Annotated in this window: 55 protein-coding genes (2 of these 55 cut by a window edge); 30 read left to right on the top strand and 25 right to left on the bottom strand. The window is 33.9% G+C overall.

Annotated elements, in window-relative coordinates; translation table 11 throughout:
• The 3 genes in view from BM088_RS05065 to BM088_RS05070 are tightly spaced (at most 7 nt apart) and all read left to right on the top strand, a layout consistent with a single transcriptional unit that may run on beyond the window.
• On the top strand, positions 1-566 hold the 3' portion of the coding sequence (locus BM088_RS05065; protein ID WP_091980938.1) for a gluconate 2-dehydrogenase subunit 3 family protein. 34 nt of this gene lie to the left of the window's left edge; only the last 566 of its 600 coding nucleotides appear in the window; the start codon falls outside the window, past its left edge; its stop codon occupies positions 564-566.
• 7 nt (positions 567-573) lie between these two features.
• Complete coding sequence (locus BM088_RS27665; RefSeq protein ID WP_245763757.1) at positions 574-837, top strand: FAD-dependent oxidoreductase; 264 nt, start codon at positions 574-576, stop codon at positions 835-837.
• Entirely contained in the window at positions 807-1,430 is a 624-nt protein-coding gene (locus tag BM088_RS05070) for a GMC oxidoreductase (RefSeq protein WP_245763758.1), read from the top strand. Before BM088_RS27665 ends, BM088_RS05070 begins: the two co-directional genes overlap by 31 nt.
• Positions 1,431-1,454: 24 nt before the next feature.
• Here the strand turns inward: BM088_RS05070 and BM088_RS05075 are convergent, their stop codons facing one another.
• Positions 1,455-1,673 (bottom strand): hypothetical protein, encoded by a 219-nt coding sequence (locus tag BM088_RS05075; protein ID WP_091980941.1) that lies wholly within the window; start codon positions 1,671-1,673, stop codon positions 1,455-1,457.
• Positions 1,674-2,058: 385 nt separating this feature from the next.
• On the opposite strand from BM088_RS05075, the gene hisG reads away from it, so the two are divergent.
• The 9 genes from hisG to BM088_RS05120 all read left to right on the top strand — a co-directional run bounded on the left by hisG (position 2,059) and on the right by BM088_RS05120 (position 9,747).
• On the top strand, positions 2,059-2,958 hold the full coding sequence (hisG, locus tag BM088_RS05080) for an ATP phosphoribosyltransferase (RefSeq protein ID WP_091980944.1): 900 nt from the start codon (positions 2,059-2,061) through the stop codon (positions 2,956-2,958).
• A 4-nt stretch (positions 2,959-2,962) separates the two neighbouring features.
• On the top strand, positions 2,963-4,258 hold the full coding sequence (hisD, locus tag BM088_RS05085) for a histidinol dehydrogenase (RefSeq protein ID WP_091980948.1): 1,296 nt from the start codon (positions 2,963-2,965) through the stop codon (positions 4,256-4,258).
• A 2-nt stretch (positions 4,259-4,260) separates the two neighbouring features.
• Positions 4,261-5,328 carry a histidinol-phosphate transaminase gene (gene hisC, locus BM088_RS05090; protein ID WP_091980952.1) on the top strand — a complete coding sequence of 356 codons (1,068 nt, stop codon included), beginning with the start codon at positions 4,261-4,263 and terminating at the stop codon, positions 5,326-5,328.
• 2 nt (positions 5,329-5,330) lie between these two features.
• Complete coding sequence (hisB, locus tag BM088_RS05095) at positions 5,331-6,392, top strand: bifunctional histidinol-phosphatase/imidazoleglycerol-phosphate dehydratase HisB (protein ID WP_091980956.1); 1,062 nt, start codon at positions 5,331-5,333, stop codon at positions 6,390-6,392.
• Between the two features lie 26 nt (positions 6,393-6,418).
• Entirely contained in the window at positions 6,419-7,009 is a 591-nt protein-coding gene (gene hisH / locus BM088_RS05100; protein WP_091980960.1) for an imidazole glycerol phosphate synthase subunit HisH, read from the top strand.
• A gap of 12 nt (positions 7,010-7,021) precedes the next feature.
• A complete protein-coding gene (gene hisA / locus BM088_RS05105; protein ID WP_091980963.1) occupies positions 7,022-7,744 on the top strand; it encodes a 1-(5-phosphoribosyl)-5-[(5-phosphoribosylamino)methylideneamino]imidazole-4-carboxamide isomerase in 723 nt (240 codons plus the stop codon).
• Positions 7,737-8,513 (top strand): imidazole glycerol phosphate synthase subunit HisF, encoded by a 777-nt coding sequence (hisF, locus tag BM088_RS05110; protein ID WP_091980967.1) that lies wholly within the window; start codon positions 7,737-7,739, stop codon positions 8,511-8,513. Before hisA ends, hisF begins: the two co-directional genes overlap by 8 nt.
• Positions 8,507-9,118: a bifunctional phosphoribosyl-AMP cyclohydrolase/phosphoribosyl-ATP diphosphatase HisIE gene (hisIE, locus tag BM088_RS05115; RefSeq protein WP_091980971.1), complete on the top strand. Its 612-nt coding sequence runs from the start codon at positions 8,507-8,509 to the stop codon at positions 9,116-9,118. The genes hisF and hisIE overlap by 7 nt, the downstream gene beginning before the upstream one ends.
• A gap of 122 nt (positions 9,119-9,240) precedes the next feature.
• On the top strand, positions 9,241-9,747 hold the full coding sequence (locus tag BM088_RS05120) for a hypothetical protein (protein WP_091980974.1): 507 nt from the start codon (positions 9,241-9,243) through the stop codon (positions 9,745-9,747).
• A gap of 41 nt (positions 9,748-9,788) precedes the next feature.
• Here BM088_RS05120 and BM088_RS05125 read toward each other — a convergent pair whose 3' ends face one another.
• Positions 9,789-10,829 carry a S1C family serine protease gene (locus BM088_RS05125; RefSeq protein ID WP_091980978.1) on the bottom strand — a complete coding sequence of 347 codons (1,041 nt, stop codon included), beginning with the start codon at positions 10,827-10,829 and terminating at the stop codon, positions 9,789-9,791.
• Between the two features lie 224 nt (positions 10,830-11,053).
• Between BM088_RS05125 and BM088_RS05130 the strand changes: the two genes are divergently transcribed.
• The 8 genes from BM088_RS05130 to ilvN all read left to right on the top strand — a co-directional run bounded on the left by BM088_RS05130 (position 11,054) and on the right by ilvN (position 20,627).
• On the top strand, positions 11,054-12,589 hold the full coding sequence (locus BM088_RS05130; RefSeq protein ID WP_245763759.1) for a GGDEF domain-containing protein: 1,536 nt from the start codon (positions 11,054-11,056) through the stop codon (positions 12,587-12,589).
• Between the two features lie 57 nt (positions 12,590-12,646).
• Positions 12,647-13,999, top strand: a complete 1,353-nt coding sequence (gene ppnN, locus BM088_RS05135; RefSeq protein WP_091980981.1) for a nucleotide 5'-monophosphate nucleosidase PpnN — start codon at positions 12,647-12,649, stop codon at positions 13,997-13,999.
• A gap of 16 nt (positions 14,000-14,015) precedes the next feature.
• Positions 14,016-14,795, top strand: a complete 780-nt coding sequence (xni, locus tag BM088_RS05140; protein WP_091980985.1) for a flap endonuclease Xni — start codon at positions 14,016-14,018, stop codon at positions 14,793-14,795.
• A gap of 1 nt (position 14,796) precedes the next feature.
• Entirely contained in the window at positions 14,797-15,183 is a 387-nt protein-coding gene (locus tag BM088_RS05145; RefSeq protein ID WP_091980989.1) for a DUF3192 domain-containing protein, read from the top strand.
• Complete coding sequence (locus BM088_RS05150) at positions 15,180-16,931, top strand: hypothetical protein (RefSeq protein WP_091980992.1); 1,752 nt, start codon at positions 15,180-15,182, stop codon at positions 16,929-16,931. Before BM088_RS05145 ends, BM088_RS05150 begins: the two co-directional genes overlap by 4 nt.
• Positions 16,932-17,035: 104 nt before the next feature.
• Complete coding sequence (locus BM088_RS05155; protein ID WP_091980995.1) at positions 17,036-18,043, top strand: isocitrate dehydrogenase; 1,008 nt, start codon at positions 17,036-17,038, stop codon at positions 18,041-18,043.
• A gap of 362 nt (positions 18,044-18,405) precedes the next feature.
• Entirely contained in the window at positions 18,406-20,130 is a 1,725-nt protein-coding gene (locus BM088_RS05160; RefSeq protein WP_091980999.1) for an acetolactate synthase 3 large subunit, read from the top strand.
• Positions 20,130-20,627, top strand: coding sequence for an acetolactate synthase small subunit (gene ilvN / locus BM088_RS05165; RefSeq protein ID WP_091981003.1), 498 nt, complete (start codon positions 20,130-20,132; stop codon positions 20,625-20,627). Before BM088_RS05160 ends, ilvN begins: the two co-directional genes overlap by 1 nt.
• 55 nt (positions 20,628-20,682) lie before the next feature.
• On the opposite strand, the gene BM088_RS05170 is transcribed toward ilvN, so the two are convergent.
• The 4 genes from BM088_RS05170 to rimO all read right to left on the bottom strand — a co-directional run bounded on the left by BM088_RS05170 (position 20,683) and on the right by rimO (position 23,644).
• Positions 20,683-20,958 (bottom strand): HU family DNA-binding protein, encoded by a 276-nt coding sequence (locus BM088_RS05170; RefSeq protein ID WP_091981007.1) that lies wholly within the window; start codon positions 20,956-20,958, stop codon positions 20,683-20,685.
• Positions 20,959-21,068: 110 nt separating this feature from the next.
• Positions 21,069-21,332 (bottom strand): hypothetical protein, encoded by a 264-nt coding sequence (locus BM088_RS05175; RefSeq protein ID WP_091981011.1) that lies wholly within the window; start codon positions 21,330-21,332, stop codon positions 21,069-21,071.
• Positions 21,320-21,643, bottom strand: a complete 324-nt coding sequence (locus BM088_RS05180) for an MGMT family protein (protein WP_091981015.1) — start codon at positions 21,641-21,643, stop codon at positions 21,320-21,322. The genes BM088_RS05175 and BM088_RS05180 overlap by 13 nt, the downstream gene beginning before the upstream one ends.
• Positions 21,644-22,243: 600 nt before the next feature.
• Positions 22,244-23,644 (bottom strand): 30S ribosomal protein S12 methylthiotransferase RimO, encoded by a 1,401-nt coding sequence (gene rimO / locus BM088_RS05185; RefSeq protein WP_091981018.1) that lies wholly within the window; start codon positions 23,642-23,644, stop codon positions 22,244-22,246.
• 236 nt (positions 23,645-23,880) lie between these two features.
• Here rimO and BM088_RS05190 point away from each other — a divergent pair, with 236 nt between their 5' ends.
• The gene (locus BM088_RS05190) at positions 23,881-24,348 is read left to right on the top strand and encodes a hypothetical protein (RefSeq protein WP_091981022.1); all 468 of its coding nucleotides are present in this window, start codon (positions 23,881-23,883) and stop codon (positions 24,346-24,348) included.
• Positions 24,349-24,456: 108 nt separating this feature from the next.
• Here BM088_RS05190 and BM088_RS05195 read toward each other — a convergent pair whose 3' ends face one another.
• From BM088_RS05195 to BM088_RS05205, 3 genes are read right to left on the bottom strand one after another with little or no spacing between them, the layout of a single operon-like run.
• Positions 24,457-24,738 (bottom strand): hypothetical protein, encoded by a 282-nt coding sequence (locus tag BM088_RS05195; RefSeq protein WP_091981026.1) that lies wholly within the window; start codon positions 24,736-24,738, stop codon positions 24,457-24,459.
• Entirely contained in the window at positions 24,726-25,307 is a 582-nt protein-coding gene (locus BM088_RS05200; RefSeq protein WP_091981030.1) for a hypothetical protein, read from the bottom strand. Before BM088_RS05200 ends, BM088_RS05195 begins: the two co-directional genes overlap by 13 nt.
• 15 nt (positions 25,308-25,322) lie before the next feature.
• The gene (locus tag BM088_RS05205) at positions 25,323-25,649 is read right to left on the bottom strand and encodes a hypothetical protein (RefSeq protein WP_091981034.1); all 327 of its coding nucleotides are present in this window, start codon (positions 25,647-25,649) and stop codon (positions 25,323-25,325) included.
• A 1,529-nt stretch (positions 25,650-27,178) separates the two neighbouring features.
• Between BM088_RS05205 and BM088_RS05210 the strand changes: the two genes are divergently transcribed.
• Entirely contained in the window at positions 27,179-28,324 is a 1,146-nt protein-coding gene (locus BM088_RS05210) for a hypothetical protein (RefSeq protein WP_091981037.1), read from the top strand.
• Positions 28,325-28,429: 105 nt separating this feature from the next.
• Here the strand turns inward: BM088_RS05210 and rluF are convergent, their stop codons facing one another.
• Both rluF and BM088_RS05220 read right to left on the bottom strand, forming a co-directional pair.
• The gene (rluF, locus tag BM088_RS05215; RefSeq protein WP_091981040.1) at positions 28,430-29,332 is read right to left on the bottom strand and encodes a 23S rRNA pseudouridine(2604) synthase RluF; all 903 of its coding nucleotides are present in this window, start codon (positions 29,330-29,332) and stop codon (positions 28,430-28,432) included.
• An 80-nt stretch (positions 29,333-29,412) separates the two neighbouring features.
• Entirely contained in the window at positions 29,413-29,841 is a 429-nt protein-coding gene (locus BM088_RS05220) for an Lrp/AsnC family transcriptional regulator (protein WP_091981044.1), read from the bottom strand.
• Between the two features lie 159 nt (positions 29,842-30,000).
• Between BM088_RS05220 and BM088_RS05225 the strand changes: the two genes are divergently transcribed.
• Genes BM088_RS05225 through BM088_RS05240 form a run of 4 tightly spaced genes read left to right on the top strand, consistent with a single transcriptional unit; the run spans position 30,001 to position 34,591 of the window.
• Positions 30,001-31,206 (top strand): aspartate aminotransferase family protein, encoded by a 1,206-nt coding sequence (locus BM088_RS05225; protein WP_091981048.1) that lies wholly within the window; start codon positions 30,001-30,003, stop codon positions 31,204-31,206.
• 55 nt (positions 31,207-31,261) lie between these two features.
• Positions 31,262-32,287, top strand: a complete 1,026-nt coding sequence (astA, locus tag BM088_RS05230) for an arginine N-succinyltransferase (protein WP_091981052.1) — start codon at positions 31,262-31,264, stop codon at positions 32,285-32,287.
• A 10-nt stretch (positions 32,288-32,297) separates the two neighbouring features.
• Positions 32,298-33,767, top strand: a complete 1,470-nt coding sequence (gene astD, locus BM088_RS05235) for a succinylglutamate-semialdehyde dehydrogenase (RefSeq protein ID WP_091981056.1) — start codon at positions 32,298-32,300, stop codon at positions 33,765-33,767.
• Between the two features lie 20 nt (positions 33,768-33,787).
• On the top strand, positions 33,788-34,591 hold the full coding sequence (locus tag BM088_RS05240) for a DUF1338 domain-containing protein (RefSeq protein ID WP_091981060.1): 804 nt from the start codon (positions 33,788-33,790) through the stop codon (positions 34,589-34,591).
• Positions 34,592-34,664: 73 nt separating this feature from the next.
• On the opposite strand, the gene BM088_RS05245 is transcribed toward BM088_RS05240, so the two are convergent.
• The 7 genes from BM088_RS05245 to BM088_RS05270 form a co-directional block, all read right to left on the bottom strand.
• On the bottom strand, positions 34,665-35,831 hold the full coding sequence (locus BM088_RS05245) for a tetratricopeptide repeat protein (RefSeq protein ID WP_091981063.1): 1,167 nt from the start codon (positions 35,829-35,831) through the stop codon (positions 34,665-34,667).
• 165 nt (positions 35,832-35,996) lie between these two features.
• Positions 35,997-37,133 (bottom strand): response regulator, encoded by a 1,137-nt coding sequence (locus BM088_RS05250; RefSeq protein WP_091981067.1) that lies wholly within the window; start codon positions 37,131-37,133, stop codon positions 35,997-35,999.
• A gap of 17 nt (positions 37,134-37,150) precedes the next feature.
• On the bottom strand, positions 37,151-38,041 hold the full coding sequence (locus BM088_RS05255) for a diguanylate cyclase (protein WP_091981070.1): 891 nt from the start codon (positions 38,039-38,041) through the stop codon (positions 37,151-37,153).
• Positions 38,038-42,537: a response regulator gene (locus BM088_RS05260; RefSeq protein ID WP_091981074.1), complete on the bottom strand. Its 4,500-nt coding sequence runs from the start codon at positions 42,535-42,537 to the stop codon at positions 38,038-38,040. The genes BM088_RS05255 and BM088_RS05260 overlap by 4 nt, the downstream gene beginning before the upstream one ends.
• A gap of 32 nt (positions 42,538-42,569) precedes the next feature.
• Positions 42,570-43,673 (bottom strand): ABC transporter substrate-binding protein, encoded by a 1,104-nt coding sequence (locus BM088_RS05265; RefSeq protein WP_091981078.1) that lies wholly within the window; start codon positions 43,671-43,673, stop codon positions 42,570-42,572.
• Positions 43,674-43,791: 118 nt separating this feature from the next.
• Positions 43,792-43,959, bottom strand: a complete 168-nt coding sequence (locus BM088_RS27125; RefSeq protein ID WP_177207955.1) for a hypothetical protein — start codon at positions 43,957-43,959, stop codon at positions 43,792-43,794.
• A gap of 382 nt (positions 43,960-44,341) precedes the next feature.
• A complete protein-coding gene (locus BM088_RS05270) occupies positions 44,342-45,292 on the bottom strand; it encodes a polyprenyl-phosphate transporter (protein WP_091981081.1) in 951 nt (316 codons plus the stop codon).
• Between the two features lie 189 nt (positions 45,293-45,481).
• On the opposite strand from BM088_RS05270, the gene BM088_RS05275 reads away from it, so the two are divergent.
• Positions 45,482-46,855 carry a Na+/H+ antiporter NhaC family protein gene (locus BM088_RS05275; protein WP_091981085.1) on the top strand — a complete coding sequence of 458 codons (1,374 nt, stop codon included), beginning with the start codon at positions 45,482-45,484 and terminating at the stop codon, positions 46,853-46,855.
• Positions 46,856-46,998: 143 nt separating this feature from the next.
• On the opposite strand, the gene BM088_RS05280 is transcribed toward BM088_RS05275, so the two are convergent.
• Positions 46,999-48,306: a DEAD/DEAH box helicase gene (locus tag BM088_RS05280; RefSeq protein ID WP_091981088.1), complete on the bottom strand. Its 1,308-nt coding sequence runs from the start codon at positions 48,304-48,306 to the stop codon at positions 46,999-47,001.
• Positions 48,307-48,731: 425 nt separating this feature from the next.
• Between BM088_RS05280 and BM088_RS05285 the strand changes: the two genes are divergently transcribed.
• Entirely contained in the window at positions 48,732-49,034 is a 303-nt protein-coding gene (locus BM088_RS05285) for a hypothetical protein (protein ID WP_091981092.1), read from the top strand.
• Positions 49,035-49,099: 65 nt separating this feature from the next.
• Positions 49,100-51,424, top strand: a complete 2,325-nt coding sequence (locus BM088_RS05290) for a methyl-accepting chemotaxis protein (protein ID WP_091981095.1) — start codon at positions 49,100-49,102, stop codon at positions 51,422-51,424.
• A gap of 42 nt (positions 51,425-51,466) precedes the next feature.
• Here the strand turns inward: BM088_RS05290 and BM088_RS05295 are convergent, their stop codons facing one another.
• Both BM088_RS05295 and dapA read right to left on the bottom strand, forming a co-directional pair.
• Positions 51,467-52,603, bottom strand: coding sequence for a DUF3300 domain-containing protein (locus BM088_RS05295; RefSeq protein WP_091981099.1), 1,137 nt, complete (start codon positions 52,601-52,603; stop codon positions 51,467-51,469).
• Positions 52,604-52,750: 147 nt separating this feature from the next.
• Positions 52,751-53,665 (bottom strand): 4-hydroxy-tetrahydrodipicolinate synthase, encoded by a 915-nt coding sequence (dapA, locus tag BM088_RS05300; RefSeq protein WP_091981103.1) that lies wholly within the window; start codon positions 53,663-53,665, stop codon positions 52,751-52,753.
• A gap of 171 nt (positions 53,666-53,836) precedes the next feature.
• Here dapA and BM088_RS05305 point away from each other — a divergent pair, with 171 nt between their 5' ends.
• Entirely contained in the window at positions 53,837-54,487 is a 651-nt protein-coding gene (locus BM088_RS05305) for a DUF6058 family natural product biosynthesis protein (RefSeq protein ID WP_091981106.1), read from the top strand.
• 9 nt (positions 54,488-54,496) lie between these two features.
• On the opposite strand, the gene BM088_RS05310 is transcribed toward BM088_RS05305, so the two are convergent.
• The 4 genes from BM088_RS05310 to BM088_RS05325 form a co-directional block, all read right to left on the bottom strand.
• Positions 54,497-54,757 carry a hypothetical protein gene (locus BM088_RS05310; protein ID WP_091981110.1) on the bottom strand — a complete coding sequence of 87 codons (261 nt, stop codon included), beginning with the start codon at positions 54,755-54,757 and terminating at the stop codon, positions 54,497-54,499.
• 134 nt (positions 54,758-54,891) lie between these two features.
• A complete protein-coding gene (locus tag BM088_RS05315; protein WP_177207956.1) occupies positions 54,892-55,284 on the bottom strand; it encodes a cytochrome b562 in 393 nt (130 codons plus the stop codon).
• A gap of 103 nt (positions 55,285-55,387) precedes the next feature.
• A complete protein-coding gene (locus BM088_RS05320; protein ID WP_091981116.1) occupies positions 55,388-56,761 on the bottom strand; it encodes a hypothetical protein in 1,374 nt (457 codons plus the stop codon).
• A gap of 83 nt (positions 56,762-56,844) precedes the next feature.
• Positions 56,845-57,671, bottom strand: partial view of a Dyp-type peroxidase gene (locus BM088_RS05325; RefSeq protein WP_091981120.1) — the 3' portion only. It continues 73 nt past the right edge of the window; the window shows 827 of its 900 coding nt (coding positions 74-900); its start codon lies beyond the right edge, outside the window; its stop codon occupies positions 56,845-56,847.

A 57,671-nucleotide genomic window follows, 5' to 3' on the forward strand; every position in this document is an offset into this window, starting at 1 on the left:
CACCTGAGTCAGGTTTAACGAGAAGAGATTTTTTAAGAAGTACGACTTCCATAGCTCTTTTAGCAACGTTGGGTACAACAAAACCTATATTTTCAAAAAATATAATTTTAGGTACTAATTTTGATTCTTTTACCTTAGTTGAAGAAACGACACTTAAAGCAGTTCAAATGATTTTATTTCCAGACGATGGCGACGGTCCTTCAGCAGAAGATTTACGTGCATATCAATATTTAGACTGGGCATTAGAAGATCCTCAAAATATATCAGATGGAGATAGGTCATTCATTAAAAAAGGAATTGCTTGGCTTGATGAACTGGCAAACAAAAATTTCCAAAAAGATTTTATTTATTCATCAACAATTCATAAAAATACGCTTTTAGATCAAATATCTCATAGTAAGTCAGGAGAAAATTGGATTTCATTATTATTGTATTATTTAATTGAAGCGCTTACATTAGATCCCATTTATGGCGGTAATAAAAATGGCATTGGATGGCGTTGGTTAAAACATCAACCAGGCTTTCCACAACCTGGCATCAACAAAACTTACCTCAACTTTATCTAAGACATTTATGACAACTAAAAATAAAAAATACGACATTTGCATAATAGGTAGCGGCGCTGGTGGTAGTCCTGTCGCATATACTCTCGCAAAAGCGGGCTACACAGTTGCAGTTGTAGAGAAAGGCAAGTGGTATAATGAAAGTGATTTTTCCAAAGATGAACAGTTATCAAGACACGATATTTTCAAATCTAAATTTAAAGATGAACGCCATGTTTTAGAAGAGCCAAATAAAGATGGTATTTGGTCAAAAGATACAACATCACAGTTTTAAAAATAACTGAAAAGCCCATAAAAGGCGGCACGCTTGATTTTGTTTTTGATCCTCCAAGTTTAGCTTCAAAAGCAAATAGCTTAAAATATCAAGAAGGTAACTTGGTTTGGGGGACTGCATTAAAACAAAGAATCAAATCACATTTCACCCAATCAAAAGATTTCAAATTTGAAGTATTTTGTGACTGGTTAACAAATGATGAATGTTACGTTTCCTTAGACCCGACAGAAAAAGATAAATGGGGAACCCCTGTTGCAAAAGTTAGAGTAGGATTTCATCAACATGATGTAAAAGTTGCTCAATACTTAGTAGACAAAGGCGTTGAAATTATGAAAAGCATGGGAGCCCATAAAGCATGGGGAAACGTATTTACTTCTCCAACCTCCAACTTAATTGCTGGCGGATGCCGGTTTGGCAATGATCCAAAAACATCAGTACTAGATAAAAACTGTAAAGTTCATGGTATCGATAATTTATTTGTAACAGATGGAAGTTTTATGCCAAATGGTGGCAGTGTTACACCCACAATGACAATTTATGCAAATTCTTTTAGGGTGGCAGATGAAATAAAAAAACGAATGAGCCAAGTTTAATAAAATCAAACTAAAATATATCAATCAAGCCCATGTATCTAAATGATTGTGTTCTTCTTTTTGCTCCTCAGCTTCTGATTTACCAGTATTTTTATTATTTTTAGCCTCATATTCACCAGATTTTCGCGCTTCTTTGTTCAACGCTTTTATTTTTGCTTCTTTAATACCTGCCACAATAATTAATTGTTTATTGAGTGGCTCAATATGTGCCACTCGAGGTAAAAAAGGTAATAAATTATCCATACAACGTCCTATAATAATTCATTTATCTAACTTATTATCGACTGTTATAAGTTATTCTTTAAAGAATTATAAAAAAGGCTTGTAAGAATAGATAATCCATGTAAATCTATATTTACTTTAAAAAAGAAACTTTTATTCATATTTGAATATTATCTAAATTATATATACGGAACAAATTATGTTATTAAACCTGAACACTATTCACCATCATCATATTATCGAATAGCCTTTCAGGTCTTTCGCTGAAAGGGTATTCCTAATAGGAACCTAAGGCGAATAAAAAAATAGATTCATTTTCGCCCCGAGGTTTCCTCGGGGTTTTTAGTTTTAAGCCCCTAAAAATTTACTAGCTTAAAAATGACTAAAAGAAAAACAGGAAATGAACATGACAGATACAAAGCGTTTACGCATCGCCATTCAAAAATCAGGCAGACTTTCAACAGATTGCCAAAATTTATTTAAACAACTCGGCATAAAACTCAACTTAAGAGAGCAAAAACTCATTGCGCACTCGACTAATATGCCCATAGATATATTGCGTGTTCGCCACAATGATATTCCTGGTTTAGTCATGGACGGTGTATGTGATTTAGGCATAGTAGGTGAAAACGAGCTTGTTGAAATGCAAGCAGAACGTCAACGCCTTTCTCTTCCTTCTAAGGTAAATAAATTAGCAAAACTTGATTTTGGTTATTGTCGTTTAGCCCTTGCATGGCCACAAGAGTTAGGTTTAATTGATAAAAATTGGTTTCAAGATAAAAAAATAGCAACCACCTACCCTGCTATTTTAAGTGAATATTTAACACGCGAAAATATCAGTGCAAGCTTAGTTAATTTGTCTGGTTCTGTTGAAGTGGCGCCCAGAGCAGGTTTAGCGGATGCTATTTGCGACTTGGTTTCAACTGGTGCAACACTTGAAGCGAATGGTTTAATGCAAGGTGAAACCATAATGGAGTCATATGCTTGTTTAATCCAAAGTCCAACCTTAGATTGCTCAAATAAATCAGCCTTAATAGAGAAACTATTGCCAAGACTCAAAGCAGTAAAACAAGCTAAAGAAAGTAAATATATTATGTTGCACGCCCCTAAAGCTCGCCTTAAAGAGATATGTGATTTATTGCCAGGCACAGGTCAACCAACAATGTTAGCTCTGGCGGGCTCTGATGAGATAGTTGCACTTCACATGGTGAGTCAAGAAACCTTATTCTGGGAAACAATGGAGTCACTTAAGCAATTGGGTGCCAGCTCCATATTAGTGATGCCAATTGAAAAAATGATGGAGTAAGCAAGTGTTTAACTGGAATGAGGAAACAAATGCTTCGCGGGAGTCAATTTTACAAAGACCCGCAATTGCGATGGGGGCTGATATAAAATCAGCAACTCAAATAATTATAGATCAGGTTAAAGACAAAGGAGATGAGGCCCTACTTCAGCTTGCAAAAAAATTTGACAATGTTTATGAACTTGAATTGATGGTCTCTATGAATGATATTGATCAGGCACAAGAAAAACTATCACCTGAGTTAAAGTCAGCCATAGAGTGTGCATATGACAATATTGTTGCTTTTCACACAATGCAACAACCCAAAGATATAAAATTAGAGACTATCCCTGGTGTTTTATGTGAACTAAAGTATCAAGCTATTGAAGCCGTAGGGATTTATGTTCCTGGTGGAAGCGCACCTTTACCTTCGTCTGTTTTAATGCAAGGTGTTCTGGCACAGTTAAGCGGCGCAAAAACAGTTGTACTCGCAACCCCAGTCAAAAATACAGAGACCTTGAACCCTGCCATTTTGTATGCTGCAAAGCTATGTGGCATTAAAACAATTTTAAAGTCAGGTGGCGCAGGTGCAATCGCAGCACTTGCATTTGGCACACAAAGTGTCCCCGCTGTTAATAAAATATTTGGCCCAGGAAACGCATTTGTTACCATGGCAAAGCAACTTGTCTCTTCGCAAGTCCCTGGACTTGCCATAGATATGCCAGCAGGTCCATCTGAGGTACTTATTATTGCAGATAAAAGAGCTAACCCAGACTTTATTGCTGCAGATTTATTATCCCAAGCAGAGCATGGAAAAGATTCTCAAGTTATTTTAATCTCTAACGCTTCAGAAATTATTGAAAAAACACAGCTTGCACTCGCTCAGCAACTAAAAACCCTTTCTAGGGCTGAAATTGCAATGGCAGCACTTGATAATTCAGCATATATTCTTGTTGATACGATTACACAAGCTTTCGAGGTTTCAGCCATTTATGGACCTGAACACTTGATTTTACAATTAGCTAATTGTGATGATTATTTACCGCTAATAAAAAATGCTGGCTCAGTATTTGTTGGCGATTATAGCCCAGAGTCTGCCGGAGATTATGCTTCAGGCACAAACCATGTATTGCCTACCTATGGTTACAGTAAAGTTTATTCAAGTTTAAATTTATTAGACTTTTATCGAACTTACACAGTGCAAACAATCACAAAACAGGGGTTAACCGATTTATCTTCAGCAATTTTACCAATAGCAGCTGCCGAAGGTTTAGATGCTCACGCCCATGCTGTAAGCATTCGATTAGAAAAAGAGGTCTGTTGATCATGTCTAAATTTTTACCCGATTATATTGATAAGTTAACAGCCTATAGTTCTGCCAAAAGTGAAAAGCTGACAGGCACAACTTGGCTCAATGCTAATGAAAATCCTTATGCTCAAAATATAACGCTTAGTATAGATGACTTAAATAGATATCCTGAACCCCAGCCTGAAGCTGTAATACAAAGATACGCACAATATGCAAAAGTTGAAACTAATCAAGTTTTAATGACACGTGGTGCTGATGAAGGTATCGAATTATTAATTCGTACTTTTTGTGAATCTGCAAAAGACAGTATTGCGATATTCTTGCCGACATATGGTATGTATAAAGTCAGTGCTCAAAGCCATAATATCGCCATTAATGCTTTAAGCCAAGAGAGTTTACAAACATCAACAATTTCAGAATTAGCCTCACAAATTGGTGATTCAAAATTAGTGTTTATATGCAATCCGAATAATCCAACTGGTGCATTAGTGACAACCAAGCGATTAGAAAACCTTTCAGATGCATTGCCTGATAATACAATTTTAGTTGTCGATGAAGCCTATATAGAGTTTTGCAGTGAATATGACAATAGCCAGCTGATCAATACACGAAAAAATGTTGTGATCTTAAGAACACTATCAAAGGCATTTGCACTGGCAGGCTTAAGGTGTGGTTTCACTTTAGCCCCCACTACTATTTTATCCGCAATGAAAAAAGTATTAGCGCCCTATCCTGTTTCAAGTGTTGTTGCCTCGATTGCCAAAAATGCGTTAGGTAACGATTCAATTTCAAGTATGCGAAGACAAGTTGTTATTTTAAATAAACTAAAACAGGAGTTAATCGATTGGCTAAAAACATCTTCGCATGTTTCGCAAGTCTTATCTGGTGAAGGTAATTTTGTGACATTAAAGTTGAAAAACAAGCAATCAATGCAAGTCTCCTCTGAAATGGGTTTGATTATGAGACCTTTCACATTATTTGATTCTCAACATTGGCTCAGGATCAGCATTGGTAATAATACAGAGCTTGATCAAGTTAAAACTTGGTTAGAGAGTTTAAACAAAATTCAAAGTAGTAAGAGATAATCATGCAAAAACCTTATTTATTTATTGACCGTGACGGCACATTAATTGATGAACCAATTGAAGACAAACAGGTTGACTCCTTAGCTAAAGTAAAATTAGAGCCGGGTGTGATCATGGCCTTATTACAGCTTCAACAAGCTGGATTTAAATTAGTCATGGTTTCTAATCAAGATGGGCTAGGAACGGATAGTTTTCCTACAGCTGATTTTGATCTCGCTCAAAATAAAATGATGGAGATTTTTTGCACACAAGGTATCTCTTTTGAATCTGTTCTGATTTGCCCTCATTTTAATGAAGATAACTGTGATTGTAGAAAACCAAGAACAGGTTTGCTAACTCAGTTGATGCAATCAGGTAAAGTTGATTTAGCAAAGTCTTATGTAATAGGTGATAGAGAAACTGACATAGGTTTGGCAAAAAACCTCTGCTGTAAAGGCATTTTATATCAAGGTGACTGGCAAAAGATAGTGACTCAACTTACCACTATGAATCGTGAAGCAATTATCAATAGAGATACAAAAGAAACGCAAATTAGTGTCAAAATAAATTTAGATGAAACTGCAAAAGGCCATATTAGTACAGGTTTAGGTTTTTTTGATCATATGTTAGATCAAATAAAAACCCATGGTAATTTTATGCTGGATATACAAGCTAAAGGCGATCTGCATATCGATGAACATCACTTAGTTGAAGACATCGGCATCGCAATTGGTCAAGCACTTAAAATTGCGCTAGGCACTAAATCTCAGATTGCACGTTATGGGTTTTCTCTTCCAATGGATGAGTGCCTTGCACAAGCACAAATTGATTTATCTGGACGTGCTTCATTTGTTTTAAACGCAAAGTTTAGTCGCGATAAAACAGGCGATTTAGATGTTCAAATGGTTGAACATTTTTTCAAAAGTTTAAGTGATAATGCAGGGTTAAGTTTGATATTAAGCGTCAGTGATGGCAATTGCCATCACCAAGTTGAAGGCCTTTTCAAAGTATTTTCCAGAGCGTTACGCATGGCCATCTCTGTTGATAAAAGCCAAAGCCTTGCAAGCTCTAAAGGCTGTTTGTAAATGTCAAAACTAAATAGGAGAAATACGTGTTAGCAATTATAGATACAGGATGTGCAAATATAAATTCCGTTAGATTTGCTTTTGAGCGCTTAGGTGTCATTCCTGAAATAATCACTGATGTTGATAAATTAAAGCATGCCGAACGAGTCATTTTACCAGGTGTTGGTCATGCTTCTGTTGCAATGGAAAGACTAATATCAGCTGGCTGGGTCGATGCAATTAATGAATTTCAACGACCTTTAATGGGAATTTGCTTAGGCATGCAACTTTTATGTTCGCATTCGTCTGAAGGCAACATTAAAACCTTAAATAAAATAAAGGGGGATGTTGCAGAACTAGATGTTGGCCAATTAACCAGTCCGCATATGGGGTGGAACAACCTCAATATATTAAAGCAACATGCGCTAACAAAAGGAATAACAAACGAACAACAAGTCTATTTTGTCCATAGTTTTGCTCATCAAGTCAATGACTGTACTTTAGCGCAAGCCCAATACGGACAAAATTTTTCTGCCGTTATAACGCAAGACAACTTTGCTGGGATGCAATTTCATCCAGAACGCTCAGCAAAAGTTGGCTCTCAACTATTAAAAAACTTTTTAGATTGGCGAATTTAGGTTAAAAAAATTATGATAATTCCAGCATTAGATGTATTACAAAATCGTATTGTACGTTTATATCAAGGTAAATATGATACAGCCCAATTTTATCCATTTGAACTTGCACAAAGACTTAAGCAATACGCCAATTCAGGCGCTAAAAAGCTTCATTTAGTTGATTTAGAAGGCGCACGCGATCCGAGTAAAAAACAATGGCAACATATACAAAGCGCATTAAAAGAGCTCAAAGTTCCTTTTCAAATAGGCGGAGGTATTCGAAACGCATCGGATATATCCACTTGGCTGGACGCAGGCGCATCCCAAGTAGTAATAGGATCCATGGCAGTAGAACAACAACAAACTGTGGCTGATTGGATCAAGAAATTTGGTCCACAACATTTTTGCATTGCCCTAGATGTTAATAAAACCGAAGATGGCTGGCAACCTGCAACTCATGGTTGGCTTGAAGCGTCTCAATATACACTATTTGAATTAGTTACGTTTTATCAATCTGTTGGTATTAATGATTTTTTATGTACCGATATAAGTAAGGATGGCACCATGACAGGCCCTTCATTTGAACTATATAAGGACCTTTTATCAGAATTTAAAGATATCAAATTGCAAGCCTCTGGTGGTGTAAGTTCATTGCAAGACATCAAACAACTCAATGAATTAGGCGTATCGGGTATCATACTCGGTAAATCATTATTAGATGGTGCTTTTACTGTTGAGGAGGCTATTAATGCTTAGTAAACGTATTATACCTTGCCTTGATGTTAAAAATGGTCAAGTCGTTAAAGGTGTAAAATTTAAAGGCCATGAAGTAGTTGGCGATATTTTAGAGTTAGCTAAGGCTTACAGTGAAGCAGGAGCCGATGAACTGGTATTTTATGAAATAAGTGCCAGTGTTGAAAAACGATTATTAGATTTGAACTGGGTTGAAAGCATAGCAAAAAATATTGATATTCCTTTTTGCGTCGCTGGTGGTATTAAGTCTGTAGAGGATGCTGCAAGCGTTTTAAAACAAGGCGCTGATAAAATCAGTATCAATAGCCCTGCGATTGCCAAACCAAGCCTTATTAAAGAGCTGCATGATGAGTTTGGTAAACAATGTGTTGTAGTGGGTATTGACAGTTTTTATGATGAAACGAGCAATGAATACCTAGTTTATCAATTAACTGGCGACCCGAATGCAACAAGCAAAACACGTTATAAAACTTTAGATTGGGTTAAAAAAGTGCAAGATCTCGGCGCTGGTGAAATTGTACTTAACTGCATGAATCAAGATGGGGTAAGAAAAGGCTATGATATTGAACAACTCAAAAAAGTTAGAAATATTTGTACCTTACCTATTATCGCATCAGGCGGTGCTGGCAGTATGTCTGATTTCAAAAATGTATTCGAACAAACAAATATTGATGGTGCACTAGCAGCAAGTGTTTTCCATAAAGACATAATAAAGATACCTGAACTTAAACAATATTTAGCTCACAACAAAATAGCGACAAGATTATGTTAATAAATACAAGTAATATAAATGAGATTGACTTTGAAAAAAGTGAACTTATGCCTGCAATCGTTCAGGACAAAAATACCGGCGTCATTTTAATGCAAGGTTTTATGAATTTTGCTGCATTAGAAAAAACCTTAGACTGCGGTAAAGTCACATTTTTTAGCCGTTCAAAACAAAGACTGTGGACTAAAGGGGAATCTTCCAAAAACTATTTAAACGTTAAAGAAATTCACACTGACTGTGATTTTGATTCAATTCTTATTTTGGCTACACCTGATGGACCAACTTGCCACTTAGGTAGCCAAAGTTGTTTTGAAAATGCAAAACCAGACTTAGCATTTTTAGCACAGTTAAATCAGGTGATTTCAAACAGAAAAAATGACGATCCAAATGATAGCTATACTGCATCTTTATTTGCAAAAGATATTAGTCGAAGTGCACAAAAAGTGGGGGAAGAAGGCGTTGAAGTTGCATTAGCTGCTGTTAAGCAAGATATTGAAGAACTAAAAAATGAGTCCGCAGACTTGCTTTATCACTTACTGGTTTTACTACAAAGATCAGAAACAGATATTTCAGACGTCATAAAAGTCTTACAGCAACGCCATAAATAGCATATTGACAGGTAATTAATTCAAAAAAGGTGAAAAGGAGTCTATATTGACTCCTTTTCTTTTTATTTATCAATATTAACGGTATCCTTATATTAGCCAATTTAACACCAAGGAGTGTATTAATGAAATCCCCTTTTCTACTGGTTGCAGGCGTTATTACTTTATCAGGTTGTGTAAATACCTTGTCTCAAGAACAGCAAACTAAAATAGATAACATGACTTCATGTGAAAAGATTCAAGGTTTGCTTGAATCCTATGAGAATGATTTTGCTCCACTAAAACAAAGCCGCGTTAAAAACAAATATATGGAAGTTTGGCAAGCTTCTTATAATTTGGTGGGTGAAAATTGCCAAATATCTAAAGGTAATAACAATACCAATAATTATATGTGCCAACAAAATTTTAGTGAAAAAGATCTCGCTGTTGCAATATACTCACAAGCTGTCGATTTCACAAAAAACTGTTTGAAAGAACAGGGATGGAGAATTAAAACTGAAAATAATAAGGGTTCAGTGCGCACAACATTTTTTTTAAATGAGTCAAGCCCTAGCCTTTCAATACATTCAGGAAAAACTTTAGCTAAATTAAATGATGTATGGATGACATCATTTGAAGTTGGCAAACGATAAGCATAAAACATGGCTCAACTCATTTGAGCCATGAGTACCCTTTAAATAAGTTTTATTTTTATACTTGGCTTTGCCGCCGACAATTCAATAATATGCCCATTTCTTAATAGTTTAAACATTATTTGCTCGCCACTTTTAATATTTTTAAGATAATCAGCTATGTTCATATAGTTTCCAGATTCACCCGTGATAATTATATCGCCTACCGCAAGTAAAATATCACCTCCCAATAACATGACCAGACCTTCTATCTCCGCTTCTAAAACCCCACCTTTAAGTCCTATTTTGTCTGCAAAACTTTGTTTAGCGACTTTTTCAACCAGTATCCCCGACTTTTGTGGCACATTGAGTGCTTTAGCAACAGGATATGACAACAGTGAAAATTCCATACCAAACCAAATTGTAGGTTGTTCAATCAAAATTCTTTTAACCATGTTACTACTGGCAGCAAAACCTAGTCCTTCATTACCACCAGATTGTGTCTCTATATAACTCACTACACCTATGAGCTGCCCTTTACTATTAAATAAAGGACCACCAGAATTTCCTTGATTAATAGCAGCATCCGTTTGCAAAAACTCTATTTCACCTTTACCTAAACCTTCATGAATACGCCGTCCACTTAGGTGACCCACAGTAAGTGTATGGCTTAAGCCATAAGGTGTTCCAATCACAAATACTTCTTCACCTATTTGTGTTTTTTCGGAATTAGCTATTTTTATTGCAGGGAAATCTTTATCATTTGTGATTAATTTTATAAGCGCAATATCAGCAGCTTGGTAACTAGACAAAACCTTCGCTTTAAATTGACCTTTACCTTGCACATCTACCGTTAATTCATCAGCACTATTAACAACATGCGCCGCGGTTAGTATAAGCCCTTCAGAGTTAATTAACGTGCCGGTTCCTAAACTGCTTGAAGTAAATGATACCAGTTCATCATTTTTTGAGCGGACTTGTTTGGTATTTGAATAAATTATCACTATAGACTTATCTAATTTTTTGTATAATTTACTATAATCTTTTGCAAAAACACTTAAATTAATAAAAAGTAAAATACTGTAAATAATAAACTTTTTCATGATATCCCTTTTGAGTCTATTTTGATAAATTAATATAGTACACAAATGATAAGATGAAGTGTTATACAAGTAATTATTTATATTTATATTTATCTGTAAAACTGCACTCAATAATTAATGTAATAACGGTTAATCCCGTAATCCGCTGTTTAAGTTTTGACTAATTTTACGTATACTCATTCTAGATAAATTAGGTAAATTTCAAAAAGGGAAGATCTAAGTTAGTGTCAAATCAATTAGAAATCTTGCAAAAGAAACTAAATAAAGCAGTAAAGAATAGAGAACTTATTGAATCAGCAAGACAAACACAGCTTGGTGCTTTAACTCAATTTGCATCTAAACTTTCTCTTGTTTGTAAAGGACAGGATTTAGAACTAGATAATAAACTTGCAAAATTTAGATCTTTACTGAGTAAAGGTGTTGATTTTGAAATTTTAAGCCCCCTAATTGAAGAAATTACAAATATTTTACGTGCCCAAGAAACAAAACAAGATGAAAACATTAAGAAGTTGCAACAAAGCGTAAATGATGCGGGAAAAAAACTTCAAAAAACGAAAGGCATTCCAGATGAGTTACGCAGAAGCCTCAGAAATTTATTAACAACTGATTTAGACGAAATAAAAGCAACTTCAGATTTTATTCCTTTGTTATCTCGTTTAGTCGGAATTTATCATCAAGTACTTAATAATAAACATGGTAACTTAACTGCAACCCCACCTGAAATCGCACCTGAACTTGCAACAGAGTTATTAAACTTAACAAGCGAGCTTGCATTTGAGGGTAATAATGCAAAACAACTGGATAAAATAAAAAAACAAATCACAAAAAACTTCCAGTTAAATGCATTGTTAGAAGCTTGTATCAACATTATTCGAATAGTTGTATCCAGTATTTCTCAGGAAAGAGATACAGCACAACAATTTCTAATTAATGTAAATGAAACACTTACATTATTGCACCAAACATTACTGGATTCTGTACAACGCTCAAAAGAAGTAGGTCATAAAATGGCTAATCTCAATGAGCAAATTGAACAAAAAATATCTCAACTTGCACAGGAAACCCAATCGGCTTCAACCATAGATGCTCTTAAATTGATTGTTGGACAAAAGTTGGAGGCCCTAACACTAGACATAAAATTTAAAGAAGATCTTGAGTTAACTGAAAGAGAGTCTTTAGCAAGTACACTCAAAGAAATGCAAACGCGTATTAATTCACTTGAAAGTGAAAGTAATAAATATAAAGATAGATTAGCTGAACAAAGATTTAAAAGTTTACAAGACAGCTTAACAAAGTTACCAAACCGTGCGGCATATGATGAAAGAATAGCATTAGAATATAATACGTTTTCAAGAAATGGCCATAATTTGTGTTTAGTTATAGTCGATGTTGATCATTTTAAACGAATTAACGATACTTTTGGTCATAGTGCGGGTGATAAAACATTGCAAGTACTTGCTAATGCATTAAAAAAATCAATTCGCGTCACTGATTTTATTGCTCGATTTGGTGGTGAGGAATTTGTGATCATCATGCCCAACTCCGATTTAAAACAAATTCTAGCACCACTTGAAAAAATCAGAAGAACAATTAAAAGTATTCCTTTTAAATTTAAAACAACCAGCCTTAGGATCACAATATCTATAGGAGCAAGCCAATTTAAAAGTGGTGATAGTATACTTGAAGTTTTTGATCGTGCGGATACAGCCCTATATGAAGCTAAAAACTCAGGTCGAGATCGCATAATCATAAAAAAATAATCGCATTTCCTTAATTAAAAACTATATTTAAATTATGTAGTTAATTAAGGAAAATCTATGAGCATACAACTAAATCCAATCGGGATATTAGATTTACTGTCACAACTTGAAGTTGATTCATTAAAAAAATCCTCCACAAGCAAACTTTATCGCCTCTTTCGAAATTGCTCTTTAGCCGTACTCAATGTTGGTAGTCATACAGATTCAAGTTTTGAAATTTATGAAAAATATAAAAGCTTTGATATTAATTTGCTGTGTAGAGAACGCGGCATAAAAATAGAACTACACAACCCGCCAGAAACAGCCTTTGTTGATGGTCAAATAATAAAAGGCATTCATGAGCATTTATTTTCTGTAATACGAGATATTCTCTTTATACAAAGTAAATATGAAAACAACCATATTAACCTTACCGATTCTAGCCATATAACACATGTTGTTTTTGACATGTTGCGCAATGCAAATGTATTACCCATAAACACAGAACCTAATATGATAGTTTGCTGGGGTGGGCACTCAATTGCTGATAACGAATACCGTTATACAAAAGAAGTCGGTTACCAGCTTGGACTCAGGGGGCTTAATATTTGTACAGGTTGCGGTCCAGGCGCAATGAAAGGACCAATGAAAGGCGCTACAATTGGTCATGCAAAACAAAGGATCAGTGAAAATCGATATTTGGGTTTAACTGAACCAAGTATTATTGCCGCAGAGCCTCCGAACCCTATCGTTAATGAACTTGCCATCCTGCCTGATATAGAAAAAAGATTAGAAGCCTTTGTGCGCATTAGTCACGGTATTATTATATTTCCAGGAGGTGCAGGTACAGCAGAAGAACTACTTTACTTGTTAGGGATATTACTACATCCAGAGAATGAACAACAAAGCCTACCTGTTATTTTAACAGGACCACAGAGTAGCAAAGCGTACTTTGATGAAATTACACTATTTGTAGAAAAAACATTAGGGCAAGATGCACTTAAAAAATTTACAGTGATCATCGATAACCCAGCTGCTGTTGCCTCTTATTTAAAGGAAAACATGACTAAAGTGAGAGAATATAGGAAAGAAAAAGGAGATGCCTATCATTTTAACTGGACATTAAAAATTGAACCTGAGTTTCAACTTCCCTTTGCACCTACTCATGATAATATGTCGAGTTTAAATTTACATTTATCACAACCACCACAGCAGTTGGCTGCTAATTTGAGGCGGGCTTTTTCTGGTATTGTCGCTGGAAATGTCAAAGATGAAGGCATACAAGAAATAAAGCGCAATGGTGCTTTTGAACTTCAAGGGGACATTAATTTAATGAAATATATGGATACTTTACTGAAAGCATTTGTAGAACAAGGTAGAATGAAATTACCGGGTTCTGTTTATACCCCTTGTTATAAGATCAAAGTATAAGGCTGCGAAAAAATCAATGTCCACAAAAGTATTATTAATAGATGCTCTTAATTTAATTAGGCGCATCTATGCTGTAGATTGTAATCAAAGTAACTTGTCTCATGAACAAATATTAAAATCAGCTAGCCAAAGAGTATTAAATGCAACAAAAAAACTATTAAGGTTAACGCAAGCAACACATGCGATTGCTGTATTTGATGGTGATAAAAGTTGGCGTTATACCTATTATCCGCTATATAAACAAAATAGAAGTGAAATGCCGCCAGAATTAAAACAAGGTCTAGATTTATTTAAACAAAACTTTAATGACGCTGGAATACTGTCATTCTCTCCAGAACAAGATGAAGCCGATGATATAATAGCGACGCTTGCCAATAAAATATCTCAAAAAAATATATCTTGTACTATTGTTTCAACAGACAAAGGTTTTTTACCATTACTAAACAAAAATGTTGAGATATATGACTATTTTTCTCAAAAATACATTAATGAAGACGATGTACATAACAAATTTAATTTACCAATTCATAAATTAATAGAGTTTTGGTCATTAGCCGGCGATACAACCAATGATATTCCAGGGGTTAAAGGAGTCGGAAAGAAAACAGCTGAAAAAATATTGAATGAATTTCATAATGTTGAATCAGCTTTAGAGGACCAAAATTTACCCGAAAAAATAAAGACAAAAATAACACACTCTCTATCTGATTTTATTACAGCTAAAGTATTAGTCACTTTAAGAAATGATATACATTTAGGTTTTTCATTAAAACAATTAAGAGTTAAATCGAATTAATATGACTAAGAAAATATTTAGGTACATTTTATTAGGGCTTGGGTTTTATGCAGTTTTAGCAACATGCGTTATTCTTTTTTATAAAGATGATCCTTCCACAATGAATTGGCAAGACAGACAATCATACAACAAACGGTTTATAGCTAATTTAAAGTTAAAAGAACCTAAATATTTTGACTCAGTCATAGAAACATTAGGTGCTCCCGATCTCACATTTGCCAAAAAGGCATTTAATGATACTTTTCAAATCTTGTACTACAGAACACAGCATATGAAATCTGATGGGATCACAACGGTAGAAGAGTGCACGGGTTTAATGTTCAAAAATAATATATTGATAGCCTGGGGCCCTGGTGCAGATAAAGCATATGAAAGTATTACTCAATGAGTGCATTAACGGCTAATGACCTTGCTAAATTACTGAGTGACACCCAAAAACTAATGCTATTCTATTACTCCAAAGACAAATGGCATCAAATATTTCCCCTTATTAGCCATTTAGCAGAACAATATGATTTATTTTATATAGAGCATAAACAGGCAATGCTTGCTCAATTAACTTTCTACCTTTCAAAACAAGGCTATACAACCAACCTTGTAATAAACCAAATAATCATACTTCTCACCTTTTGCCATAGTAGTCAAATAAACAAAGCAGCGCGGCAAAAACTCATTTCAGCCTGCTTGTGCCAGTATATTTGTTACCAAAAAGAGAATAACGCAATTGCTATGGGACAGACACTGTCGCCAGAGTCTATAAAGTTATTCAAAATGCGCAACAAACTCACCATAAAATTATTAGATTATGGAAAAGTGCCACAAGGTATAATTCAAAACATATTTAAAAATTTATCTCGCTATACCCAAACAATAAGCGATCACCAAAGTAGTTGCTTGCTTGATACTCCAACAATTTTTATTGCTACCTCAGCATTATTAGCAAAAAAAATTACTTTGGCAAAAAACACACAGGTTATGAATCTGCAAAATGCTGTAGCTCAAATCTACCAAACAAGTAAACAAACAAATGTACTCCTACTTTTAAAAAAACTAATACAGTATTTACCCTGTGAGCTGCCAGGTTCTGTACTTGTGTTCAATAACGATTATAGATCTTATTATATTGGGGAATTTAGCGATGAACTTAATGAAAATACGCAATATTTAACCTATCAAGTGCCATTAAAACAATCATCAAAACAAGGTCGTTTTTCTATAAATAACGCTTGGCTCAAAACAAACTCTCCCCAGCAGGTTTGCCAAGACCTAGGTTTAATCTTCAAAATCTGGTTTGAACCACTTACATCAATTAAACAAAAAAATAATATAACATTTAATTTTATAAAAAATCATGAGTCCAATCATACTCAACAAAACCATCTTATGAGTATCATTTCGAAAAAACAGCATAATACAATAGATAATTTATGCGATATTTTAAGTGATCAAAATAAAATATGCCTTTCTTTATGTCAGTTGGCAACAGATTCAAATAGAACGGGACAAACTATTACATCGGTTAGACATGCGATTATGTTATTAGGCACAATAAGAGCACCTTTTTTAATAAAAAAAATATTATTACAGCATGAATTACAACAACTTAACCACCCTAATTGGTATCTAATTGAACAAAGGGTACTATCACTTGTTGAAGCAGCAGAACTCACAGCAACAAATATTTATGATTTTCTACCTGAAGAAGTCAGTATCACTATTTTAAGCTATTGTTACATTCTTTTATCCCAGCCTGATGCATCCCCTTCTTTATATGTATTAAAAGACTCAGCTTTACCAAAAAACGTTCAATTATCGATTGAAAATTATTTAGGATTAACATGGTTACCTACAAACAATAAATTTGAATCATCAATTCTAACAACATTATCTACAAAATGGATAAATGCACTTACAAATTTACAAGCTTTTAACTCTAATAAAAATGAAACACTTGAGTTTTATGCCATAGTACTCTCACTTGTAGGCGTGACTTATGCGTATGATTGTGAATATCATCCTGATGCTTATACAGAACAGTTATTAAAGTTAGCGATTAAAAAACTAAAATTTAAAAGTTTAGATACTTATTTAGAGAAAACACATGAGTTTCACTTTAAAAATCAACTAACATATTAACAATATACTGTAATTTAACAGCAAATAGTGGATATATTGCTGTTATATTGCTATAAAGGCGCCTTGAATATTTATTCTAAAAATATAAATTTTAAGGAAGTTTAATGGCTAAGCGAACCATTACAGTTATCAAAGGCGATGGCATAGGTCCAAGTATTATAGATTCAGCACTTGAGATATTAAAAGCTGCAGGATGTGATTTTGACTATGATTTTGTTGATGCAGGATTAACTGCACTTGAAAATACAGGTGAGTTATTACCACAAACAACACTAGATGCCATTGTAAAAAACAGAATTACATTAAAAGGTCCTCTTACAACACCTGTTGGAGAAGGTTTCACTTCAATTAATGTAACTTTAAGGAAAAAATTCAATTTATACGCAAATATACGCCCTGTTAAATCATTTGTAGGCACTAAAGCACGATTTGATAATATTGACATCATAACCGTAAGAGAAAATACGCAAGGAATGTATTCAGGCTTAGGTCAAACGACCTCTGAGGATGGCTCTGAAGCACAGGCTATGTCAATGATCACAAAAGAAGGTGCTGAAAAGATTGTCACTTTCGCTTACGAACTTGCCTGTAGAGAAAACCGAAAGAAAGTAACCACAGTCCATAAAGCTAATATTTTAAAATCAACATCAGGCTTATTTTTAAAAGTTGCGCGTGAAGTTGCAAAAAAATATCCACAAATAGAATCAAACGAGATGATTGTTGACGCAACTTGTATGAAGCTGGTAATGACACCCGAAGAATTTGACGTCATAGTGACAACTAATTTATTTGGTGATATTTTATCTGATCTTTGCGCAGGATTAGTCGGAGGGCTAGGCATGGCACCAGGTGCAAACATTGGTGAAGATGCAGCTATTTTTGAAGCAGTCCATGGTAGTGCACCTGATATTGCAGGTAAAAATCTTGCAAATCCAACCTCAGTGATTTTAGCATCAATCCAAATGCTAGAACATCTCAATATGGCGGATACAGCTGAGCGCATTAGAAATGCAGTAGCAGATGTCATAAAATCAGGTGACAGAACAACACGCGATTTAGGCGGAAATCACGGTACGACTGATTTTACTCAAGCAGTGATAGATAGACTTTAGTCATATTTAAGAGGTCCTTAATGAGATGACATTTACAGGGCCTCCAATAACGGATAAATTATTCAAAAACCCAATCAAAGACCCCCGTAAAAACATATAAAATTCAAAAACAATAAAACACCGCATTAAAATTTTAAATGAAAACTTTCTTGACATTTAATGTAAAAAAACATAAAAATAGATACATTATTTATGAAACGTATTTTAAACATGAAATTAGCATTTAACATTGTCAATATTCTCGTCCTGGTCACTTTAGTGAACCGGTGAGTTATTGATGTGAAATGCTAAAATAAAATTATAAAGCCTCCGCATCTAACGGAGGTTTTTTTTTGCCTATTTATAGGGAATGAGGAAATGATATGACAAATAAAAAAATGTCGGGGGCGGCATTAGTTATAAGAGCCCTGAAAGAATTAAATATAGAGTACATTTTTGGTTACCCTGGAGGCTCCGTTTTAGATATTTATGATGCATTATTTGTTCAAGACGATGTTAAGCATATATTAGTAAGACATGAACAAGCAGCAACACATATGGCCGATGGATATGCACGTGCAACCGGTAAAGTAGGCGTTGTGCTCGCAACATCTGGACCTGGTGCTACAAATTGTGTTACAGGCATTGCAACAGCCTATATGGACTCAATTCCTATGGTTGTCCTATCTGGTCAAGTACCTACAAGCTTGATTGGAGACGATGCCTTTCAAGAAACAGATATCGTTGGCTGTTCAAGACCCATAGTAAAACACAGTTTCAACTGCAGAGATGCTCATAAAATTCCTGAGATTCTGGCAAAGGCATTTTACTTAGCGGCATCAGGTCGCCCAGGACCCGTTGTTGTGGAATTACCTAAGGATATATTAAATCCTGCTCTTGAGTTTGAATTTTCTATGCCGACAGACATAAAAATGCGCTCATATAACCCAAGTAAAAAAGGCCATCCAAAACAAATAAAAAAAGCGGCCCAAACAATCCTAAACGCAAAAAAATTAGTTGTTTATTCTGGTGGGGGCGTAGTTTTATCAAATACATCTGAGCAACTAACACATTTAGTTGAATCATTAAATTCGCCCATTACCAATACTTTAATGGGTTTAGGGGGGATCAGTGGCACCCACCCAAACTTTGTGGGTATGCTTGGTATGCACGGCTCACTAGAAGCAAATAAAGCAATGGCTGGCGCTGATGTCATTCTTGCTTTAGGTGTACGTTTTGACGACCGCGTAACCAATAATGTTAATAAATTTTGCCCTAATGCAACCATTATTCATGTTGATGTAGATCCAACATCTATTTCTAAAACAATTCATGCGCATATTCCTGTTGTTGGAGATTTAGCAACGGTATTTAGCCAGCTTCAGGCTGAAATTGATAGTAGCGAGTTACAAATTGATCGTGCTTCACAAGAGGATTGGTGGCGTCAAATAAACAACTGGCGAGATCAAAAGTGCATGAGTTACTCAAAAGACTCACAAAAAATAAAACCACAAACTGTTATTGAAACCTTATATAAAGTCACTCAAGGTGATGCATATATCAGCTCAGATGTAGGTCAACACCAAATGTTTGCTGCTCAGTATTACCCTTTTGCAAAACCAAGACAATGGATCAATTCAGGTGGCTTAGGAACTATGGGTTTTGGACTACCTGCAGCTATGGGTGTAAAGCTGGCTTTTCCTGAAAAAGAATCCGTTGTTGTTACAGGAGATGGTTCAATTCAAATGAACATCCAAGAACTATCAACTTGCATGCAATATGGACTGCCAGTGAAAATAGTCTCTCTTAATAACCGCTCTCTTGGCATGGTAAGGCAATGGCAAGATATGGTTTATTCTGGTCGTCACTCATTTTCATATATGGAGTCATTACCAGACTTTGTGAAATTGGCCGAAAGTTATGGCCATGTGGGGATCCGGGTAGATAAAATAGAAGAACTTGAACCTGCTTTAACAAAGGCAATGTCAATTAAAGACAGGCTCGTATTTCTTGATATCAATATAGATGAAACTGAACATGTTTATCCAATGCAGATTAAAACCGGAGCAATTGATGACATGTGGTTAAAAAAAGGAGTTAAAGCATAATGCGTCGAATATTATCTATCATTTTAGAAAATGAGCCTGGGGCCTTATCACGTATCATCGGTCTATTCTCACAACGAGCCTACAATATAGACAGTTTAACCGTTGGTACAACAGACGATAAATCTATATCACGTATAACAATAACCACTCAAGGTAGTGAAAAAATATTAGAACAAATAACAAAACAAGTTAATAAGCTTGTCGATGTTTTAAAAATATTAGATTTAACTGAAGTAAGTCATATTGAAAGAGAATTAATTCTGATAAAAGTGACAGCTAACAATGAAAAGTCTCGTGCAGCAGTAACAAGAGTAACAGATGTTTTTGGCGGCTCGATTCTCGATATGGGGAAAACAACTTATACATTACAGTTAGTAAGTAGTACAGAAAAGCTCGCATCATTTATAGATTCATTAAAAAATGAAACCGATATAATTGAAGTTGTTCGTTCAGGTGCACTTGGTTTAAATCGTGGCGATAAAGCATTGAGAGTATAATTTAAAAATAAAAAAGGCTTGAATATATCAAGCCTTTCTTTATATGAAGCTTAATTTAAGCGTTCACAGAATCTTTCAGTGTCTTACCTGCTTTAAAGCCAGGTACTATTGCAGCTGCAATTTGAATTTCTTCACCCGTTTGTGGATTACGGCCAGTTCTTGCTGCACGTTCTTTCACAGAAAAAGTACCAAAACCGACTAAAGCAACAGAGTTACCTTCTTTTAATGAATCAGATACAGCACCAGTAAATGCGTCAAGTGCACGACTTGCCGCTGCTTTTGAGATTTCTGCATCTGTTGCAATTTTGTCAACTAGTTGAGATTTGTTCATTTTAGAGTTCCTATCTTTATTATTTTTGCCTTTGTCGGACCTATACTTATGCATTTTTAATAAGTTAGCAATAGAAAAATACTTTTTTTTTGATTTAATCCAAAATTAAATCAATTTAATTCACTGAAATCGGTAAACATCCAGTTATATACGGCTTTAGTCAATACAAAACCAGAAAAACAGCCTATTAAACTTAAAACAGGAACGAAGAGTAATATTAATAAATAAGCACCAAATACCATGACAATTTCCCTTAAAAAATAAAATAACCAGAGCTGAACGCCAGTCAGTACATACTTAGTCGTCACAAAATCTAAAATGGTTGTAATAAAGTTTATTTTTTTATGCGGTTTTATTGAAGTTAATATTGCCATTGATGCTTTTTAAGATTAATTCGGCCATTTGTTAAAGTAATGCCTTCGAAGAGCAATTTTTGATACTGTACTTTATAGCGTTCACTGCCAGGTTTAAACGACAAACGACCTTGAGCATTTATGACACGATGCCAAGGAAGCCCAGTTTCGTTAGGTAAGTTTTTCAGTACATAACCAACATATCTGGCATAACCGGCTAAGCCAGCTAACTTTGCTATTTGTCCATAGGTTGCAACTTTACCAACAGGTATAGATATGATCACATTACGTATTTGATCTTGTTTAACATCATATTTAGGTTCATCTAACATTTAAATTAATACGCTCTATTTATTGTTCCGTAATAATAATTTTATTCGATATAAAACCACACCATTAATTTAGTGTCTGATTGATTTAATAGTTCTAGATCGTGAATTAATTTTACAACTGAGTTTTTTGTATATCCACAATTAAAGTTAACCCTCCGACATACTTACTGATCATCAAAACATTACGCACACAAAGGAGCGGCGGACACTTTAAAATAATTCTGTCATACTTATTCTGTAATGCAGCCAGTAAGCTTTAAAAACACTGTCATAGACAAAAAAGTAATGGGGTCAAAGGCCTTAAACCCGATGTTAATACATCAACATTAAGTGTTTCACCTCTAAACACACACTCATCAAAAGTATGCGTTTTTGCTAATAGATTAGTCAATCATGGCCTATGACGGGACTCACCTAAAGCAACGCTATCGATGGATCTCTCAAGTCAGCATCTTTCTGGAAATGATTTTGTAAGCTTCAAGCAGGTACTTCCCTTCATTAAGTGTTAGAGAACTAATTATTTTTAGCTCGCCTTAAATTCACAAAAAAAGCCGAACAAAAGTGTTCGGCTTGTTATAAACAACATTTATAATATAAAAACTAAATTACATCGCCCCAAAGGTCATATTCATCAGCATGGGCTATTTTCACACTTACCATGTCACCCGCTTTTAAGCTTGTTTCGCCATTTAAGTAAACAGCACCATCAATTTCTGGTGCATCAGCATAAGTGCGCCCTATTGCACCTTCTTCATCAACTTCATCAATTAATACTTGCATCGTTTGGCCAATGCGCTGTTGCAATTTGGCCTGACTAATAGCTTGCTGTTTTAACATAAAACGTTCAAATCTATCTTGCATTACATCATCATCAACTGGTTCAGCTAATTCGTTTGCTTTAGCACCTTCAACGGGTGAATATTTAAAACAACCCACACGGTCTAATTGTGCTTCTTCTAACCAGTCCAACAATATTTGAAAGTCTTCTTCTGTCTCACCGGGAAAACCAACTATAAATGTTGATCGGATCACAAGTTCTGGACAAATTTCACGCCATTTCTTGATACTTTCTAAAATACGCTCAGCTTTACCTGGGCGTTTCATCATTTTTAAGATACGAGGACTTGCATGCTGAAATGGAATATCTAAATAAGGTAATATTTTCCCCTCAGCCATTAATGGAATAATGTCATCCACATGAGGATAAGGATAAACATAATGCAATCTAACCCAAATGCCCATTTTACCAAGTGCTTTACACATGTTTAGCATATCAGTTTTAACAGGCATGCCATTCCAAAAACCGGTTTTAGATTTAACATCAACACCATAAGCACTGGTATCTTGGCTAATAACTAATAACTCTTTTACACCCGCTTTTTTCAAACGCTCAGCTTCAGATAAAACATCACCTATGGGTTTTGAAACTAACTTCCCGCGCATATCTGGAATAATACAAAAAGTACATTTATGGTTACAGCCTTCTGATATTTTTAAATATGCAAAATGCTTAGGTGTGAGCTTTACTCCTTGATCTGGTACTAAATCTATAAAAGGATTATGTTTAGGCTGAGGTGCAAATTCGTGCACATGATCCATCACATTTTCATATGCATGTGGACCCGTAATACCTAAAACGCCAGGATGCACTTCCTTAATTTCATCTTCTCTGGCCCCTAAACAACCAGTAACGATCACTTTACCATTTTCTTCAAGTGCTTCGCCTATCGTATCTAATGACTCTTGTACCGCACTATCTATAAATCCGCAGGTATTAACAATAACAACATCAGCGCCATCATAACTGCTAACAACTTCATAACCTTCTGTGCGAAGTTGCGTTAAAATACGCTCAGAGTCCACCAAGTTTTTTGGACACCCTAGAGACACGAATCCAACACGAGAGCCTGAAGCTTGCGATTTATTTGAACTATTATCTAAAACCTTTTTAGGCGTTTCTAGCGTTGTTGTTTGCTTGGGGTTAAAAGTCTCTACTGTCATGAGTACCTGTAATATAAGTGACGGTTGAAAGTTGGCCGATTATACAGTAATCGAGTTATTTTGCGATTGATTTATCATAAGTCAAAAAACCACAAATATCACCCAAATTTTGTATGGACATTAGAAGATTGCTATGTCCTTATAAACTTGGTTTAATACTCCCGTTAGCGCTCAATTAATACCATTATCCCGGATAAGATAATAAGAGCCGTTTTTAATATATACTGGTTGCGAAAATGAAAATTGAACACACTTTTTCAACAAATTTAAGAAATATTCTGCAAAAAAACAATATAAGTCCAGAGCAATTATGCGAAGCATTTGAAAAAACTAATCATACGGGCCATGGTTTAACCTTAAGAACAATAAAAAGTTATATCAGCTTGTCAGCAAGTACAAAAATAAACCCAAGCCTAAAAACCTTACAGGCTATTATTACTGGTTTAACAGCATTAGGTGTTGAAACCTCTTTACCCGTGTTATTTAGTGGCAAAAACAATCAAATAACAAGTAAACACTTATTAGAGTCTGTTAAGTATTTAGCAATCAGTCAAAATGACATTAGTGATAAAGACTTAATTACGTTTTTTGACGTATTTAATAAACTCGGTGCAGATAAAATTCTTATGTCAGCACATGTGCTCAATGCTACAGAGCACAACCAAGCTGAAAAGATAAGTGAAAAATTTGATGAACAAAAGTAGAAAGTAGAAAGTAGAAAGTAGAAAGTAGAAATAATATAAATAAAAAGAGAGCTTTAAGCTCTCTTTTTATTTAAAACAATTTTTTTAGAATAGACTTACAAAAATAGTTTATTTTATATCGTCAATATCGCCGGCATGTATCTTACCGATTTGTGCAAGCTCATGTAAAATATCTCTATTTTCAACAGCTTGATAGCCTTTATTTTGGATATCATTGGCAATTAAGGCTCTGACCGCTAAAGTTAACATTTCTTCGTTAACTTGCGCGACAGGGTCTATTTTTATCTCATTGCTGTGTATTTGCTGTTTATGATCTTTAAAATATTGATATAAAAAATATCCTAATAAACTATTTAATACCACACATAAAAATAATCCTAAATAGACCATGTTATCCCCTTAATTTTTAGTTTTTCTGCCAATTCTTGACTGCCATATTTATTAAATATAAAAAACAATAAATAAACTATCATTATACTTAGAATTGAAAAAGCAAAAGTCATATTTATAAACTGGATCCCTGATGTATATGCAATTTTCAAGTAATCCGTTTGTAAAAACTCTCTTTCTAAATATGAAAAAATATGTAATTGCATTTTTATTGTATAAGTAACAATTACAACATACGCACAAAAAACTAGCTTTAACTTAAATATTTTATGGCTAAATAAAACTAATGAAATAATTAATAAATCCATTAGCGCAAAACCTATATACCAAAGCAACCTAAAATGATGTAAGTACTCATCTTGATATTTCACGTAGGCTGTGAACAAAGTAGGAGTATAATGATCCATAATAGAGTTAAACAAAATCATAATTATTAAAGATAATAATGTTGAATTTAGCTTATTTGTTTTTAAAGCAATAAAAAAAGCAATTGCCACAGATAAAAAATTCACATACAAAAAATTTTTATCAAATTCAAAAAGAGTGAAAGCGTCAAATAATGCATTCATTATCAATCTCAGTACTTACTTGGGTGGGTATACACCACCACCATCATCATTTGTGCCTGCATCACCAATAATAACAGCGCGTTTTTCTGCATCCGTTAACTCATATTTATCAACAACTTCAGTAATAGTTACGCCTGTATCGGTAATTTCATTATTAATAATGTTTATTTTAATTGTTTCAAGCTCAGCGCCTGTCACTGAAACACCTGCATTTAATAAATTAGCTTCTACCGTGGTTACTTTTGCATTTAATGTATTAATATCGTTTACATCAGCAATAACTATATTAGAACTGAGTCCCGCCGATAAACATAATGCGGTTAGTGCTATTTTTCTATTCATAATTGCTTCACTTCTTCATCATTTTGAAATATTTAATTTTCGGTGAAATATATTTTATCTACTCTTTGTTATATAGAATAATTCAGCTTTTCACTTTACCTAATTTTGCCACAAGATAATAAAAATCACAATCATAAACTGCGATCCCACATTTTATTTAGTATTTTAAAATAGGGTTTAAGTATGATAATTAAATATTTCGATTAATTTGTCTCTAATATAAAACATTCTTTTAAAATAACCAAGCAGCATATTTCTGACCAAAAGTAATTTTTAGTTTCTTTATCGTATTGTTGAGTTTATTTATACGTGGCTTACATCATTATTTTCAACAACATGGCTGAAGGAGAGGTTTAATGTACACATATTTGATTTCAGATACCCCATACTTTAAGGCAAAAGCAAAATCTTGCATTGATCCTATCCCTTATAATATATGACAGCGGTAAAAACGAACAAAAATTGACTCAGGTAGTATATTTCTAACCAAACCGATAATGTGAGTATTTACACACTCAGATTTTTAAAAGCGAGGTTAAAACGCCTTAGATCTGTATTTCTAACCAAAATTAAAACTAAAAGTTTAAACCGAGATCAATATATCTAACTAAAAAAATATCACTTGGTATATTATTTAAACATAGCAATAAATAAAGCAGTATATTTCTAACCAAACAAACCTAAAAGAAGCATATTTCTAACTAATAAACCCACTATATTCAAAATCAAATTTTAAACTAACCTTATTTCTAACTAAAAATGGATTTTATTTTATAAATGTTTAAGTACAAATATACATGATCAAGATAAGATCATTTTGGTTAAAAAACATAAAACGCGATTAATAAAAAAACAACAAGGACCTTATAAAGGTAAAAATTCAAACAGTTAGATATAAAAACCCTGTGAATAAGTATTTTTATTAGTTAGAAATATAGTGTTTATTGGCAAGATCTATTGATCTTTTGATTAGATCTTTTGATCCCAAATAAGCGTACATTTAAAATTTTAGTCAGAAATACACTGCTTTTTAGTTAGAAATACCGATCTCAGTGTGATTAAGTGATAAAATTTGTGTGAATAAAATTATTTAACGCTTTCTAATAGTTAGAAATAACGTTTTTTATTAGTTAGAAACTATATGCTTATTGGTTAGAGACTTTGATCTTTGGTATTTTAAGCTTGGTTAGAAATACACGGTTTAATAGTTAGAAATTCAGTATTCTTAGGTTAGAACAAAATGATGCTTTGGTTAGAAATAAGGTTTAAATGAATACAGTTTTTTAATGAAATCAAAGCATTAGGTGGTTCTCCCTATACCAAACCACTCTATATTTAAATTATATGTTCTTCTTTTAAATCCTATCAAATTAAAAAAACCTATGTTGTTCCTATACTTAAAACTTAAAATTGAGGATCAAAAAAGATCGCAATTTCTAACCAAAGGTCAGTTGCATGCTTAAAAAATTAAACTTAATATTCAATTTCACTAAAACTTAGATCAAAACAACAATAAAAGAGATCATTTAATGCTTACATCAGCACCCGATTTTAAAGTAGATCCTAAAGAAGCTTTAAAGTTACGTTTATTTGAAGTATTAGATGGTGATAAATATGATTTAAGCTTAGATCGTAAATATTCAAATTCAATTACAAGTATAGATCTTATCCCTCGATTCTTTAGAGGATATGGTGCTGTTAAACCCGTTGCTGATTTAGCATCTAATACAGTGTCGATCTCTAATAATTTTTCAATTCAAGGAAAAAATTATACTTGTCGCGTTCAACCTGCAGTGATCCAAAGGGTTGACCGTAAAACAAAAGAAAAAATTGAGTTTTATGCCCTTCCTTCAGACGCTGAAGAATTAATTGAAAAAGTGATATTTTTAATCGCTTCAACAAATGGTCTTGAGCGAAAATCAATTGGTGGTATTAGCAGATATGGTACAAGTTTTAGTTTATATGAAATAAAAAAATATTTGCAGCTTATGGGTAAAACGAAAAGTTATGAGCAAATTCGTGAATCTTTAACGATTATTAGAGATTCTAAAACACGTATCAGCCAGATAGATCAAAATAATCCTAAAAGACGTGCAGAAATTACCCACGATGTTTGGTCTGATGCTGTATTGGAACTTGAAGGTAACGGAAGAGGCCGTGATAGATGTTATATCGGTTTTAGTGATTTTGTAGTGCAAGAAATCTCTAACTTAAGTTATCGTCAAATTTTATTCAGCCGACTAACTTGTTATGGTTCAACTTTTTCTCGTTATTTAGATTTATATCTTTCAAGTATGTGGACATCAGCAACCATAGATAGAAAAGAACCTATAAGTTTACTGCGTATTATGGAGTCTTTTGGTAAACCTCAAGTATCAATTGTAACAAAACGTCGTGATATGCGAGCTGCTTTACTTGATTTATTAGAAAAGAATGTAATTAAAACAGTACCCTCTCCTATCAAAAAACGTATCAATGATGAAGAGTTTGATTATTTATACTATTTAGAACCAACCGATCATTTTGTTGAAGAAATGATAATTTCTAACGGTAAACTTAAAGGTTTAAAAAGTTTATCTCGTAAAATATCTGAAGATGAAATTAGTGAATTACCAGACAAAGTGGGTCGAGTTTATAGTGATTTTGCGTGTGAAAACTCACATATCATAGGCTAAATAGATTGGTTAGAAATAATGATTTTTAATTGGCTTAAATCGTAATTACAAAACAATCTCCTATATCTATGTCCGAGCATATAAATATAGGAGTAACAGATTAAATTACTTTTTATTAAGAGATAAAGTACCTTTAATACGCTTTTTAGCGGAAGCTTTTTTAGATTGACTATTATCTACAAACTTTTTTTGAGCAGACTTGTGGCTTGATTTATGTTTTTTACTTTCAGAGCTGTTTTTATTATTACTTGGTTTAGCGTTAACTCGTTTATTTTTATCAACAGAATGTTCTTCTGTTTTGCCAGAACTTGAAACTGAGCCGTTAATTTGTGCCATTTCATCATGTGTTAAATGACGCCACTGCCCTGTCGCTAAGCCTTTTAAATCTACATTCATGATACGTGTACGTTTTAGTGTTATAACTTCATAACCTAAATATTCACACATACGACGAATTTGACGATTTAAACCTTGGGTTAAAATCATAGAAAATGAATCTGAAGAAATTTGTTTAACAATACATTTTTTTGTCACAGTGCCTAAAATTGGTATGCCATTGGCCATTTTATTTACAAATTGACTATTGAGAGGTTTGTCTACTTTAACAACATATTCTTTTTCGTGATTATTACCTGCGCGCAAAATCTTATTTACGATATCACCTTCATTGGTTAGAAATATTAAACCTTCAGAAGGTCTATCTAATCGACCGATAGGAAAAATACGTTCTGGATAGTTAATAGCGCGAATGATATTACTTTGAATCTTTTTTTCTGTTGTACATGTTATGCCCACAGGCTTGTTATAAGCAATATAAACTGCTTTAGGTTTTTCTTTTAAAGGTTTGCCATTAACTTTTACAATATCGCCTTCACAAACTTGAGTACCTACCTCTGCTTTAAAACCATTTATGGTTACTTTGCCATTTTCAATATGTTTATCAGCTTCACGACGAGAACAAAACCCGGTTTCACTAATAAATTTGTTAAGGCGTTTGGTCGCAGTCATAGGTGCTCTCATAAATTAAAATAAAAATCAGCGGTATTGTAAACGACACTTGCAAAACAACACAATATATATAGATAAAACTAACGTTTAAATTTAGTTTCTAGGATCACAGAGGAATTAGTACGCTCTACACCATCTAAATTACCAATATCATCTAAAATATGACTGAGTTGATCAAGTGACTGGGCTTGAACGACCGCAATTAAATCATGTTCACCGCTAATAGCATATAACTCAGCTATTTGACTCATTTGCTTAAGTTCAATATTTGTTTTAGTCGTTAGCTTTTGTTTTACCTTAATAGAAACATGCGCAGAGATCATATCTTTTAAAAACTCACTGCCATATTCCACGACATAGCCTTTAATAACACCACTTGTTTCTAGTTTTGCAATTCGGTTTTGTACTGTAGAGCGAGATAAACTCAAGCTACGTGCGAGATCTGATACGCTGGTTCTGGCATTTGTTCTGAGTATAGAAAGTAGTCTTTCGTCTTGTTCAGTTATCATTTTGATATTTTCTTTGGTTATTTTGCTAAATTATAGGGTTAAATTTAACAAAATAACACTGCACATTGAATTTAATTATACAGATAATGCTATAACGAAATAATTGGCTAGTTCGACTAAAATGAAGTCACAATTATAAAACATATAAAGGTATTTAAAATGCAAGTAACAAGAGAATTATTTAACGACGTAATGGTACCAAACTATGCGCCATCAGCAGTTATTCCAGTTAAAGGCGAAGGCTCTCGCGTTTGGGATCAAAATGGTAAAGAGTTTATCGATTTTGCAGGTGGTATTGCGGTTAACTGTTTAGGTCATTGTCATCCAGCTCTTGTTAATGCATTAAAAGAGCAAGGCGAAAAAATTTGGCATTTATCAAATGTAATGACCAATGAGCCTGCACTGCGTTTAGCTAAAAAATTAGTTGATGCAACGTTTGCTGAAAAAGTATATTTTGCAAATTCAGGTGCTGAAGCAAATGAAGCGGCACTCAAATTAGCACGTCGTGTTGCTCTTGATAATCATGGCGCAGAGAAAAGTCAAATTATTGCATTTAACAAAGCTTTTCATGGTCGTACTTTCTTTACTGTTACAGTAGGTGGCCAAGCGGCATATTCTGATGGGTTTGGTCCAAAACCTGGTGATATCGATCACGTTGATTATAACGATTTAGCTGCTTTTGAAGCGCTTATTTCTGATAAAACATGTGCTGTAATGATTGAACCATTACAAGGTGAAGGCGGTATTATTTCTCCTACAAATGAATTTATGCAAGGTGTTCGTGATTTATGTACTAAACATAATGCGGTTTTAATTTTTGATGAAGTACAAACAGGTGTTGGCCGTACAGGCGATTTATATGCTTATCAAGGTTTGAATGTAACACCTGATATCTTAACAACAGCTAAAGCTTTAGGTGGTGGTTTTCCAATTGCAGCTATGCTTACTAGCACTGAAATAGCAAAACATTTAAAAATTGGTACTCATGGATCAACTTATGGCGGTAATGCACTTGCATGTGCAGTAGCTGAAGCTGCTTTTGATACTGTAAATACAGATGAAGTACTTGCTGGCGTAACAGAACGTGAACAGATGTTCCGTGAAGGTTTTGATGCTATCAATGCAAAATATAATGTATTTAGTGAAGTACGCGGTAAAGGTTTATTATTAGGCGCTGTACTTAATAAAGACTATGAAGGCCGTGCGAAAGACTTTTTAGTGGCTTCTGCTGAACATGGTTTAATGAGCTTAGTTGCTGGCGTTAATGTTATTCGATTCACGCCTTCTCTTGTGATCCCACTTGAAGATGTAAAAGAAGGCTTAGCACGCTTTGAAAAAGCCGTTGCTCAAATCGTAAACGCGTAATCAATTTATAGATTTTAGGCTGCCGCTGTGCAGCCTTTTCTAAGAGTCGTTAAATATGCAAGTAATTCGTCCAATTAAAAAGTCTGATTTTTCAGCGTTAAAACAAATTGCAATTGAATCAGGGCATGGCTTTACATCATTACCAGTGAATGATGAACAGTTAAGCGATAAAATATCACGCGCTGAAATCAGTTTTAACAAAGCGGCCACAAACCCAGGTGATGAAGGTTATCTTTTTGTATTAGAAGATACCCATACTGGGGAGATCTTAGGCACCACAGCGATTGAAGCTGCTGTTGGTTTGAATGTCCCGCTTTATCATTATCACAAAAGTAAATCTGTGCATCATTCTAAAGCGCTGGGTGTTTATAACACAGTTGAAGTGTTAACTATGTGTAATGATTATACCGGGGCCAGTGAAATATGTACTTTGTTTTTAAGAGAAGCACATAGAAAAGGGCTTGCGGGCAGATTATTATCTCGCGTTCGTTTCTTATTTATGGCGCAGCACCCTGAGCGTTTTTCAGATACTGTTATTGCCGAAATGCGTGGCGTATCAGACGAACATGGACATTCTCCATTTTGGGAATGGTTACAAGAGCACTTTTTCAGTATTGATTTTCCTGAAGCGGATCATTTAATTGGCATAGGTAGCAAAGGGTTTATTTCTGAACTGATGCCAAAACACCCTATTTACGCTAATTTACTCAGTGAAAAAGCACAAGCCGTTATTGGTCAAGTGCATGATAAAACTCGGCCCGCTTTAAGCTTGCTTGAAAAAGAAGGTTTTGAACACAGAGGTTATGTTGATTTGTTTGATGCTGGCCCAACTGTAGAGTCTAGGTTAAGTAAAATTCGCTCTGTGAAAGACAGTTTAAGTTGCCAAGTAACAATAAGCGATAATGCTCACAGTGATGCAGTATATGCTATCTGTAATCATAGCGTTTCAAATTTTAGAGCCACTTTCACCTCAGAGTTAAGTTACAACGTAGCGCAAAATTTACTTGCTATCACACCTGATGTTGCCAAAGCACTTAATGTGCTTGAAGGCGAATCAATTCGATTTATCAATTTAACCTAAGGAAGCACACATGAGCTTTAATGTACAACTTATAAATGGTCAATGGCTTGCCGGTAATGGTCCTGAATTTTCATCTTTAAACCCATCAAATGGTGAAGTAATTTGGCAAGGTGCTGGTGCATCAGAAGAGCAAGTTGATAATGCAATAAAAGCAGCACGTACTGCTTTTTATACTTGGTCTGATACAGACGTTGAAAAAAGAATTGAAATTTTCAACAAGTTTGCACAGCTATTAAAAGACAATACCGAAAACATGGCGACTGTGATCGCCAAAGAAACGGGCAAGCCAATTTGGGAAACTCGTACTGAAGTTGGTGCGATGGCTGGTAAAATCGCTATTTCGGTTAAAGCTCATGAAGAGCGTACAGGTACAACCGAAAACCCTATGCCTGGTGCTAAAGCATTTATTCGTCATAAACCTCATGGTGTTGTTGCCGTTTTTGGCCCTTATAATTTTCCTGGACATTTACCTAATGGTCATATCGTACCAGCACTTTTAGCAGGTAATACAGTTGTATTTAAACCTTCTGAATTGACACCTATGGTTGCTGAGTTTACTTTACAATTATGGCAGCAAGCTGGATTACCAGAGGGTGTAATTAACTTAGTTCAAGGTGAAATTGAAACGGGTAAAGCACTTGCTTCAAATACAGATATTGATGGTTTATTTTTCACGGGTAGCTCAAATACAGGTCATTTTTTACATAAACAGTTTGCGGGTCAACCGGGTAAAATTTTAGCACTTGAAATGGGTGGTAATAACCCACTCATCGTAAAAAATGTATCTGATATAGATGCTGCTGTGCATGATATTTTGCAGTCTGCTTTTGTCACTTCTGGTCAACGTTGTACTTGTTCTCGTCGCCTATTTATTGAAAATACTAAAAATGGTGATGCGATTTTAGCTAAATTAGTTGAAGCAACACAAAATATTTTGGTGGGTGACTCTTTTGCACAACCACAGCCGTTTATGGGATCGATGATCTCTGAAAAAGCGGCCATTGGTATGGTACAAGCACAGACTGATATTCAAGCTATGGGTGGTCAATCTTTAGTTGAGCTAAAACACCTACAATCAGGAACTGGTTTTGTTTCTCCTGGGATCATTGATGTTACAAATGTAAAATCATTACCAGATGAAGAGCATTTTGGGCCTTTATTAAAAGTTTATCGTTATACAGATTTTGATGAAGCAATCAATGAAGGTAATAATACATCGTTTGGTCTATCTGCTGGTTTATTAGCTGATGAACAAACTGATTATGATCATTTCTTTAAACGCATACGTGCGGGTATTGTTAATTGGAATAAACCCATTACCGGCGCTTCAAGTGCGGCACCATTTGGTGGTATTGGCGCCAGCGGTAATCACAGAGCGAGTGCATTTTATGCCGCTGATTACTGTGCTTACCCAATTGCTTCTGTTGAAGCACAAAAAGTTGCATTGCCTGCAACATTATCACCTGGTTTATCAGTTTAAATAAAATTTTAGGAAATATTATGCATAATAACGTCGACGTGCTTTTTGATAATTTATGGCAAAATTATTTGTCTGTTACTCCTTCTGCTAAAAAAGTGCATGAGCTATTAGGTTCAACGCAAAATGATGATGTGATTAATGATCACATCGCGTTACGTACTTTTAATATCGAAAAAGTGGGACTAGAAAAATTAGCTGCACATTTAAAAGCGGTGGGTTATACAGAATGTGGTGAATATCATTTTGAAGCAAAAAAATTATTCGCTAAGCATTTTGAACATAGTGACCCAACAAAACCTAAAGTATTTATTTCTGAATTACTGGTTGAAAAGTTTTCTGAAGAGCTTCAAAAAGTCATAACTGATTTAGTTGATCAAATTGATGAAGAAGCTATCACAGCAGATAACTTTTTATATTCAGGTACGCATTGGTCGCTTGATTCTCAAACCTATAAGAAGCTACTTGAAGAAAGTGAATATGCTGCTTGGACTGCTGCTTGGGGTTATCGCGCAAATCACTTTACTGTGAGCATTAATTATTTAGAGAATTTTGATTCTATCGAAGTGGTTAATCAAAAATTAAAAGATGCTGATTTTGCTTTAAATGCAACCGGTGGTGAAATTAAAGGTTCTCCTGAGGTATTATTAGAGCAATCATCAACACTTGCTGATAACTTTAATGTTAAATTTAGTGATTGTGAAATGGCAATCCCAAGTTGTTTTTATGAATTTGCTTTACGTTACAACAAGCCTGATGGAGAAATATACACAGGTTTTGTTGCGGCATCTGCAGATAAAATCTTTGAAAGTACTAACGCTAGATAAATATTTAGTATATTAAAAAATTAGCTTTATCCAAGCTTAAAACGCCAGCTTATGTTGGCGTTTTTTTTGAGTTTTAGTATTTAGATAGTATAGCCAATTTTGCTTTATATAATTTGGCCTGTGTCGCTTCATGGGTTTTTTCTAATGCGATCACCATAAACTTTTTAGCCATGTTCTTTTTATCTAATGCAAATAATGACTTTGCCGTGCCTGAATAACCGTGGTGAAGATAGGGCGCAATTTCAATTACTTTTTTATAATATTTTAATGCCCGTTTATATTCATTATCTTGGTAATAATCGTCTGCTAAAATGAGCCATCTAAATGGACTTGGATCTTTTGCATTATCTATTTTAACTTGTATTTTATTTGCATCATCAAAGCGGTTCAGTTTTGACAGTAATAAATGATAGTTACTTAATAAGTTTAAATTTTCAGCATCTAACGTTAATCCATATTGATAAACCATTTCTGATTTTTCAAATAATCCCATGTTTCGGTAAATAACTGCCAGCATATTAATAGCACTGATACTTGATGCGTCAAATGTTAAAGACTCCACAATATTCCAAGCCGCTAGATTTAAATCATCTTTTTGTAACGCTGTTGCAGATAAATTCCTGTAATACATAGCGATAAACTCTCTTTCATTTACGATGCCACTACCCCAGCTATTTCTACTTGGAAAATAATCAATAATGATCCCTGGTTTGTAAAAATAAACAGTATTTGTTGCTTCTTTAAAATTGGGATCAAATAACTTAGTTCGCACATGGTTTGAAATTAATTGAAAATTAGCATTTTTAAAATAAACGGGGGCCGTTGTTACTTCACTATAGTTAACATCTATGTTTGCAAGTTTTGCATAAGCGGTTGTTAGTATGGCCAACGAAATGCAATTTCCAGCATTATTATTAATGGTGTTTTGAGCTGTGTAAGTTTGGCCATAATAATTAAAAAACTTCAGTTTTTTATCTATGTATTTAAAAACACGTTTATGTGGTGATAGTTTATTGTTAGTAGGGTTGTCAAAAAAGTGATTAAATTTGTTTTTTTCTTTATCATCTAATTCAAATAATTTATTTACTGCGATGATGTTTGGTTTAGTGCCAAATTGTTGTGTATCAATTAACGTAAAAATAGTAGGTGTTGTATTATTTTTTTTAATATCAGGTGTTGCTTTACACCCTACCAAGATCACTAAAAAACTAATGAATAAAACTTTACAATTTGATTTCAAAATTATTCCTTCAACTGTGATATGCGAAGTTACAATCTAAAATTTAAACCATAAAGTTGTCAATAATATTTTTTGTAAAAGTGTATAAATACTGCCCTACTCATATTTAATGAGCTTAAGTGAGTGTTTGGTAATCAAAATACGTATGTTAAGCATTCAAAAATGCTAATCATCAGTATGGGAATGATAAAATTCGTTTAAACTTTTTACAATTAAGCCTAATTCAGAGTCTAAGTCTTTTGTTGATTTGTTTAATGTTTCTAGCTGTTCAGATGCATGATCTGCTAAACTCATTAACGCTTTTTCTTGATCATCATCTAGCCCTAAACTAAACAACATATCTTCTAGGTTCGTTAACATACCACTCATTATTTCACTTGAATGATGGCCATAATTTTGTAATTTTGAACTCGTTTTTTCAATTTGTTTATCAGCTATTGCAATTATTTCTTTAATAAATTCTTTGCGCTGACTGGTCATTTTTGTGCGTGAAATAATATTGACTAAGTAGCCATCGGCAATATCCATTAGAACAGATAAATGATCTTTTAGTCGCCCACTCCTGTTTTCATCATCGTGAGGCATATCCTTGATTAATAGTACAATATGATCATTTTTAATGATGGTTCTGATCCCTATTGATAAGATACGTTCTTTAGCATCAAGTAATTTTTCTAAGAATTTTGCTTCCATTGACTCTATTTGACAGCCAAAATAATGATGCATGTTTGTATTAACCAATACCGATGTTTTAAGTTGAAATTCTTGAGAAATACGTAAAATTGCCTCACCGACATCTACACTGGTATTTAAGTCTTGGCCATTTTTTACAAACTCTACAATTTGACCTAGTTCACTGGAAACAGTCATGGCTTCCATAGCAATATTCATAGCATCATGGTCATCAGTGTGCTGTACATGGCGCTCATTTTGCCGTGATAAATGTACTTTTACTTTGGTAATTAAATCTAAGCCATCCACAGGCTTTATGACATATTCATCACCACCACATTCAAAACCAGCTAAGCGTTCTTCAGCACTATCGAGTCCTGATACAAAAATAATAGGTAAATCTTCTGTTTCTTTTTGTTTTCTTAAAAACTCACACACTTCGTACCCGCTTAATCCTGGCATTTGCACATCAAGTAAAATTAAATCAGGTATTTGCATTTTGACCATTGCCAAGCAAGTTTCACCACAGTCGGCTTCATCAATTTGATAGTCATCTTCAAGTAACAATTTTAATAGTGTTCTATTTTCTTTACTGTCATCTACAACGAGTATTTTAGCTTGCTCAGGCATTTTTTTTGCTCCAATATTTATTTAGGGGCGATTGCTGCTTCTATGCGGTTTCGGCCATTATGTTTTGCTTGATATAAAGCTAAGTCTGACCGTTTTAATAGATTTGCAAATGTTTCGTCAGCTTTAAGCAGTTTAGCAAGTCCAATGCTGATAGTGACTTTGATCCCTTCTGGCATTAAGTCTTCAATTTCTTTTAGTAAAATTTCAGCCTTTTTATGTGCATCTATAAAATGGCAATGATCAAAAATGATGACAAATTCTTCACCGCCAAATCGTGCTACGACATCTTCTTCTCGGATCCCTGTTGATATTTGAGCTGCAACAGCTTTTAAAACGGCATCTCCGGCTGGGTGTCCATGGGTGTCATTTATTAATTTAAAGTGGTCTATATCTATCATCAAAAGGCATAATTGATATTTATGGCGCAATGCACGGGCTACTTTTTGATTTGCAACTTCTAATAAATAGTGGCGGTTGTATAAGCCTGTTAATTGGTCATGCAATGCCATGCTGACCAATTTGTCATGTTGCAATTTTAAGGTGATATGCGTTTTTACTCTGGCAATCACAATTGCAGGGCGAATTGGTTTTGTAATATAGTCAACAGCACCTAATTTTAAACCTTGTTCTTCATCATCATCTCCTTGCCTTCCAGTGACAAAAATAACAGGAATACTTTTTGTAAGATCATCACTTTTCAAAATTTTGCATACTTGATACCCATTCATTCCTGGCATTTCGACATCAAGCAATATTAAGTCAGGTTTAGGGGTTTGAGACACCAATTTTAAACATTGCTCACCACTTTTAGCCACTTTTAATTGATAATCATCTTTAACACATGCAGCTAAAAGCTGAATATTAGTGGGTGAATCATCAACAATTAAAATGATAGGCTTGCTTGTCATATATCAACTACTCCACTGGCTTTTTGTTCTTCTACTGAAACAAGTGTAATGAGTTCAGTAATATTATCGATTGCTTCTGTTATCTCAAATTGTCCAATTTGTAATTCGAGGTTTTGTAGCCTATCTAAAATTATTTTTGCCAGCTTTAGTTTCAATAAAGGCGAAACTTCATCTGGTTCTACATATTCATTTTGTTCTAGTTTTATTTTTAAATGAGATAAACTTGCTTTTATTTCATCATATTTAATTTGTGCTTCTTCGTTTGAATTTGATGCAGTATTAACTTGTTCACCTTGTGTTAAATATGCTTTAAATTCTAGACATAAAACATCATAACTACTTATTAATGCGTCAATTATTGCATCATATTCCTCATTATTTTGCAGTTTTGCTGAGTTTTCTAGTTCAAAAGAATAATGTTGTAGTTGTAAACCACTGAGGTTTGCTGCAACACCTTTTATGGTATGTGCTATAGATTTTAAAAATTCATCATCTTTATTTGTTTGCGCAACTTTTAGCTCTGCGATTCTGTCAGGCATTTCACTTAAAAATATTTCGATTAAAGACTTTAGTAGTTTATCTTTATTTAAAACTCTTTTTAGTGCAGCTTCTTTATCCCAACTCTCTAATTGTTCATTTTCGAATTGGCGAATTTTACCCTGAAGATCTGTATCTTTATGGCTGCTTTTGTGTGACGTTATTGGCACGACTTCAGCTAATTCATTTTTTGAGTCAACTTTGTGATCTAGCCATTGCGTTATTTTTTCAACTAATTTTAAAGGCTCAATAGGTTTAGGCAGATAATCATTCATACCAGAATTAATACAATTTTCTCTGTCCCCTTCCATGACATTTGCTGTCATTGCAATAATTGGAATTTGGGTATAACGGTCCCCAGCTTTAGCTGCTCTAATGGCTTGTGTTGTTTCATAGCCATCAAGTATAGGCATTTGGCAGTCCATTAAAATCAAATGATAAGGATTGTTTTTGTTTGATGTATTTAATAAATCAAGTGCCATTTGTCCATGGTCAGCAACCTCAGCTTTAATGCCACTTTCTTCTAATATACCCAGTGCAACAAACTGGTTTATTTTGTTATCTTCGACTAATAAAATACGTTTTGCATTGTTCGATTCATGAACCAGAGTTTTTAAATAATCATGTGTGACGAGAGGGGATGCATTATGCAAGGCATCGCCACCGCCAACAACCACATTTAATGCATCAAATAAATCAGACGTTGTAGCAGGTTTTGGAAAATATGCATTAAAACCTAATTCACCAAAAAATTGTGCTTCATTACCATCAGCAATAGAGGTCATCATGACGAGTTTCATGTTATCGAGTAATTCATTATCTCTTATTTTTTGACCTAATTGTGCTCCATCCATATCAGGCATTTGCATATCTAAAAAAGCAACATCAAAAATTGGTTTTTGCATTGCTAGTTTCTCATTACACATGTTAAGTGCTTCTAATCCACCTTCTGCTTCAGATACAGATGCACCCCAATGCTCTAACTGCCCTCTTAATACTTCTCTGTTTGTTTTGTTATCATCTACAATTAATAGGTGTAATTTTTCGATATTGATAGAGGGGATGACTTTTTGAGACTTTTCACTTTTATCTAAAATAACTGTAAATTTAAAGCAACTTCCTTGGCCTTCTTCACTTGTGATACTGACACTCCCATGCATGAGTTCACATAATTTTTTACAAATCGCTAAACCTAACCCCGTACCACCGTATTTTCGTGTGGTTGAAGCATCAACTTGGGTAAAAGTATCAAATAAATTATTATGTTTATGAGGCGGAATACCGATACCTGTATCACTCACGCTACATTCAAATATAAGTTGGCTCGTACTGGTTGGTAACATTTTTGCCAAGATACTAATTTCACCTTTTGAAGTGAATTTTATGCCGTTACCAACAATATTTGTCAGTATTTGTCTTAATCGGCCAGGATCACCTTTTACCATAGATTGTTCTATGCCAGTCACATCGAGTATGAGTTCTAGGCCTTTTTCTTGCGCTTTTAATGCCATAGATTCAGAAAAATCACCTAACATACTTCTGATATTAAAATCTATGGGGTCTAAGTTCATTTTTCCGGCTTCTACTTTTGAGAAGTCTAAAATATCATTTATTAGTACAAGTAAAGACTCTGCACTTGATTTTGCGATAGATGCTTTATGATATTGTTCATCATTTAATTTACTGTTTAATAATAACCCTAACATGCCTAGCACACCATTCATGGGTGTTCTAATTTCATGGCTCATACTGGCTAAAAACTCGCCTTTTAACTGGTTGTTTTGCTGTGCAGATTCTGTGGCTTGCTTTAATAACTTTCGCGCATTTTCACGTACGATAGTTGCAGCAAACATATTGGCAATTTCTTCTAATATGTTTAATTTCATTCTTGAATTCTCAACACCAACACCAACACCAATATCAGTATAAAAAAATAAAACACCTATAATGTCATTTTTTTCAGCACTGATATGATTCAGTAAAGGAATGATATTTAATCCATGATGTTGATTTTCAGGCCATTTATTATCAGCTATGTGATCAATAAAACTATTTTGGCTAATAATAATCTCACCTTTATCAAGGGACTGAGTACATAAATATTGTAACTTAGCACTTTGTTCTTCTAATACATCTTTTTTTGAAAATTGGGCATTAAAACACGATAAAACTAATTCATTATTTTCAGCATTGCGTAGAAATACCCCGCCTTTTTTATGATACCCATAGGTTGGTAAAGAGAAGGCACATTCTATGGCATCATTTAATCTTTTTTCTAATGAACAATGCTGTGCAAGCGCTTGCGCAATATTTAATTTGGTTTCAGATGTTTGGTGTAAACGTAGCGCATCTTCTTCCATTTCTTTTAAATGGGTTATGTCTGTTCTTATTGCTATGTATTTATTAGGTCGGCCATTTCCAGATAATATAGGCACAATTGTGGTTTCAACCCAATAGAAATCACCGCTTTTATTTTTATTACAAATTTCTGCTTGCCATACATGACCTTTAGCAATGATTTTATACATATTTTTGAAAAATGACTCTGGGTGTACCCCAGAGTTTAAAATACGATGATTTTGGCCAATTAATTCATCTGTATCGAAGCCACTGATCTGACAAAACTTGTCATTCACATAAGTAATCGTGCCTTTAACATCTGTGATTGCGACGATAGAATGTTGATCAAGTGCATTTTGTTGCTGTTTTACTTTATTTAGGGCAGATTTCACTTCTAAATTACTGACTTCTAATGCTTCTTCATTTTTTTGTCTTATGGTGATCATTTCATTAAAAGAATCTGCCAACTGGCCTATTTCATTTTTGAACCCAACACTCACTTGTTGATTTGTTTTGCCTTGTGAGATATTTCGACTTGCTTTAGCCAGTTTATTTATTGGGTTGGTAATTTTTTTTATTTGATGAATAGCAATAAATAAAATTAAAAACATGGTAATTAACAAGATAATGGCTGTTGTTTGAGACATTTTATTGGTTATATCTAGGGCTTCACTTTTATTAATTTCGCTTATTAATACCCAAGTGATATTACCAATAACGACATGTTCATTGATCCCAAATACGGTATTGTTATTTGGACCTAGATATTCATTGATAGTTACTATATTGTTTTTTATTAATGAAACCTGCTTATTAAGTACTTGACTCCAATCCTCTTTAATTGGCGTTTGTAGTATACCGTCTTCTGAAACCAGATAATGTGCCTCAGAGCTGAACTCAAATTGTTGAGAAGTTAATAAGTCAAAAATGGCCTCTAGATTAAGTTGCATAGCAAATGCACCCACTAAGGTGCCAAATTCATCTATTAAAGGAGCTGTTATAAAGCCTGCTAGTTTGTTATCTGATGGGCTGTAACGTTCTATACCTGAAAACAAAGTTTTACCTGTTTTGAGGGTTTCTAAAACTGTTTTTGAGAAGTGGGTATTAGAAAATATACCTGTTGATAAGCTTGTTCCTATATCTGGCTCTTTTTCTACGGTAAATAAAATATTTCCTTGTTTATCAATTAAAAATAAATCATATATAAAATTATACTCCCTTTTAATGTTGACCAAGTCATTTTGATAAGGATCTGAGCGTACAGCCCAGTCATAACTCATAATATATTGATTTAAAGATTGATTACTGGAATGAAATCCATTTTCGAGTGTTTGAAGAAGTGCTATGTTGGCTTTAACTTTAGATTGGCTATTCACGTCCATGAAGCGTTTTTCAAACCAATTTGATATATATCGGGTTTGTAAATGAGATGATTGTTCTAATTTTGCTTTAGATGCTGAAACTAAACTGGCTTTTGTTTGTTGGTAATTAAACCAAGATACAGCACTGAGAGGGAGTATAGATAAAATAATAAACCATGCGAGCAGGCTTTTAAAAAGAGAGCCCTTTTTGTAATCCGTTAAGTGTTTTGTACTGTTTTTGATATCACTCGGCTGCATTTAACATCCCTATCTATTTAATATTTTTTTATTCATTTAGTATCAAAACGTATATCCGAAAATTCGTCTATATTAATTTTTTGTTTTAATATATTGCCTTCTACAGCTAAATTCATTATTTGAGCAAGCCCTGGTTTATCAATGTTTAAGCTTTGATAATTAATAACACGTAGCTTTGGGTCTAAACTTGCAATGATGGCTTCTTTTGTATGGGCAGGAATATGTTTTCTTATTATTTTAACTATCTCTGCTAATTTTTCACCACCTTGTGTTCTGGCTTGCTCAATATCTGCACCAGCTAGTTTAATATAGTTCATAACTTCCTGTGTTGCTTCAAATTTTTCGGATATTGCATGATTTGTTGCAAGTGCAATACACTCAACATGACCATTTTCCCATGGCATGACATCTTTTGAATACCAAGCTACATGACCAAAACCGCCCGTTTCTACAACATCAGCCCAAGGTAGGGATTGTTCAAAAGCTGCCGCTTTATTGCGAATACTTTTACTTTTTATAAATGCGGGGGCTTTTGGTGGTGCAAGAGATATTGCCAGTACAGATGCCTGTGTATTAGAATTTAAAGATAGTGTTAAACCATGCTCTTTAAGATAGCGATATAGTACAACTGTATGGGTCGCTAATAAATGCGGCATGCCAATTTCTATTGGTTTTCCACTTGACTGGTTGAACGCATTTAAAGCTTTTGCGACTTGTTGGTCTGGCTTTCTGTCAATTCTATTTTTTGCTAAATTTATTTTTTGTTTTATGATGTCGTTAATAGCCAGTGCATTACCATCTCGATGCATTAATCCTATCCAACGAAAATGTGCTTTTTCTGTGTACATATCCATCGCTAATGGGCTCATAACATAAGCCATATCAACTTCACCAGATTGAAAGTAAGCTCTGAGCAAATCCCAATTTTTCATTTGCTGAATTTGAAAGTCGGCATGGATCATTTTGTCGCGGTATTTTTCATATGCAACAACTGCGGCATAGTGATCTGCAAGCGGAATATATAAGGCTTTTATTTGCTTTTTAGTATTTTGGGCATGTGTTGTGTTTGTTGATAGGAATAAGGTTAAAACACAAGTAAGTAAAAAATTTTTATGGTGCAAAAAACAATTGAACATACCTCAAATCCGTTTAGTTATTTTGACTATGGATTTGAGTTTAGTTCAATATTTCAAAAAGTTAATGATTATTTTAATTCTTAAACAAAAAAACGCCAGCATTGCTGACGTTTTTTTTTTAACTCACTTTCAACCATTTTACAAATTGTCTGGCTTCACTTGAAGTTTCAAACTGTGTACATTTTTGGCCTTGGGTATCTGCAAAAATGACACGTTGCTTATTAATTGAAATTGTATGCACTGGATGTGCTATTTGGATCTGAGATCCGTTATATGTATATGACATAATAAAACTCACTTTATTGCTTGTTCTAATATTTTAACTTGAACTACTAGAACAAAATTTAGTTACAGCTTCATTACAGTGTTGACGATCTTTCAATATTTAATTGATATATTTTCCATTAATAACTTAATAAAAAGGTGAATAATATTTATTATTCTGCACAGATACAAACTGTATGTGTGACATATTCGCCGTACGATAATTTAGCTTATTATTTTTAAATGCAGGCTTACTGGATCAAGGCAAGAAAAGGCATTACTGCTTAGTTAGAAAAGAGGAGGATCAACTAACTAAGATCAGGAATATACAATATAATTAAATTTAACGCAAATTATTTTTATATTAAATAATTTGCGTTATTAATTAGCTTATATATAGGGTGTTATTTCTGACTTATTTTTTCAATGCATAAAATCAAAGCTAAACCAAAAAACATGAGCGCGATTGCAACGCCAAGCTGAGGGTTTTGCCCCGTTAATTGAAAAAATGTATCCGGTAGTATATTCGCCTGTGACAGTGGTTTTACTACACCATGAGAGTTGGTATAAGTTGTTAGTACTTGTTTCCAAGGCCATAATAAGTTGAGTGATCCAATCAAAAAGCCTGCTAATAATGAAAAGGTGACTTGATGGAAATGCGCAAGTAACCAGGTTAATGCCCTTGAGAAAACCATTAAGCCTATTATGCAGCCAAGTATAAACAGTGCAATTAAATCAAAAGCTAAAGTATTAACAGCTGTGAGCACATGTGCATACATACCTAATAATAATAAAATAAAACTGCCTGAAATACCTGGTAATATCATAGCGCATATCGCAATTGCACCAGAGGCCGTATAAAACCACCATTGAGGGTCTACATCACTTGGTGATAAGGTGGTGATCACATAGGCAAGCAAGGCACCAAAGATACAACTTGCGATGGTTTTTATGTTCCATGTATTAATTTGTTTAGCAATATGGATAAATGAGGCAATGATCAAACCGAAAAAAAAGGACCAGACATATATTGGATGATTGCTTAATAAATATGTGATCACTTTTGCAAGTGAAATACCACTAGTGATTAAACCAGAAAAAACAGCCAGTAAAAAATTACCATCAATATGCTGCCATAGGGATTTAAGGTTAGTGATGATGTTACCCCGGTTACACATTAATTTTGCGGCATCTAAATTGACACTTTGAATTGCATTTAATAAGCGTTCATAAATACCAGTTATAAATGCAATTGTACCACCAGAAACGCCAGGCACTACATCTGCCGCACCCATTGCAGCACCTTTAAAAAATAAGAATAAAAAATCTCTTTTTGTTTGTTTAGTCTGTGACATTGATATGAAACAATCCTGATCATCAAAATTGCAGTGATGATATGAGATACAAGGCACTAAAGCCAGTGACAATTTGCAAAATGTATTGATTTGAGTTAGTTTTCTGGCTTGAAATTAAATAATGCGCTGACTGGCGAATGACACTATTTCTCTAGTAACATTTATTAAAATAATAATAAGTTGAATTTTATGGATTGGATCACAGTTTTGCCCCCTGTTGTGGCTATTACAATTGTATTATGGAAAAAAGAAGTTATTTTAGCTTTAATTATGGCTATCTTTACATCTGAATTTTTATTGGCAATAAAAGACCAAAGTACTTCAGTTTTATTTAGTGGGATCTCCTCTATTGAGCGTATTTCAGCCGTTTTTTCTGGTGCTGGTAATACAAGAATACTTATTTTTAGTTTATTAGTGGGTGCACTACTTGCCTATATACGTCACTCTGGTGGAGTGACAGCAACAGTTGAAATGTTAATAAACAAAGGCATAGCAAAAACCCCTCGCCAAGTTGGACTTATGACGACTTTTACGGGCATGTTTATATTTATTGAATCAAATTTAAGTGTATTAACGTCAGGCATATTATCGCGAGGTTTATTCGATAAATTTGGCATGAGTCGCGCTAGATTAGCTTATATTATTGATAGTACGGCTGCACCGATTTGCATTCTAATTTTGTTAAATGGCTGGGGGGCTTATGTACTTGCACTTTTGAGTGGTTATGAATTTAGTGAATCAGCCGCATCTGTATTGTGGGGGACCGTTATTTATAACTTCTATCCATTAATCACTTTAGCAATTGTTATGTTCACTGTGATCACTGGAAAGGTTTATGGTCCAATGCGACACAGTGAAGTTAAAAGTGAGACAAATATACAACATAAACACGAGTTTACACCAACTAAAGCCCGTTATATGTTGCTGCCATTAGCCACAATGATTTTTAGCATGCTGGCATTTATGTTTTATACTGGCAATGGTGATTTAGCCTCTGGCAGTGGTTCAAAGTCTATATTATGGGCAACCTCTTTAGGCTGTTTAGTTGCTTACTCTATGATGTTAATAAGTAAAAAGTTTTCACATCAAAAGCTTGTCAAGATTGGATTTGAAGGAATGTCACAATTGTTACCTTTAGTGACAATTGTGCTTTTTTCTCTTGCTTTAGGCGCTAGCCTAAAGGAGCTTGGAACGGGGGCTTTTATTGCTGGTGTTGTTGGAGAGTTTTTACCTATCTTTTTAATTCCGCTTGTTTTATTTATTACAGGAGGTGTTATTGCATTTACAACAGGTACTTCATGGGGGACTTTTGCGATATTGATCCCTTTAGCTGTGCCGTTAATACATACTTTAGGTTTACCCCCATCACTTGTGATTTCAGCAGTACTTGGAGGCGGCATTTTTGGTGACCATTGCTCTCCTATTTCTGATACTACTGCGGTTTCTGCTATCGCTTCGGGGTGTGACTTATTAGAACATGTTAAAACACAATTACCCTATGCATTATTTGCGGGGTTATTAGCTTGTATTTGTTACTTAATTTCGGGGTTAGTTTTGATATAACATGTATTGAGAGAATTAACTTAGTGCCAATAAAGGAATTTATGGCATAAAAAATAGGGCTTGGTTAAAAACCAAGCCCTATTTTAAAATAAATTGTAGCGTATAAGTTTAGATTAAACTCTTATAACAGAATTTTAACACAATTATTTAGCGAGCTTTAACTTTTGGCCTTTCGCTTTTTTACGCACATTCGATATTTTCTTACGATTCATAATACGTGCTTCACCTGCTGCCTGTGAATTTGGATTATTAGTGCGTCCACCACGTTTTTGATGATTTGGTTTGTTGTGAAGGCGTTTAACAAGTGCATCTCGATTACTCACTTCATAGCCAGGAACATAAATTCGGCGTATTTTTGATCCTATTAACGTTTCAATTTCTTCTAAGGTTTGCTCTTCTTCACGACTAACAAATGAGACCGCTTGTCCTGAATTTCCAGCGCGGCCAGTTCGTCCAATACGATGAACATAATCTTCAGCTAACCAGGGTAAATCAATGTTAACAACACGTTCTAAACCGTCAATATCAATACCTCGGGCTGCTACTTCAGTTGCAACAAGTACTCTGACTTTACCTTCTTTAAACTCTTTTAAAGCGCGACGTCTATTACCTTGTGTTTTATCTCCATGACATACAGCGGCTTTAATACCATCTAAATTTAATTCTTTAACTATTTCATCAGCTGTTTCTTTGAAATTTACAAAGACTAATACTTGCTGCCAATTTTTTGTGCCTATTAACTCTGATAGTAACTCTTGTTTTTTGCGCTGCTCAACAGGATAAACAACATGTTGTACTGTCTCTGCTGTGGCATTGTCTTTTGATGCTTGTACTATTTTTGGATTCTTTAAAATTGAAGTTGAAAACTTCTTCATTTCACTGGGATAAGTCGCAGAAAATAACATGGTTTGGCGGTCATTTCTTGAAGCTGACATCAAGGTGTTTATTTCATTTATGAAACCCATATCTAACATGCGATCTGCTTCATCTAATACTAAAAATTCAACATTAGAAATACTGACATTACATGAATTGATATGATCTAATAATCTACCCGGTGTTGCTACAATAACATCAACGCCTAGCTTTAATTTTTTAGCTTGTGTATTAATATCAACCCCCCCAAAAATAGCGGCTACTTTAACATCGGTATATTGCCCATAACGTTCAAAGCTATTTGCTATTTGCTCTGCTAGCTCACGTGTTGGTGCTAATACTAATACTCTTGCATTTGCAGTTGTTCTTGGTTTTGGGTTATCAATTAATTTTTGTAGAATAGGTAATGCAAAAGCGGCCGTTTTACCAGTACCAGTTTGAGCATTAGCAAGTACATCATGTCCTTTTCTTACATGTGGAATTGCAAGGCGTTGAATTGGTGACAATTCTTGGTAACCACATTCATCAATGGCACGTAAAATTTCTGGTGCAAAGCTAAAAGACTTAAAGTTCATGCTGTGTTTCTCACTCATAGTACTGGGTGTAAATTTGGTCGCGCATTATACTAAAAACACCTGCTGATGTCGTGCACTTATTTTATATATGGCTTTTACAGCTGTACTTAATAGCCATATATCCATCCAAAAAAAATTAAAATTATAAAAATGTAACGAAATAATTACATCTAAATTAAAAATATAGTTCCCATTACACGATTGCTGAATGCAATATCAGTAGGTTAAGAAGTTCATTAATGATTTTATAAAATAAATGTACATTTAAGATAAATGTTTAGGGTGATTTTTACCCAGTTGGATATTACGCATAATTTATCTGTTTTATTGCAACAGTCAATATTATCACTTAGAGTGTGGCCCGATTTTATGGAACCAAATCATTACAACGCTCTTCGATTAATACAATAAGATTATATTTACATATGAATAAATTTTTATTTTTAACTTCAATTATTGGATTAGGTTTAAATCTGAATTCTGTTGAGGCTACTGAAGCTTTCCCGACTCCCCATTTGGTCACTTCAAAATCCGCATTATTTCATGTTTTATCTTTAGATTTTAATCTTGAAAATGATGAATTTAAAAATATAAAAGACGGACTCGATTTTGATATTAGCATTTCACAGAAAATAGGCGTCAGTCTTATGCTAATAACTTTGAAAGTAAATAAAGCACTTGAAGTGGATTTTATATTTAATTCATACAATAAAAGTATTGAATTTTAACTGCCCTATTAGACCTATCGCATTAATACATGAAGTGATAAATTAAACATGCCAACGGAAACGCAATGAAACTCAAATCTAAACTCATTTTTCAAGCTATATTCTTAGCACTTGTACCAGCTCTAGTAACTGCACTTATTATTACCTTAGAAGCAAACCAGGCGTCTTTTAAAGCGTTAGAAAATAAGACAAAAGAAAGGCTCGTATCTTTACGTGAACTTAAAAAAACACAAATAGAATCATATTTTGGTACCATAAATTCGCAAATAATTACGATGTCTAAAAACCCAGCTGTAATAGATGCTAGTATTGATTTTGTTAAATATTTCAATGATGAACCTCTTGACAGCTTTGTCTCTGTCAGTGAAAGAAATAGCTTGTCTCGATATTATCAATCTGATTTTACTGAGCAGTTTAAAAGTAAAAACCCTAATTCATTAATTAATGCAAATTTAAAGGTGGCTCAATTAGATAACAGGAGTATTCATTTTCAAAATAAATACATCGCCTCTAATCAATTCCCCCTTGGACAAAAAGATCGTCTTCATTCTGGAGGAAGTTCAAAATATGATGAAACCCATGAACGTTATCATGCAATGTTCCAAGATTTTTTAACACGATTTGGTTATTACGACATTTTTATTGCAGATGCAAAAACGGGTAATATTGTTTATTCAGTTTATAAAGAAATAGATTACGCAACCTCGGTAAAGCATGGAGCATATTCAAATTCAGGCATTGGAGATGCTTTTAGACAATCTGTTAATGCTTATGATGTCAATCATACATCCATGATAGATTTTAAAAGTTACTTTCCATCGTATAACTTCCCTGCATCGTTCATTTCATCCCCTATCAAGAACAATATTGGAGAAACTGTTGCTGTATTGATTTATCAAATGCCAATCGATGGTATTAATAATACGATGACAAGCGACCAAAAGTGGCAGCATGTCGGTTTAGGCTTGTCAGGAGAAACTTATCTTGTTGGGCCTGATAAACTTTTACGTAGTGAAAGTCGTTTTTTAATTGAAGATAAGTCGAATTATATTAAAGCTTTAGAAATATCAGAACACCAACCCAATACAAATAGAATAAATATAAACAATTCGGCGATTGGTCTGCAATATGTCGATACTAAAGGGGTATCTCAAGCACTTCAAGGAATAGCTGATGTTGATGTATTTTTAGATTACAGAGACGTGCCTGTTTTATCGGCTTATACAAGTATTTCATTTGGTGGCTTAAAATGGGCATTAATGGCTGAAATTGATGTAGCTGAAGCTTTTTATGATGCTTATAAACTCTCAGATGATTTATTCTTTTATTCTATTTTATGCTTAATCGTAATTGCTATATTTAGCATTATTATAGGGTTATATATTACAAAAGTGCTGGTATCACCCATTAACGTTTTAGTTGAGCGTATTACTGATATTTCACAAGGTGATGGTGATTTAACTGCAAAGCTATCAATTGCGGAACGAAAAGATGAAATAGGCGATGTCGCTAAAGCATTTAATCAATTTGTTTTACACATTCGAAATTTAATTATAGATATCGATAAGCATGCAGGACAACTGGCTTCGGCATCTGAAGAGCTCTCTAGTGTAACAAAAGAAACCAATGAAGTTGTCACTTTACAAAAGGAAAAAGCTGATCAAGCATCTATTGCAATGCAGAACTTCACGGGCAATATTAGTGAGATGTCAGGTAATACTGAACAATCGGCATCTTTAACTCAGCGTGCAAATCAAGAGTCGATTAATGGTGCTGAGGTTGCTTTAAATACGCAAGAAGAAATTAATCATTTGGTGCAATCCGTTACACTTGCATCAAATGAATTAAAGGAACTTGAAATACAAGTGCAAGATATTACAAGTATTTTAAGTGTGATTGATAGTATTGCGGATCAAACAAACTTATTAGCACTTAATGCTGCAATTGAAGCTGCCCGTGCCGGAGACTCTGGGCGTGGATTTGCTGTGGTCGCGGATGAAGTTCGTATGCTTGCAGGTAAAACGCAACAGTCGACTGTTGAAATTCAAAATAAAATAGAATCATTAAAAATATCATCAAATAAGTCTGTTATCGCTATGGAGCGTGCTTCTAAACAAGCAATAACAGGTATCACTTTGGTTGAAGAGACAACCACTAGCCTGCATTTAGTCACAGAATTAATATCTGACGTGAGCAATCAAAATACTGAAAATGCGATAGTGGCTACTCAACAAAATGAAAATGTAGACGAAGTGAATCAAAATATTATTGATATCTCACGTTATACTGAAAATACTGCTGGTGCTTCTTTACAAACAGCACAAGCATCAAATGAACTCGCTAAACTTGCTATTGATATGTCAACGATTGTCAAACAGTTTAAATATTAATAACTAAATAAACCCTACTTGTTAAGTAGGGTTTATCTTGGATTAATGTCTGCTTATTTTGGCATGCCTGCCCTTTTGAGTGTTTGTACCTGCATTGCGATTATTACTACGAACACTTTGTGTTTTATGTTTATAAGATGTATTTGGCTTATTGTATTGGTTTTTATGTTGCTTATTAATAACTTTTACTTTTTGAGACCGTGATGTTTTAACGATAATTGCTTTTTTATTTTGAGAAGTATTTTTATACTTATTACTATTATTTCTGACTTGATACACTTTTGGCTGCGTTATGTTTCTGTGCACTGAATTATGGTTTTTATTTACAGAAATGTGCTGAGTGTGCGAGATGTTATTTCGATTTGATATATATTTTTGTTTTACATTAACAGATCTATAAGCAACATTATGACGGTGTTTTGGATTGTGATACCAACGTCTAGGTTTTGAAATAATCACATTATGATGATTATTTGGGTTATTTTGTCTAATAATGACATGACGATTATGCCAGTGGAAAGTACTAAAAAATGTATTAAAAGAAATATGTACCCTTGGATACCAAGAAATGACATTATGGTGGTAATGATTACCTGAATGATGTCTCCAATATACAGGAGGATAATGTGACCAGTGCCAGTTACCATATACAATGCGAGTATCATAATAAGGAACATATACAACTTCTCTTTCAATTGTTTTGATCACAATATTGTCACTTTCTTCGCTTATTTTAAGATTTTCCATTTCAGATAAACTGCCTGCCAGCTTGGCTTTATGACGAAGAGATTGAATACTTGTTAAAACTTTGCCTTCATCCTGTAAAAAAGCATCCCCTAATGTTTGTGTCCATTGTAAGTCTGTACTTAATTTTTCCATTATTTTTGGAAATGGCAGTAATGCCATGACACTTGGATCCCAATCTTTGCTCTCGACTGGAGTTCTTGGAGTTTCACTTTGTATTTGCCATCTGTGGGCTTGTACTATCTCTAGTGGGTAAGTTGATGCAATTAATATATGTGTTAATAGGCTATCAGGGTATAGCGCAATAGGGGCTAACATTTGTGCCAATTGTGCTTTGCTAAACTGTAATTTTTCATTTTCTTGTTGTGCATAAATTGATATAGAAAAAAAACTGATCAAAATAATGAAGGTAAATTTATTTATAATATTTTTCATTACTGCTTACTCTTTTTGGTATCTATTACCTATATTAAAGAGCATGTAAACTGAATCTAATCTGAATGGTATTATTGCAATTTAAAATCAAAAAAATGCCTTCTAAGAGAAGGCATTATTTAATCACAAGATTTGATTTATTTTAAACTAACAAATTATAAAATCATCATCAGACATGAGTTTTACATCTGAACCTACTAAGTCTTTTTGATTAAGGTCTTTCATTAAGGCCAAACCCGTTTCTCTTTGCTCAAGGGTTAATGGTAAATATGGCATTCTAAAAACAGGCTTTATAGCTGAAGTCATCATAAGTGCAGTGTTGATAGCAATTGGATTAGGTTCACAAAAAAGCCAGTTCATCAAAGGTTTAACTTGTTCATTCAAATCATCATTTTTGTGATTCATTAATTGGCGCATTAATGAAGGCGATAAATTTGAAGTCACTGAAATAACACCATGTGAGTTATACAAGTGACGGCCATCATGACTTTCATCATCGTTACCAGACCAACATGCAATGCCTTGCTTTTCATATTGTGCAATACGCGCGTTTCCAGCACATTCTTTAACACCAATAAAGTTTTTATGTTGTGCTAAGGGGATTATCATCTCAGGTGTTAGATCTTGACCTGTTCTTCCTGGCACGTTGTAAACAAACGCAGGTCCTAAGTCTAATAATCTTTTAAAATGCTCTTTAATTCCTTTTTCGGAAGTTCTACCATAATAAGGATTAATTTGAAGTGAGGCATGCATACCTGTTGCAAAGCCATATTCAGTTGCTTTTACGGCTTCTCTTGTATTATTACTACCTGTATTGCCAATAATAAAAAGCTTTGAAGAAAATTGTGTTACTGTATGAGCAATGAGCATTAGGTGCTCTTCCCAATTCATTAATTGTCCTTCACCGGTTGTACCACCAACAACAATACCATCTACGCCATTTTTTATTTGGGCATCGACTAATAAATCAAAGGTTTGAAGGTCAATATCTCCATTATTTAGATAAGGTGTTTTTATTGCAGTAATGAGACTTGCTTGTTTAATTTTTTCTATTGAGCACATGGGTATAATTTAATTTTTTAAATTTGACTCTTTGTATCATATTTTCGCAATAATTTGCAGCACTCTAAGTGTATTTGTATGGATTTTTTATATGAATTTAATAATTGACCTTGAAAAAGATGTTTAATTCTTGCAAAATACAACCACTGTATAAATCAACAGTGTTTAATTATGGGCTTATTTGAATATCTATCATCACATTATTATGATCAAAACCAACTATTAGAAGCATGCTCTCTTAATTTGGATCTTTTAACGCGCTGGCAAGATTTAGGTATTTTTCCAAAACCAGCTTATCGCTTAAATAGCCAAATAGAATGTAGTTCATATTATGGTTTGCACCAATGCAAGGAATATTGGGATTATTACGCCAGAGGCAGTGATAAATGGGCAAAATTAATCCATAGCAAAGAGAGTTGTTCGCCCTCTCAAGCATATGAATTATTCTTTAATAAATACTGCACTCACCTCTCCTACTTGCAAAACCAAGGTTTTTATTGTGAAGATGAGACTTTTAGTGAGCAATTAAATGAGCATGTTCAAACTCAGTGGCAGCATTTTATAAATGGTAAATTTTCTTTAACAACACAAAATGGTTTGATTGAAGAAATAGTAGAAATTGAAATCGGTATGATAGTTATTATGAATGTGACACAGTGCCATAGTATTACTGAGTTATCTGATGAAGACAAACAGCAGATAAGACAAGCACTTAAATATTTAAATAAATCACTGAGCCATTTTGCACCTCATGAAAGAGCGCAAAGTTATAGGGCCAAATATATCGATAAAACAATTGCTTTATATGATTTATCCATATAAAAATTTAGTTTAATGCCCTTGTTCGTAACGACCTCTGGCGATTTCAAATGCTTTAAGAACTTGACGGTCTACATCTGATAAATTGTCTAACCAATTATCTGCAATATCATCATCTTCATTTTCACTTATAGACTGGTACTGTGCGAGTAATGAAATAACTTTTGCAAGATTAAGATTTTGCTTTTCAAGTTGCTCAAAGATATCTAACTTTACATCATGCGATTCAATAGCAGTTAAACATTCACGGCTTAGTTGTGTATTTGTATTCATATTGCATTCACTTTAAATAAACCTGTACTATTTGTTATACCAGTGTTTTATGAATATGCCAGTATAATAGGAAATATAAAGTTTAACTGCCGATAAAGTGAGCGTAGTGTTTATTTAATAGCTAATTTAATGCATTAACCAAATATAAGTTGCCAAAAGTTTGGTTTATGATGTTTATGATATTCTTTTCTTAGTTTATCAATTGTTAGTATGTTTTTTTTCGCTTCTTCTAACTTCCCATTTTTATTTAGTAATTGAGCTTGTTGTATTTTATCTAATACTTTGTTTAAGCCTTCAATAGAAATTTGTTTTTTATCATTAGGGAATTTAGCTGTTTTACTCAATGTGACCAAAACTTTTAGCTTTTTTAAATGTTCTGAAAAAGTCATAGAATCACTTGCTTTAACAGCCCTTTTAAATTCTAACCCCATCTTTTTCATGTTAGCTTCAAGATCAAACTCTTTCGATTTTGTACTTGCCACAATTGTAAAGCTCATCAAGGAGATTAATATTAAAAAAAATTTCATTATATACCTACAGTTTAATTTTCGGCGCAAGTATATCATCGACTCAGCAATTATATATGCTTAATTTGTAAAGGGGCTTTACAGTTAAGATAATAAGGTCAGTTTAATCATTTTCTTTTAATGTAATCGCTTCAATATTAATGATCCCTGAACGGTTGAGTGTTATTTTATAGCGCTGTAACTCTTGTTTATTATCTTTATTCGTTTGTACTAAAACTAAATTAATTTGATACCGACGTTCGACCGCCTGTTTACTTATTTTATTACCTTCAAAGTTATATAGCTTTCCGTCACCTTTTTTTAAAAACCGTACAAAAGGTGCTAAATTGAACAAAATTTGTTCTTGTATTTCCCCATAGCCCGGCATAAAGTCTTTAACTAAAACTCTGGTATCACTTCTAAAGTGTAACAGCTGTGCATCTTGTTTATTTTGCTGTCGACGACTTTGAAATAGTGTATTTACTTGCAGAGGTAAGTCTTTTTTCGCAACATACTCGAGCCAAATTGTTTGAACAGCTATTTTTGTTTTTGTTGCACTATTAGTAAAAATGTTCTGCCACTTAGGTCTGCCTTTTTTTAGGTAATTCCAAATGAGTGTTGTAATATCATCTTTAAATATTTCTCGTAAACCATAAATAAATCCCAAAAAAGAAACTAATAACAAAGTAATTTCAGTAAATGATGACCTTGCTCTTAAAATAAGCATCATTACAAATGCCATGATCACAGCGGTAACTAAGCCGCGTACCATCTTTTTATAATTAATATTTAATGGCTTATTTTCTTTTTTAAATACCACTCCATATTCAATAAGTCGTTGTAATAAACGCATTTTGTTAGAAATTCGATTAGGGTCTTCTATTGTGGTGACAGAGTTATATTGATTCGCTTTACGGTACTCATTCTCAGTACGACATATTTCAAATAATGACTCTCTGACATGAACATGTTCACTGCTTTTTGGACCATTTGATAAAAGTTTTAAAAAGGATTGCTCTACATTCCAACTTAAGAAGTTATCTGCATTTTCAAAATATGAACTCAGCTTTTTATCAGGAGGCGTATAACGTCTTAATTTTTTGAGTAAAGATGATATTTGTTCAGAAATTTCAGCCGCTTTAATATAAAATTCATTTGCATCTTTAATTAACAAAGTTTGTTTTATATCAGTTTTAAGTGCGATACGAATTTGATAAGAAAATAAATTTAAGTTAACGCGATAGTCTTTTTGTTCACCTTTTTGTTTACTGATAAAACGGCTTCGTACCAAAGGTAAATGAAGTTGATCAGAATAATATGCACTTCGTGTATTAATGCTTGAATGAAAATAATTTTCTTCTGATAGAGTATGATGATTAATTCCCATTTCAACAGGAATAGAAAAATATAAGTCAAGCCTTTGATGTGCTTGAGGTAATAACTGGTGGCTAATTGAAAATGATAGGTTTTCTTCTTGATTCAAAGTTGTTTTATTCACTCGGGTGACAACCTCCTTGGTGAGAGCATATATGATAAGCTGGACAACTTAAGTCTAGCTTATCAAGGAGTTATTACAAATGTTTAATTGATTTCTACTAAACGATTTAAGTCTTTTACTGATGGTGCAAACCAATAAGATCCCGTTTTTGCAGTTGAAAATTCAATTAATCTGTCGTGAAGACCATCATCAGTTAATCCAAACATATGATTTAACTGACTGGTAAACCTTTGCATTTCACATGCAAAAGATAAAAAATATAAACCATGCTCTATTGTATTACCAAAAGGTGCACTTCGGCGGTATATTTTCATTGCTTTACCATTGATACTGACATCAGTTCTACTGACATGAGAGTTTAATGGCATGTCATCACCTTCAAGCTCTATCGAGTCGTGTTTAGTACGTCCTATAACTTGTTCTTGCTCTGTAATAGGCATATGGTTAAATGCTGGTAAGTTATGGCACCATTTTTGTGTTAATACATAACTACCGCCAGCATATTTATGATCTTGTGGAAGCAAAGCAACTTGGTGTTGTTCAGGCACTTTTGGATTCGCTGAGCCATCAACAAAACCAATCAGATCTCTATCATCATGGTAAGTAAACCCCGTTAAGTCGAGCGCAGTTGTTGCAATATTTTGAATGAGTTTATTAATCATCATTGCAGTATCAAAGTTTTTTGCAATCTCATTACTATGGATCCAAAATAAAACATCTCTTTGTGTACCTTGTGCATGAAAATCATTAATGCCGTTTAATGTTTCGAAGTTTTTTATTTCTAAAATATGTGTGTCATGCTCAAGTCGATTCAATAGTGTTTTACCAAAAGCAATTACAGTATTTACTTCATTTTGCATTTTTAGTACTTTTGATAAAACAGTTTTAATATCATTTAGTGATACGTTTT

The organism is Pseudoalteromonas denitrificans DSM 6059 (assembly GCF_900112265.1).
In the GTDB taxonomy this organism is placed as follows: Bacteria; Pseudomonadota; Gammaproteobacteria; order Enterobacterales; family Alteromonadaceae; genus Pseudoalteromonas; species Pseudoalteromonas denitrificans.

Bases quoted from the DNA above. Each gene is read 5' to 3' on its own strand.
- BM088_RS27665 (WP_245763757.1), top strand. From the start codon at position 574: ATGACAACTAAAAATAAAAAATACGACATTTGCATAATAGGTAGCGGC.
- BM088_RS05075 (WP_091980941.1), bottom strand. From the start codon at position 1,673: ATGGATAATTTATTACCTTTTTTACCTCGAGTGGCACATATTGAGCCA.
- hisG (WP_091980944.1), top strand. From the start codon at position 2,059: ATGACAGATACAAAGCGTTTACGCATCGCCATTCAAAAATCAGGCAGA.
- hisC (WP_091980952.1), top strand. From the start codon at position 4,261: ATGTCTAAATTTTTACCCGATTATATTGATAAGTTAACAGCCTATAGT.
- hisB (WP_091980956.1), top strand. From the start codon at position 5,331: ATGCAAAAACCTTATTTATTTATTGACCGTGACGGCACATTAATTGAT.
- hisA (WP_091980963.1), top strand. From the start codon at position 7,022: ATGATAATTCCAGCATTAGATGTATTACAAAATCGTATTGTACGTTTA.
- hisF (WP_091980967.1), top strand. From the start codon at position 7,737: ATGCTTAGTAAACGTATTATACCTTGCCTTGATGTTAAAAATGGTCAA.
- hisIE (WP_091980971.1), top strand. From the start codon at position 8,507: ATGTTAATAAATACAAGTAATATAAATGAGATTGACTTTGAAAAAAGT.
- BM088_RS05120 (WP_091980974.1), top strand. From the start codon at position 9,241: ATGAAATCCCCTTTTCTACTGGTTGCAGGCGTTATTACTTTATCAGGT.
- BM088_RS05125 (WP_091980978.1), bottom strand. From the start codon at position 10,829: ATGAAAAAGTTTATTATTTACAGTATTTTACTTTTTATTAATTTAAGT.
- ppnN (WP_091980981.1), top strand. From the start codon at position 12,647: ATGAGCATACAACTAAATCCAATCGGGATATTAGATTTACTGTCACAA.
- xni (WP_091980985.1), top strand. From the start codon at position 14,016: ATGTCCACAAAAGTATTATTAATAGATGCTCTTAATTTAATTAGGCGC.
- BM088_RS05145 (WP_091980989.1), top strand. From the start codon at position 14,797: ATGACTAAGAAAATATTTAGGTACATTTTATTAGGGCTTGGGTTTTAT.
- BM088_RS05150 (WP_091980992.1), top strand. From the start codon at position 15,180: ATGAGTGCATTAACGGCTAATGACCTTGCTAAATTACTGAGTGACACC.
- BM088_RS05155 (WP_091980995.1), top strand. From the start codon at position 17,036: ATGGCTAAGCGAACCATTACAGTTATCAAAGGCGATGGCATAGGTCCA.
- BM088_RS05160 (WP_091980999.1), top strand. From the start codon at position 18,406: ATGACAAATAAAAAAATGTCGGGGGCGGCATTAGTTATAAGAGCCCTG.
- ilvN (WP_091981003.1), top strand. From the start codon at position 20,130: ATGCGTCGAATATTATCTATCATTTTAGAAAATGAGCCTGGGGCCTTA.
- BM088_RS05170 (WP_091981007.1), bottom strand. From the start codon at position 20,958: ATGAACAAATCTCAACTAGTTGACAAAATTGCAACAGATGCAGAAATC.
- BM088_RS05175 (WP_091981011.1), bottom strand. From the start codon at position 21,332: ATGGCAATATTAACTTCAATAAAACCGCATAAAAAAATAAACTTTATT.
- BM088_RS05180 (WP_091981015.1), bottom strand. From the start codon at position 21,643: ATGTTAGATGAACCTAAATATGATGTTAAACAAGATCAAATACGTAAT.
- rimO (WP_091981018.1), bottom strand. From the start codon at position 23,644: ATGACAGTAGAGACTTTTAACCCCAAGCAAACAACAACGCTAGAAACG.
- BM088_RS05190 (WP_091981022.1), top strand. From the start codon at position 23,881: ATGAAAATTGAACACACTTTTTCAACAAATTTAAGAAATATTCTGCAA.
- BM088_RS05195 (WP_091981026.1), bottom strand. From the start codon at position 24,738: ATGGTCTATTTAGGATTATTTTTATGTGTGGTATTAAATAGTTTATTA.
- BM088_RS05200 (WP_091981030.1), bottom strand. From the start codon at position 25,307: ATGAATGCATTATTTGACGCTTTCACTCTTTTTGAATTTGATAAAAAT.
- BM088_RS05205 (WP_091981034.1), bottom strand. From the start codon at position 25,649: ATGAATAGAAAAATAGCACTAACCGCATTATGTTTATCGGCGGGACTC.
- BM088_RS05210 (WP_091981037.1), top strand. From the start codon at position 27,179: ATGCTTACATCAGCACCCGATTTTAAAGTAGATCCTAAAGAAGCTTTA.
- rluF (WP_091981040.1), bottom strand. From the start codon at position 29,332: ATGACTGCGACCAAACGCCTTAACAAATTTATTAGTGAAACCGGGTTT.
- BM088_RS05220 (WP_091981044.1), bottom strand. From the start codon at position 29,841: ATGATAACTGAACAAGACGAAAGACTACTTTCTATACTCAGAACAAAT.
- BM088_RS05225 (WP_091981048.1), top strand. From the start codon at position 30,001: ATGCAAGTAACAAGAGAATTATTTAACGACGTAATGGTACCAAACTAT.
- astA (WP_091981052.1), top strand. From the start codon at position 31,262: ATGCAAGTAATTCGTCCAATTAAAAAGTCTGATTTTTCAGCGTTAAAA.
- astD (WP_091981056.1), top strand. From the start codon at position 32,298: ATGAGCTTTAATGTACAACTTATAAATGGTCAATGGCTTGCCGGTAAT.
- BM088_RS05240 (WP_091981060.1), top strand. From the start codon at position 33,788: ATGCATAATAACGTCGACGTGCTTTTTGATAATTTATGGCAAAATTAT.
- BM088_RS05250 (WP_091981067.1), bottom strand. From the start codon at position 37,133: ATGCCTGAGCAAGCTAAAATACTCGTTGTAGATGACAGTAAAGAAAAT.
- BM088_RS05255 (WP_091981070.1), bottom strand. From the start codon at position 38,041: ATGACAAGCAAGCCTATCATTTTAATTGTTGATGATTCACCCACTAAT.
- BM088_RS05260 (WP_091981074.1), bottom strand. From the start codon at position 42,537: ATGCAGCCGAGTGATATCAAAAACAGTACAAAACACTTAACGGATTAC.
- BM088_RS05265 (WP_091981078.1), bottom strand. From the start codon at position 43,673: ATGTTCAATTGTTTTTTGCACCATAAAAATTTTTTACTTACTTGTGTT.
- BM088_RS27125 (WP_177207955.1), bottom strand. From the start codon at position 43,959: ATGTCATATACATATAACGGATCTCAGATCCAAATAGCACATCCAGTG.
- BM088_RS05270 (WP_091981081.1), bottom strand. From the start codon at position 45,292: ATGTCACAGACTAAACAAACAAAAAGAGATTTTTTATTCTTATTTTTT.
- BM088_RS05275 (WP_091981085.1), top strand. From the start codon at position 45,482: ATGGATTGGATCACAGTTTTGCCCCCTGTTGTGGCTATTACAATTGTA.
- BM088_RS05280 (WP_091981088.1), bottom strand. From the start codon at position 48,306: ATGAACTTTAAGTCTTTTAGCTTTGCACCAGAAATTTTACGTGCCATT.
- BM088_RS05285 (WP_091981092.1), top strand. From the start codon at position 48,732: ATGAATAAATTTTTATTTTTAACTTCAATTATTGGATTAGGTTTAAAT.
- BM088_RS05290 (WP_091981095.1), top strand. From the start codon at position 49,100: ATGAAACTCAAATCTAAACTCATTTTTCAAGCTATATTCTTAGCACTT.
- BM088_RS05295 (WP_091981099.1), bottom strand. From the start codon at position 52,603: ATGAAAAATATTATAAATAAATTTACCTTCATTATTTTGATCAGTTTT.
- dapA (WP_091981103.1), bottom strand. From the start codon at position 53,665: ATGTGCTCAATAGAAAAAATTAAACAAGCAAGTCTCATTACTGCAATA.
- BM088_RS05305 (WP_091981106.1), top strand. From the start codon at position 53,837: ATGGGCTTATTTGAATATCTATCATCACATTATTATGATCAAAACCAA.
- BM088_RS05310 (WP_091981110.1), bottom strand. From the start codon at position 54,757: ATGAATACAAATACACAACTAAGCCGTGAATGTTTAACTGCTATTGAA.
- BM088_RS05315 (WP_177207956.1), bottom strand. From the start codon at position 55,284: ATGAAATTTTTTTTAATATTAATCTCCTTGATGAGCTTTACAATTGTG.